The sequence below is a fragment of the Pseudarthrobacter sp. 10T415 genome, assembly GCF_056394175.1.
Genome location: NZ_JBFTHJ010000024.1, coordinates 1 through 41,138 on the forward strand (window position 1 = coordinate 1; position 41,138 = coordinate 41,138).

Here is a 41,138-nt window from a genome sequence, read left to right on the forward strand (position 1 = left end):
GCAGCCGCGACCGCCGGCATCGCACAGATTTTCCGGGACTGGCTGATGAATGCTGCCGCCGCGCCCGGGCTAAGCGTCAGGACTCCGGCGAGCTCCGCCGTCGTGGACATCTCAACGAACGCCCGCTCCGACCCTGTGGCATCCGGCGGAGTCATCGCCTCCTGAAGTTCCGCGAACTCTGCAGCGTCCAGGGCTTTGCCGCCCGCGATCTGGGCTTCCAAACGCTTCCAAATCGCCAGCCGCTGCAGCAGAAGCTCGGACTTCCGCTGCAGGACATCCATGCCGGCATCGCCGGAGCCAGCCACATCCGAGCCAGCCCGGTCCAGCTCCGCGTCCTTCAGGAACAGCGCGTCAAGGCTGGCGGCGGAGGCCATAAGACCCTCCATCACCGTTGTTCCCTCGACCGAAGCAGTCGCCGCGATTCCCATAGACCCATGATCCACCGAGGGTCTGACATTGAGTGCGTCGGGCCAAACCGGCACTGGTGCACAAGCCCACTACGGCACTACGGCAGAACTCCTCAGTGGCGCTGCCTCGGGGCCGGCTTACCCTCCGGCGAACGGCGGCAGGACGTCCACGACGTCATCGGCTCCCACAACAGTGGCACGGTCCCGCACCGCCACCTCGTTCAACAGGAAGCTGCTGCGCGAAAGGATGCGGGCCAGCGGCGGCGTGCCTGCCGGGGGCTCCTCCCGCGGCACGGCGAGGACGGCGTCCAGCAGGTCCGCCACGGTTGCCCCGGCAGGGAGGTCGAACTTTTCCTCCTCGAACCCGGCGGCCGCGCGTGCGGCAGCGAAGTAACGTATATGCATTCCGGTCAGCCCCCGATGGCGCTCATGCTGCGGTCCGGCTGGACGAAGTCCGGAGCGTCGAGTCCCACGTGGTCCATGCCGTGGGCTTTTGGCTTAATCCACATTGCGTCCTGCCACCGGCGCGCCAGGGCGTCGTCGTCAGCGCCGGAGCGCAGCAGGCCCAAGAGATCGTACTCTTCACGCGAGAAGAGGCAGCTCATGATCTTGCCCTCGGCGGTGATCCTCGTCCTGCGGCAATCCGAGCAGAACGGCTCGGTGACTGAGGCGATGATTCCCACCGTTCCCAGGACGGGCCCGTGCGCGGTAGGGTCACCGGCGGCATCCAACCCGGCCACCCGGCGTCGTACTTCAAACCTCTCGGCGGGCGCCCCGTCGCGTTCCCGCGGATCGGCGCTCAGGACGTACTCGGCGGACAGGATGTCGCGGATCTCGGCGGCGGTGATCATGTTCCGGCGCGTCCAGCCGTGGTCGGCGTCGAGCGGCATCTGTTCGATGAAGCGCAGCTCATAGCCCCGGTCCAAAGCCCAACCCAGCAGGGCCGGCGACTCGGCGTCGTTGATCCCGCGCATCAGGACGGCGTTCAGCTTGACCGGACCGAGTCCGGCCGCCCACGCAGCGTCCACGCCCGCCAGCACCTGGTCAAGGAACGGGCGGCGGGTGAGCTTGGTAAACGTCTCTTCGTGCAGGGAATCGAGCGAGACATTGATCCGCGTCAGGCCCGCGGCCTTGAGCGGGGCGGCCTTCTTCGCCAGCCCCACGGCGTTGGTGGTCATCGAGATGGGGAGGTCCGGATGGTTGCTGCGCAGCGCGGAAATGATGTCCACCAGGTCGTGCCGCACCAGGGGTTCGCCGCCGGTGAGCCGCAGCTCGCGGACGCCGAGCTGCTCCACCCCGATCCGGACAATACGGACGATCTCCTCCGCCGTCATGACGGCCTGCTTCGCCAGCCATTCCAGGCCTTCGGCGGGCATGCAGTAGGTGCAGCGGAGGTTGCATTTATCGGTCAGGGACAGCCTCATGTCGCTGGCCCGGCGCCCGTACCTGTCAGCCAGGCCCGCAGGCGCGTCAGCCGGACGCGCAGCCGGGACGGACGGCAGCGCCGGGCCCGCTTCTTCGCGGGGCTGGGGCATGCCTAGCTGGACACTCATGAATTCAGGCTACGCCACGATGGGCTCCACATCACACCCGTGACGGGTGCTGCCCGGGAGCGTCATGAATCCGCGCCGGGCAACCGCCGGAATGGGCGCGCGAACCTATGCTTGAAGGGTGAACAGCGCCCGGCAGCAGGCCATGCACGACGACGGTACCCGCCACGGCGGTTCGGCCGAACCCAGCGAGCGGGAACAGCGGGAACGTCGCCGCCTGGGCGGGCACGCTGCGGCCGCCGGCGTGGTGTCCGTGGCCGGCGGGGTGGTCCTCGGAGAGTTGCTGGCCGGCGTGTGGAGCCCGTCGGTGTCGCCGCTGACGGCGGTGGGTGGGGCCGTCATTGATGCCGTCCCGCCGGGAGTAAAGGACTGGGCGGTTTCGCTCTTTGGCACAGCGGACAAGGCGGCCCTCCTTGTCAGCATGGCCCTGGTTATCGTGGTCCTCGCGGCCCTCGCCGGAGTAGTGGAACGGCGGCGGCGTTTTGCGGGGCTGGCCGTGATTGCCGTGTTTGGACTCGCGGGAGTGGCCGCAGTTGCCGGCCGGGCCCAGGCCACGCCGGTGGCCCTGGCCCTTCCCGTGGCTTCGGCGGCCGCCGCTGCCCTGATCCTCCGGCTGCTGATGGGCAAGCTGAAGGCCTGGGAGGCGGCCCCTGCCGGCGGGCAGGCCACGGCCCGCCGCACGTTCCTCCGGAACCTCGCCGCAGGTGCCGTCCTGACGGCCGTTGGCGGAGTCCTGGCGGGAGCCTGGCGCGGGACCGTGCTGAAGGTCAACGATGCCAGGGCCCGGGTGGCGATACCCCGGGCAGCGGTACCGGCACCGCCCATCCCTGCGGGAGCGGAGGCAGGCGTGGAGGGCATGCACCCGCTCGTCACCCCCGTCAACGACTTTTACCGGATCGACACGGCCCTGGTGGTGCCCGCCGTCGACCCCGATACCTGGGTCCTCAAGGTCACGGGCATGGTGCAGCGCGAGGTGGAACTGACCCTCGCCGAACTCCTTGCCAAGCCGCTGACCGAACGCCACATCACCATCGCCTGCGTGTCCAACGCGGTAGGCGGGGACCTCATCGGCAACGCGCGGTGGCTCGGCTGGCCGGTCCGCGAACTCCTGGCGATGGCCGGGCCGGCCAGTGGTGCGGACATGGTGCTGTCCCGGAGTGCTGACGGGTGGACTGCCGGCACCCCGCTGGAAGTGCTCACGGACAGCCGGGACGCCCTCCTGGCCGTGGGAATGAATGGCGGCCCGCTGCCGCTCGAACACGGATTCCCCGTCCGGATGGTGGTGCCGGGCCTGTACGGCTACGTTTCCGCCACCAAATGGGTTACCGAGCTGAAAGTCACCACCTACGCGGCGGACACCGCCTACTGGACCACCAGGGGCTGGTCCGACCATGGTCCCATCAAGCTGTCCTCCCGCATCGACGTCCCCCGCAGCGGCAGGCCCGTCAACGCCGGAACGGTCACCTTTGGCGGCATTGCGTGGGCCCAGCACGCCGGCATCAGCGCCGTTGAACTCAGGGTCAACCGCGGTTCCTGGCAGCCCGCAGAGCTGTCATCCGGGATCTCCACGGACACCTGGTACCAATGGAAACTCAGCATGGACCTCACACCCGGGCAGTACGAGGTTCAGGTCCGGGCCACAGACCTTGCCGGCACCGTCCAGGACGAGGCATCCCGGCCAGTGGTCCCGGACGGCGCTACCGGATTCCACACGGTTAGAGTGGACGTGAAATCCTGACCGCCCACACTGAAGGCGCATCCATGACCAGCCCGCACCGCCACGCCCACGCGGGCACGCCCCACCAGGCCCGCTCCGTTGCCGACCATGTCGCCGCTGTTGCCCACCTACTGGCCCCTTTGCGGTCAGAATCCCGCACCGAAACTGTTCCTCTGTCGCAGGCCCTCGGCAGGGCACTGGTGCACGGATTCCTGGCACCCGTCAGCCTGCCGCCCTTCGCCAACTCCCAGATGGACGGGTACGCCGTCAACTCCGCGGACATGCACGACGACGGAACGGAGTTCGCCGTCGCGGCACCGGTCCCGGCGGGGATGCGTCCGCCCGCGCTGGCCCGAGGGACAGCAGCACCCATCATGACGGGCGCCATGCTCCCGGACGGTGCTGACGCCGTCGTACCTATTGAACGTGCGGTGCCGGACAACTTTCCTGCCCCCGGCACGGACGCGCGGGTCACGCTGCCGGCGACGGCGGCGGGGACCTACGTCCGCCCGGTGGGCAGCGACGTTGCCGCCGGGGAGCGGGCCCTGGCCGGCGGAACCTGCCTTGGTCCCGCCCAGCTGGGGCTGCTTGCGGCGCTGGGCATCCCGGCTGTGGAGGTCTACCGCGCCGTCCGGGTCCTGCTCGTCACCACCGGCGACGAAGTGGTGGAACCGGGGCAGGACCTGCCCGCCGGCAAGATCTACGACGCCAATGGCACCCTCCTCGAAGCCGCCATGGCGCAGGCCGGCCTGGATGTGCGGCGGGCGGGTATCTCCACCGACGACCCCGCGGAACTGCAGAAGCTGCTCCGGAGCCAGGGCGCGGACGCCGATGTCATTGTCACCACCGGCGGCGTCAGCAAAGGCGCGTACGAGGTTGTCCGGCAGGCCATGGAAGGCCAGCCGGTGGAATTCCTGCACGTGGCCATGCAGCCAGGCGGGCCGCAGGGAATCGGAATGTTCGATGGCGTCCCCTTCCTGGGATTCCCCGGGAACCCCGTCAGCTGCCTGGTGTCCTTCGAAATGTTCCTGCGGCCGGCCCTCGCAGCGGTCCTCGGGGCTCCGGCCCTCCGCCTGCCTGTCCGCGCCAGGCTCAGCCACCCGCTGACGTCCCCGCAGCACAAACACCAGGTCCGGCGCGGCAACCTGCAGCCCGACGGCACTGTCCGGCTGGAGGGCGGCGAGAGCTCCCACCTGGTCCGTGCGCTGGCCGGTTCCAACGCCCTGGTCCACGTCCCTGCCGGCGTAACGGAACTCGCGGCCGGGGACGAGGTGGAAGTATGGATGCTGTGAATGCAGAACAGACCCCCGCTGCCCTGACGCACCTGCGCCGGGACGGCAGCGCACAGATGGTGGACGTGTCCGCCAAGGCCGAAACCACCCGCGAAGCCACAGCAACAGCCACGGTCCGCACCACGGCGGAGGTGATGGGCCTGCTCGGTTCCGGCGGCCTTCCCAAGGGAGACGCGCTGGCAGTCGCCCGGGTGGCGGGCATCATGGCCGCCAAGAAAACGCCCGAGCTGATTCCGCTGTGCCACCCCCTGCCGCTGTCCAAGGTCACTGTTGACTTCGGGCTCGAAGCGGAGTCCGTTGAGGTGCTGGCTACGGTCAAGACCCGAGGCGTGACCGGCGTGGAAATGGAAGCCCTGACGGCGGCATCCGTGGCCGCGTTGAGCGTTTACGACATGATCAAGGCGGTGGACAAGCACGCCGTCCTGACCGATATCAAGGTGCTGGCCAAGAGCGGCGGCAAGAGCGGGGACTGGACCCTATGACCCACGATGACAGCTTCGGCGGATCCGGCGCAGCACCGTCCCACGCCGCACCGTCCCATGCCGCCCCGTCCCACGCCGCCGAGCCGCACCGGCACGGCGACGTCCAGGGCCGGAAAGCCGGCGTGGTGATCGCGTCCACGCGGGCAGCGGCAGGTATTTACGACGACGAAACCGGCCCGGTGATCACGGACTGGCTCACCGAACACGGCTTCGAGGTCTTCCCGGCGATGGTGGTCCCCGACGGCGAGCCGGTCGGCGCCGCGATCAGGGCCCTCCTGACCCAGCGTCCCGCCGTCGTGATCACCAGCGGCGGCACCGGGCTGAACCCGGACGACCGGACCCCCGACGTCACCCGGCCCCTGCTGGACCGCGAAATCCCCGGCATCATGGAGGCGATCCGGCGTGCCGGCGCCGCCAAAACGCCGCTGGCGGCGCTCAGCCGCGGCTACGCGGGCGCGGCGGGGAAGTCCTTCATTGTTAATCTGCCCGGCTCACCAAAGGGCGTCATGGACGGACTCACCGTCCTGGACCCGCTGATCGGGCACCTCTGCGACCAGTTGGAAGGCAACCATGGGCACTGAAGCATTCGAGGTGGTATCCGCGGTCCTCAGCGCGGAGCCAATCTCCGTAGACCGGGCCATCGCTGCCGTGGAAGGCGATACCGCGGGTGCGGTGGTCAGCTTCAGCGGCGTGGTGCGCAACCACGACGGCGGCAAGGCAGTTGACCGCCTCAGCTACAGCGCGCACCCCACGGCGCACCAGGTGATGGCCGACGTCGTCGCCCAACTGGTTGCCGAACAAAACGCCGGCGGGGGTGCGGGGGAGGACGGCGGAAAGCCGGTCCGCATCTGGGCGGCCCACCGGATCGGCATGCTGCAGATCGGCGACCCCGCACTGGTCTGCGCCGTGTCCGCAGCCCACCGGGGGCAGGCCTTCGCCGTGTGCTCCGAACTGGTGGACCGGATCAAGGAGCAGGTGCCCATCTGGAAGGAACAGTTCTTCTCCGACGGCACTGTTGAATGGGTGGGCGCCGGCGGCTGACCGCCGGCCGTTTCCGGCTGTTTCCTGCCGTTTCGGGCGGTGCCGCGGCGTCCTGCGAGGTAACGCACACCGTCCGGTTCCGGGGCGCCCCGGGCCCGACGGTAGGGTTAACGGCATGACCGAACAACACTCCGAAGCCAAGCGCGTCGCCATCTTGGGCGCCAACGGACGCATGGGCGCCGAAGCCGTCAAAGCCGTTGAAGCCGCACCCGACATGGAACTCGTCGCTGCGCTGGGACGGGGCGACTCCCTGGACCAGGTCACCGCCGCCGGAGCGCAGTACCTTTTGGACCTGACAGTTCCCGAAAGCACCGAAGCCAACGTCCGCTTCGCCGTCGAAAACAACATCCACGCCGTTGTGGGGACCACCGGCTGGGATGCCGGCCGCCTGTCCGCGCTCGAAGCCCTGTTGGCAGCGCACCCGGAAACCGGCGTGCTGATCGCACCCAACTTTGCCGTGGGATCGGTATTGGCTTCGGCCTTCGCCGCCAAGGCTTCAAAGTACTTCGAGTCGGTGGAGATCATTGAGCTGCACCACCCGGACAAGGTGGACGCCCCTTCGGGAACCGCTGTCCGCACCGCCCAGCTCATCGCCGCGGAACGCGAGGCCGCCCAGGTGCCCGCAAGCCCGGACGCCACCACCAGTGAACTGGCCGGCGCCCGCGGCTGCGACGTTGACGGTGTACGCGTCCACAGCGTCAGGCTCCGCGGCCTGGTGGCCCACCAGGAAGTCCTCCTCGGCAGCGCCGGTGAGCAGCTGACGCTGCGCCACGACTCGTTCGACCGCGCGTCCTTCATGCCCGGCGTCCTGCTCGGCGTCCGCAACGTGGCCGCCCACCCCGGGCTCACCGTGGGGCTGGACGGCTACCTGGACCTGGGTTTCTAGGCGATGGACGGTTTCCTGGCAGGCTTCCGCAAGAACCGCACCAAGATCTGGGTGGGGCTTGTCACGCTGCTCCTGGTGTTCTACCTGGTGGTGTCCCTCCAGCGCTCCATCCTGCTCCTGACGGACAGCAACCTCACGGCGCAGGCCATCGGGGCCGCCTACCTGGTTCTGCCGATCGTTGGCGCATGGGCGCTGATCCGCGAGCTGATGTTCGGTGCCCGGACGGAGCAGATGGCCAAGGTCCTTGAAGCCGAGGGCGGCCTCCCCGTGGACGAACTGCCCCGGACACCGGCCGGGCGGATCATCCGGGAAGCGGCCGACGCAGAGTTCGAAAAGTACAAGGCCGAAGCGGAAGCCGCACCCGACGACTGGCGGTCCTGGTTCCGGCTCAGCTGCGCCTACGATGCCGCCGGCGACAGGAAGCGGGCCCGCGCGTCCATGCGCGACGCCGGCAGGCTCTTCCGCGGCAAGGTCTCTGCCTAGCTCCTACCGCGGGAGTTTCAGCTGCCCGCGGCCCAGCTGGCTGGCCGCATGGCCCACCCACTCGAGCGGACCCCGCCACTTCAGCAGTACGAAGACCATGCCCACCACCACAGCTGTGGCTGCCTGGGCGAAGTACATGCCGTCCTCGGTCCAGCCGGCGGGCAGCGGCTTGAGATAGAAGCCTGACACCACCCACACATGGACCGTGTACAGGGTGAGTGTCATGGCGCCGGCACCGCGCAGCGGAAGCAGCAGGTCCAGGTCCACCCACTCCGCCAACCGGCCCAGGAGCAGGCAGGCTCCGATGACCGCCGCTGCTACGCCGGAAGTGTGCAGCAGGTCCAGGGAGGTGCCGGAATGCGGGGCGGCGGACGCCAGCCACCACCATGACCCCTCCTGCCTGATACCGGTCAGGTTCACCTGCAGGACGCTGTCCAGCGGATATCCCGGCGCATTGAGGACCTTCTCCAGTGCGGCACGCCCGCCCCAGTCCTCCATTGCCGTCACGCCCAGCACCTTCGCGGCGACCGCAACAACTGTCCCGCCGGCCAGCAGCGCCACCGGGACCAGGGCCTTGCTGAGCACCAGCCGGCCGATGGCGAGCCCCACGAGGAGGTATGACATCCACTGGAACACCGGGTAGTAGCCGGTGAGGAACACGTCGGCGACCAGCCGGGCGGGTGTTGCCAGGTCCTCCCAGCCGGGATTGTGGCCAAGCTGCAGGGGCGGCTCCGCGGTGAGCAGCCAGGGGCGGAGCAGGTACGCCAGGACGGGGGAGCCGACGATCCATCCGGCTGCCCAGGCGCAGAGCTGCTTCAGGCCCATGCCCAGGAACGGCAGGATGCACAGGAACAGGACTGCGTAGTGGACCAGAATGACGGCCAGGTTGACTTCGAGGCCGCCCAGGCTGAGTCCGACGGCGGCGATCACCAGGGCCCGGAGCGCCACTCCGCGGCGTGCGGCTGAGAGTTCACCAGCTGCGAGTGGCCTGTTCTTACCGGTTGACAGGGCCAGCCCGACGCCGGCCAGCACGGCGAACAGGGCAGCCGCCCGCCCGGAGAAGGCCAGTCCGATCCAGGTGGGGGTAAGGCTGGCGTTCGATTCAAAGGTGGGGAGCAGATGGGTGGCCATCATGCCCAGCAGGGCAATCCCGCGCGCGGCATCGATGCCGTAGAGCCGTCCCGGTGCCTGGCCGGCTGCCGTTTTCCGGGGTGCCCTGGCCGGGTTGCGGGAAGTCATGAACCGAATCGTCTCACACGGGCGGCGCGGCCTGCTGTCACGCCGGGGAGTCCTCCCTGGCAGCCGCGCGGACGGAGCGGCAACCCTTGTGTTCGAATATATGTTCGAATACGATGGTGCGCATGCAGACGCCAACGCCGGAGATTCCCGCCTACGGGTCAGGCCGCCACGAGTCCACCGGCCGTACCGCCAGCCGCGTGCCGGCAAGCCCCGAGCCGGGAACGGGACTCCTGAAGGCCATGAGCCCTGGGGTAGTCGATTTCCTCTTCCGCCAACTCGTGGCCGGAAAGCCCGCGGAGGATGTCCAGTGGGAGCGGGAAGGCGTCAGCCTCGCCGCACAGCCCGAAGGTGCCGAGCTTGCCCGCCGCCTGGCCGAAACGGACCTGGACGCCCTGACGCCGCTGGAACTGTTCCACTACGTCCGGGCCGCGCAGCGCCTTTCGGACTGGGCCGAGGAACTCCGCCGGGCAGCCGTCGGCCGGTACTGCGGCAGCCCATGACCCCGGGAACCCCCAATTTGACGTTCATCACGCCCGCGGCATTGTCCTAACCAGCGGGGGACAGGGTAACGTTTTTCCCATGGCTGACTCTTCCGCGCACATCCCTGCCCTCGGTACGCTCCTGACCGCTATGGTCACGCCGTTCACCAAGGACGGCGCCGTGGATTACGACCAGGCAGCGGCCCTGGCCAGCAAGCTCGTGGACGACGGCTGCGACGGCCTGGTAGTCACCGGCACCACCGGCGAGACGTCCACCCTGACGGACGAAGAGAACCTCGGCATGTTCCGGGCGGTCAAGGACGCCGTGGGCGGCCGCGCCGCCATCATCGCCGGCACCGGAACCAACGACACCGCGCACTCGGTCCACCTTTCCCAGCAGGCTGCAGCCCTCGGCGTCGACGGCCTCCTGCTGGTGACGCCCTACTACAACAAGCCCAGCCAGGCAGGCGTCCAGGCCCACTTCGAAACCGTCGCCTCGGCAGTGGATGTCCCCGTCATGCTCTACGACATTCCCGGCCGGTCCTCCATCGCCATCGAACCGGACACCATGATCCGGCTGGCGGAGCACCCCAACATCGTTGCCGTCAAGGACGCCAAGGCGGACATGGTTGCCGCCGCCCGCGTCATGGCCGAGACGGACCTCCTCTTCTACTCGGGCGACGACGGACTGACCCTGCCCTGGATGGCACTGGGTGCCGTAGGCCTCGTGGGCGTCACCACCCATGTGGCCACCCGCCGGTTCCGTGAGCTCATTGACGCCGTCAACGCCAACGACCTCGGCACCGCCCGGAAGATCAACTTCGAACTCCTGCCCGTGGTGCGCGCCACCATGAGCAGGGTCCAGGGCGCCGTGGCCGCCAAGCAGATTCTTAAATGGCAGGGAGTCCTGCCCAACTCGATCGTCCGTTTGCCCCTCGTGGAGCCGGACGAAGCCGAGATCGAAACCATCCGCGGGGATTTGGCGGAAGCGGGGCTGGTCTACTCCTGAGGACGACGACCGGCACCCTTCCGCCTGGAAAGTAGTGCAATATGACCCAAACTGCCCTTACCGGCCTTGTCACACCTCCGCGCCTGCCGCAGGACACGCTCCGCATCGTCCCGCTCGGCGGGCTTGGGGAGATCGGCCGGAACATGACCGTGTTCGAAATCGGCGGCAAGCTGCTGATTGTCGACTGCGGCGTCCTCTTCCCGGAGGAAACACAGCCCGGCGTTGACCTGATCCTGCCTGATTTCTCGTACATCGAGGACCGGATGGCAGACATCGTGGCCGTTGTCCTCACCCACGGCCACGAGGACCACATCGGCGCTGTCCCGTACCTGCTGCGGCTCCGCAACGACATTCCGCTGGTGGGCTCACAGCTGACCCTCGCGCTGATCGAAGCCAAGCTGCAGGAACACCGCATCCGGCCGTACACGCTCACGGTCGAAGAGGGCCAGGTGGAGAAGTTCGGCCCGTTCGAGTGCGAATTCGTTGCCGTGAACCACTCCATCCCGGATGCCCTGGCCGTGTTCCTGCGTACCGCCGGCGGAACCGTGCTGCACACGGGCGACTTCAAGATGGACCAGCTGCCCCTGGACGGACGCATCACGGACCTGCGGCACTTCGCCAAGCTCGGCGAAGAAGGCGTGGACCTGTTCATGTCCGACTCCACCAACGCTGACGTGCCCGGCTTCACCACCGCCGAAAAAGAGATTGGCCCCACGCTGGAACGCCTGTTCGGCCAGGCCAGCAAGCGCATCATCGTGGCCTCCTTCTCCTCACACGTCCACCGCGTGCAGCAGGTCCTGGACGCCGCAGCCAAGCACAACCGCAAGGTGGCGTTCGTTGGCCGCTCCATGGTCCGCAACATGGCCATCGCCGAAAAGCTGGGCTACCTCGACGTGCCGGCCGGGCTCATCGTGGACATCAAGAACATCGACAACCTTCCGGATAACCGCGTGGTCCTGATGTCCACCGGTTCCCAGGGTGAACCCATGGCAGCGCTCTCGCGCATGGCCAACGGTGACCACCGTGTGGTGGTGGGTGACGGCGATACTGTCATCCTGGCCTCGAGCCTCATCCCCGGCAACGAGAACGCCGTGTTCCGGATCATCAACGGCCTGCTCAAGCTCGGCGCCGACGTGATCCACAAGGGCAACGCCAAGGTCCACGTCTCCGGCCACGCCGCCGCCGGTGAACTGCTGTACTGCTACAACATCCTCGAGCCGCTCAACGCCATGCCCGTGCACGGCGAGACCCGCCACCTGCTGGCCAACGGCAAGATCGCCATCGAGTCCGGCGTCCCGGAGGCAAGCGTGATCCTCTCGGACAACGGAACCGTCATTGACCTGCATGATCACCGCGCGGACGTGGTGGGCCAGGTGGAAGTTGGCTTCGTCTACGTGGACGGCTCCAGCGTTGGCGAGATCACCGACGCCGACCTCAAGGACCGGCGCATCCTGGGTGACGAAGGCTTCATCTCGATCATCACCGTCATCCACCGCGCCACCGGCAAGGTGGTATCCGGACCGGAGATCCATGCCCGCGGCGTAGCCGAGGACGATTCCGTCTTTGACGACATCATCCCCAAGATCAACGCTGCGCTGGAGGAAGCGGTCCTCAACAACAAGGACCACACCAGCCACCAGCTCCAGCAGGTGGTCCGCCGGGTAGTGGGCACCTGGGTCAACCGCAAGTTGCGCCGCAAGCCCATGATCATCCCCGTGGTGCTCGAGGCCTGACCGCCGCAGCAGTTCCAACCCCAGCGCGTGGGAGGCAAAGGGCCCGGTTCCACTGGAACCGGGCCCTTTGTCCATCCGGCGCCCAGCTGGATTGCGGGGGCCGGGCGGCCCGATATCCCCGGAATCACAGCATGCTTCCGGTACCGTGGCTACTATGGCCACACGTACTACTTCCGCGCCCAAAGGTACCGGCAGGGGCGGTTCCGGCAGCAAAGCCGGCAGCTCCACAGGCCGCGGAACCGGCTCGTCAGCAGGCAAGGCCCCCCGCGGCGGCTCGTCCAGCACCGCGCGCACCCGCCAACTCCCCGCCGTCGAACACCACCAGCCCTGGCTGGCGAGGGTGGTAGGCGGCGCCTGGCTGGGGCTGGGGCACATGGTGGGCGGCGGAGTCCGGCGCATCGGCCACGACGTCAGCGACATCCCCGCCGAGGAACGCCGCGACGGCGCCGCACTGTTCAACCTCGCCCTGGGCGTCTTCATCGCCACATTTGCCTGGTGGGGCCTGACCGGGTGGTTCCCTGACGCCGTCTACGCGGTAGTGAACGGCACCTTCGGCTGGATCTCCCTGCTGCTGCCCCTCATGCTCTTTGTGTGTGCCTTCCGGCTTTTCCGGGTGCCATCGGACGGCCGCGGCAACAACCGGGTAGGCATCGGGTTCCTGGTGATGACGTTCGCCGGCTCCGGCCTGGCGCATATCCTGGGTGGCCAGCCCACTGTCGCCGACGGTTTCGACGGCCTCCGGCAGGCAGGCGGCATGCTGGGCTTCCTCGTCGCAACCCCCCTGGCAGCCATCCATCCTGCCGTGCCGACGGTCCTCTACGGCGTCCTGGCGTTCATCTCCCTGCTCATCATCACCGCCACGCCGTTCACGGCCATCCCGCGACGCCTGCGCGGAGCCTACGAACACCTCATGGGCATCGACCTGATGGAGCAGGAACAGGCTGGCGATGCCCACGACCGCAGCTACCTGGACCGGCCCGAGCCGGCCGCGCCCAAGAAGAAAAAGCGGCGCCTCTTCGGCAAGGACGAAGAAGCCGACGCCGGCCTCGAGGGTTACGTGGGCGACGAAGCCTTTGAGCACGCGGTTATTGACGACGACGAGCCACAGCCGTCGCGGCCCGCTCCCGGCGTCCGCCGGCCCACCCAGGCGGAGATCGCCGTCGAGAAGATCAAGGCGGCCCAGGGCCTGGGTGCCGGTTCGCAGGCGGCTCCGCCGGAGAACGCCACCGAGGCCATTCCGCTGGTTATCCCCGGCGCCGCCGCTCCCGGGAAACCGGCCGCCGCACCCACGGTGCCCGCCAACCCGGTGGCGCCCGCGCCGCCGCCCGTGCCTATCCCGCAGCGGACCGAGCAGCTCTCCCTCGCCGGGGACGTGACCTACACGCTCCCTGCCTCGGACTTCCTTACCCCGGGGTCCATCCCTAAGGAGCGCACCGAGGCCAACGACGCCGTCGTCGCCGCCCTGACCGACACCTTGACGCAGTTCAACGTCGATGCCACCGTGACGGGCTTCAGCCGCGGCCCCACTGTGACCCGCTACGAGATCGAACTCTCGCCGGGCACCAAGGTGGAACGCGTTACGGCGCTGTCCAAGAACATCTCCTACGCCGTGGCCTCCAGCGACGTCCGCATCCTCAGCCCCATCCCGGGCAAATCGGCCATCGGCATCGAGATCCCCAACACTGACCGTGAAACCGTCTCCCTGGGCGACGTGCTGCGCAGCCAGAACGCCCGCAGGACGGACCACCCCATGGTCATGGGCGTGGGCAAGGACGTCGAGGGCGGCTACGTGGTGGCCAACCTCGCCAAGATGCCACACCTCCTGGTGGCCGGTGCCACCGGTGCCGGTAAGTCGTCGTTCGTGAACTCGATGATCACCTCCATCCTGATGCGCTCCACTCCTGACGAGGTGCGCATGGTGATGGTTGACCCCAAGCGCGTGGAACTGACCGCCTACGAAGGCGTTCCGCACCTGATCACGCCCATCATCACCAACCCGAAGAAGGCCGCCGAGGCCCTCCAGTGGGTGGTCCGCGAGATGGACGCCCGCTACGACGACCTCGCCAATTACGGCTTCAAGCACATCGACGACTTCAACAAGGCCGTCCGTGCCGGCAAGGTCCAGCCGCCGCCCGACTCCAAGCGGGTGATCCGTCCCTACCCGTACCTGCTGGTGATTGTGGACGAGCTCGCCGACCTCATGATGGTGGCCCCGCGTGACGTCGAAGACTCGATCGTCCGCATCACCCAGCTGGCCCGTGCGGCCGGCATCCACCTGGTGCTGGCCACCCAGCGGCCCTCCGTGGACGTGGTCACCGGCCTGATCAAGGCCAACGTGCCCTCGCGCATGGCCTTTGCCACGTCCTCCGTCACGGACTCCCGCGTTGTCCTGGACCAGCCCGGCGCCGAGAAGCTGATCGGCCAGGGCGACGCGCTTTTCCTGCCAATGGGCGCCTCGAAAGCCATGCGCGTCCAGGGCGCCTGGGTCACCGAATCCGAAATCCACAAGGTGGTGGAACACGTCAAGGGACAGCTGCAGGCCGTCTACCGCGACGACGTCGCCCCCGAAGCGGAAAAGAAGCAGATCGACGACGACATCGGGGACGACCTCGAGGTGCTGCTGCAGGCCACCGAGCTGGTGGTCACCACCCAGTTCGGCTCCACGTCAATGCTGCAGCGCAAGCTGCGGGTGGGCTTCGCCAAGGCCGGCCGCCTGATGGACCTCCTCGAGTCCAGGGGCGTGGTGGGACCGTCCGAAGGCTCAAAGGCCCGTGACGTCCTGGTCAAGCCGGACGACCTCGCGCCCGTCCTGGCAGCCATGAAGGGCCAGCAATCACCCGCGGCGCCGGATGCGCAGACTGCTGCCCTGAGCGATAACGCCAACGCCAACATCGCCCAAGGAGGATACGCCGAAGACCTGGTGGCGGCCGACCTGGACCAGCGGAAGCAAAACGTCGAATATTACGACGGCTCCGATTCCGCGCCAGGCGGCTACGGGGACGACGACGAGGGGTCCGAGGACGCCTGGTCACTGACCGGTCGCTAGCCCGGGGACTGTAGCCTAGAAACGTGACTAGCACTGATGCAACCGCCGCCGGCAAGGGCCGTGCCGGGGTCTGGAACCTACCCAACGTCCTGACCATGATCCGCATCGCGCTGGTGCCCTTCTTCGTCTGGTTCCTGATCGCCGACGCCCCCGGGCTGCACAGCGAATCCGGGATCTGGCGCTGGGCCGCCGTGGTGGCCTTCGCCGTCGCGATCTACACGGACAAGCTCGACGGCGACATCGCCAGGAGCCGGAACCTCGTCACGGACTTCGGCAAGATCGCCGATCCCATTGCCGACAAGCTGCTCATCGGCTCCGCACTGGTGATGCTGTCCGTGCTGGGCGAACTGCCTTGGTGGATGACGCTGGTGATCCTGGTCCGTGAATGGGGAATTACCGGCCTGCGGTTCTTCGTCATCCGCTACGGCGTGATCCCGGCCTCCCGGGGCGGCAAGCTCAAGACCGTGGTCCAGACCGCCGCGATTTTCCTCTATCTCCTGCCGCTGGGGGCAGTGGCGCCCTGGCTGACGTGGGTGGCGTTCGCGGTGATGCTCGCCGCGGTGCTGATCACGGTCTGGACCGGCGTCGAGTATGTCGTAGAGGCTCTGCGGCTCCGGGCCAAGGGCAAGCTGCAGGCACGCGCGGACCGGGGCCAGGAACAGCCATGACCAACCTCCACCATTTGGCCGGCGAGGCGGTCCGGCAGGCGCTGGAGGCCGGACGGACGGTGGCCACTGCGGAGTCGCTGACCGCGGGGATGGTTTCAGCCGTCCTGGCCGATACCCCGGGAGCCTCGGGCATGCTTCAGGGCGGGGTGGTGGCCTACCAGAACTCGGTTAAGGAAGCCGTGTTGAACGTCGCCGGCGATCTCCTCGACAAGGTGGGATCCGTGGACGGCGGTGTGGCCAGTGCCATGGCCGCCGGCGCCAGGGCTGCCCTGGGCGCTGACATCGGCGTCAGCACTACCGGCGTCGCCGGCCCCGAGCCGCATGACGGCAAACCCGTTGGCACTGTCTTTGTAGGCATTGCCACAGCTGGGGGAGCGGCAGCCTATGAGTACCACTTCGAGGGGACCCGTCCCGAAATCCGGGGACAGGCCTGCGGAGCGGCGCTGGAACGGCTCCTCGAAGCACTTTCTCCTGATCAGGCCCGGCAGGAGCCGAGCCAGCGGCGCCCCTTGTTACCGGGAGTAAAGTTGCCGGGAACAAAAGCCGGTACCGATTAGTTATTACATTGTGTCGCTTCCGAAGAGCGGAGGCGCCTAGGATGAAATGACCACGACGGTTCGCTTGACGGCGGACCTGACTTATGAGGGAGCAAGGCGATACAGATGGTAAAGCAGCCCGTATCCGTAAACGGCGTTGTCCGCTGGAAGGATGTGGGCCTCGCCGATCAGGCTAAGAGCGAACAAAAGGAGCGCAAGATGGTTGTACTTCGTCACGAAATTGGTGATGTCCTGCGCGATGTCCGCCAGCGTCAGGGGCGCACGCTCCGTGAAGTCTCGCACAGCGCCCGGGTCTCCCTTGGTTACCTCAGCGAAGTTGAGCGCGGACAGAAGGAAGCATCGTCCGAGCTACTGTCCTCGATTTGCTCGGCCCTGGATGTTCCGTTGTCAAGCATGCTCCGCGAGGTCAGCGACCGGGTGGCAGTCGCAGAAGGCGTCGCCGTACCGGACACCGTTCCGCAGGAATTCTCCCAGCGTTACGGCCGCGACCTTGAGCGCGACCTGAATACCGAACTCAACGACGAACTGTCTACCGGCCTCCTCTCCGGCGCCCGCTAAGGGTTGCCCGCCCGGTAACGGGCCCTGGAGCACACGAAACCCCCGGCCACAGGCCGGGGGTTTCGTCGTTTCGGTCCTGAACCGGTCCCTTAGGCCCGGGGGTCTTCGGAATCGCTGTCCTGGGGAAAACCGTCGCGTTCGTAGGTGGCATTGAGCTTCGCCATATACCGCGCCAGTTCCTGGAGGTCGCCAAGCGGCCATTCGCCGAGCCGTTCCCGGAATACCTGCCGGCGGGCGTCCTGTACTTCGTGCATCTTCTCCTCGCCCTTCGGCGTCAGCCTGATGGACTGCGCCCGGCCGTCCAGGGGATCGGCCTCCTTCGACACCAGGCCGAGGCCTTCCAGGAAGGCGATCTGGCGGCTGACCGACGGCTTGCCCACTCCGATGTTAATGGCGAGATCCGTGAGCCGGATAGTGCCCTCTTTCCGGATGACGGAAAGCAGCCCGTAGGCGGCCGGTTCCATGTCCGGGTGTACCTCACGGGACAACTGGTTGGAGATTGCCCGGGCCCGCCGCCAGAACAGGCTGATCTGGTGTTCCACGTTCTGCAGCGCGGAGTCCACGGTGTCCTCGGTCGGAGTGCTGCCCGGCAGGGCGTCGGGGGAGTTGCTCATGGCAACAATTCTAGGGTCCGGCGCATGAGAGAATCTTCCGATGCGATTGAGCGACTACTGGCGGCTGATGGATGACGAGTTCGGTGCGGGCTATTCCCGCGTCCTGAGCAGCACGCTGGTCCTGTCCGGCGTTGGCGGCAGGACCGCAGACCAGGCCCTGGCTGCCGGCGTGGAGCCCCGCAGGGTGTGGCTCGCCCTGTGCGACGTCCAGGATGTGCCCGCGGAGCGGCGGCTCGGCAGGGACGTCAAACCGCGCCGCGACTAGCAGCCATGCCCGGTTTTTCGGCTGACACGCCGGGAAGCTGTTCGAATACCTGTTCGGATATGACTATGATTTTTACAGCGGGTTATCCACATAGCCGTTGTCATCCGGCCGGAATGTCAGTGGGTCCCCTTAGCGTCAGAGATGACCAATAAACGGCCGCGAAGGCCACCATCGAGAAAGCATTAGAGGTGTCAACCATGGCGGCAGCCCCGGATCGTGCAAAAGCGCTGGAAGCAGCACTGGCCCAGATTGACAAGCAGTTCGGCAAGGGCTCTGTCATGCGCCTGGGCGACGAAGTCCGTGCCCCTATCGAAGTCATTCCCACCGGCTCCATCGCCCTGGACGTCGCCCTGGGAATTGGCGGCCTTCCCCGCGGCCGTGTCGTCGAAATCTACGGGCCGGAATCGTCCGGTAAGACCACCGTCGCCCTCCACGCCGTGGCCAGCGCCCAGCGTGCCGGAGGCATCGCTGCCTTCATCGACGCTGAGCACGCCCTGGACCCGGACTACGCAGCCAAGCTGGGCGTGGACACGGACGCCCTCCTCGTATCGCAGCCGGACACCGGTGAGCAGGCGTTGGAGATCATGGACATGCTGGTCGGCTCAGGCTCGCTGGACATCGTGGTCATCGACTCCGTGGCAGCCCTGGTACCCCGCGCCGAAATCGAAGGCGACATGGGAGACAGCCACGTCGGCCTGCAGGCCCGCCTGATGAGCCAGGCGCTGCGTAAGATCACCGGCCGCCTGAGCCAGACCAAAACCACCGCCATCTTCATTAACCAGCTGCGTGAAAAGATCGGTGTCTTCTTCGGTTCTCCCGAAACCACCACCGGTGGTAAGGCCTTGAAGTTCTACGCGTCGGTCCGCATCGACGTCCGCCGGATCCAGACCCTCAAAGAGGGTGCCGATTCCGTGGGTAACCGGACCAAAGCGAAGATCGTCAAGAACAAGATGGCTCCGCCCTTTAAGATTGCCGAGTTCGACATCATCTACGGCCAGGGCATCTCCCGCGAAGGCGGAATCATTGACATGGGCGTGGAGCACGGCATCATCAAGAAGTCCGGCTCCTGGTTCACCTATGACGGTGACCAGCTGGGCCAGGGCATGGAAAACTCCCGCCGGTTCCTGCGCGACAACCCCGAACTTGCGGCCGAGCTGGAACGGCTGATCAAGGAAAAGCTGGGCGTCGGGGTCAAGCCGGCTGACGCGGAATCCAAAGAGGATTCCCCGAAGCTGAAGGCCGTCGACGGGTTCTAGCAGTTGACTGGCTTTGAAAAACGCCGGGGCGGGTCCGCAGGGGCCCGCCGCCGGCGAACCGGCGCCTCCTCGGCAGGCCCGCAGGAAACGGAACTCTCGGCCTATCCCGGTTCACCGGGATTCGGCGACCGCGAGCCTGACCCGGTTACCGTAGCGCAGACCATCGTCTACCGGCAGCTCACAGTGTCGGCCAAGAGCCGGCTCCAGCTGGCCAAAAAGCTCGCCGAACGGAATATCCCGGAGGACGTTGCCGAATCGGTGCTGGACAAATTTGAGGATGCCCGGCTGATCGATGACGCCGAGTTCGCCAACATGTGGGTCCGCAGCCGCTCGCAATCACGCAAGCTGGCGAAGGGTGCACTGCGCCGGGAACTGGCAGAGAAGGGCATCGACGAGGAATCCGCGGCCGCGGCACTGGAACAGCTCTCTGACCAGGATGAGGAGGAGGCCGCCCGGGCTCTCGTCGAACGCAAGCTTCGCCCCGGCACGGACCTCGAAGACCGTGCAGAGCGGGACAAGGCCACCCGGCGGCTGGCGTCGATGCTGGCCCGCAAGGGCTACCAGCCGTCCCAGGCATTCCGCATTGTCGGCGAGGTCCTCGACTCCCGGTCCGGCCATCCCGGCGAAGACTGACGGGCCACACAACAAACCAGTTGCCCAGGCCCGGGTAGCGGGCCCCAGCATGGCCCGGGACTCCGGGAGCCAGCCCCAACCTTGCACAGCCGGTACCCTTAACAGGTGAGTTTGACCATTCCCTCCCCCTTTTCCGGCGCCCCCACCGAAGAACCGGTGTCAGGCCTGCCACGCGAAGCCACGCCCCGTACCTACCAGGTGCGGACCTTCGGCTGCCAGATGAACGTCCACGACTCCGAGCGGATCGCCGGGATGCTCGAGGACGCCGGTTACGTCCCCGCGGACGGTGACCGGGCCGACGTCGTTGTCTTCAACACGTGCGCCGTGCGTGAGAACGCGGACAACAAACTCTACGGAAACCTTGGAATCCTGGCGCCCGTCAAGGCCGCGAACCCGGGGATGCAGATCGCAGTGGGCGGCTGCCTGGCGCAGAAGGACCGCGAAACCATCCTGAAGAAGGCCCCGTGGGTGGACGCCGTTTTTGGTACCCACAACGTCGGCGCACTCCCTGCGCTGCTGGAACGGGCCCGGCACAACAACGAAGCCCAGCTGGAAATCCTGGAATCCCTGGATGTCTTCCCCTCCACACTCCCCACCAAGCGTGACTCCGTCTACGCCGGCTGGGTCTCCATCTCCGTTGGCTGCAACAACACCTGCACGTTCTGCATCGTGCCGGCGCTGCGTGGCAAGGAAAAGGACCGCAGGCCCGGGGACATCCTCGCTGAAATCCAGGCACTCGTGGACGACGGCGCCATTGAGGTCACCCTCCTGGGCCAGAACGTGAACTCATACGGCGTGGAATTCGGGGACCGCCAGGCGTTCTCCAAGCTCCTGCGGGCCTGTGGCGACATCGAGGGCCTGGAACGTGTCCGCTTCACCAGCCCGCATCCCGCAGCCTTCACGGACGACGTCATCGACGCCATGGCGGAAACTCCCAACGTCATGCCGCAGCTGCACATGCCGCTGCAGTCCGGATCCGACAGCATCCTGAAGGCCATGAAGCGGTCGTACCGGTCCACGAAGTTCCTGGGCATCCTGGACAAGGTCCGGGAGAAGATCCCGCACGCAGCCATCTCCACCGACATCATCGTCGGGTTCCCCGGCGAAACCGAAGAGGACTTCCAGGCCACGCTGGACGTCGTGGAAAAGTCCCGCTTCGCCACCGCCTTCACCTTCCAGTACTCCAAGCGTCCCGGCACTCCGGCCGCGGACCTGCCGGACCAGCTGCCCAAGGCAGTGGTCCAGGAACGCTTCGAGCGTCTGACGGCCCTGCAGGACAGGATCGCCGCTGAAGAGAACAAAAAGCAGCTGGGCCGCCGCGTGGAGGTTATGGTCACCGCGCAGTCCGGGCGGAAGGCAGAAGAAACCCACCGCCTGTCCGGACGTTCACGGGACCAGCGGCTGGTTCATTTCTCGGTCCCGGAGGGGGCGCCCGCCCCCAGGCCCGGCGACCTCGTCAGCGTCACCATTACGGAGGCCGGCGCCTTCCACCTCCTTGCGGATCCCGCGCCGGGGGATTACAGCCTTCGGCGTTCCCGCGCGGGTGACGCCTGGGACAGGTCCCAGGCTGATTCCTGCGGTGTCCCCGCACCGGGCACCGGCGACGCGCGCAAGGGCGTTTCGCTCGGCATGCCCTCGCTGCCCGTGCGCACTTCCTGATCCGTGGGCACCCCGCCCGTCATCGCCGTCGTCGGTCCCACCGGGTCCGGAAAATCCGATCTTGCCGTCAACCTGGCACTTGAGCTGGACGGTGAGGTCATTAATGCCGATGCCATGCAGTTCTACCGCGGCATGGACATCGGAACCGCCAAGATCACCCCGGCCGAGCGGCGGGGCATACCGCACCATCTCCTGGACATCCTCGATGTCACGCAGGAGGCCAGCGTCTCGGACTTCCAGCAGCAGGCACGGCAGTTGATCGGGAACATCCACGCCCGCGGGAAACGGGCCATCCTGGTGGGCGGCTCCGGCCTTTACGTCCGCGCCGCCCTCGACGTCCTCGAATTTCCCGGGACCGACCCGGAGCTGCGCCGCACCCTGGAAGCAGACCTGGCCGCGCACGGCACAGCAGCCCTGCGGGCCCGCCTCCAGGACGTGGACCCGGCCTCGGCCGAACGTTTGAACGATGACCGGCGCATCATCCGCGCACTGGAAGTCCATCAGCTCACCGGCCGGCCCTTCAGTTCCTTCATGCCCCGGCGGGAGTACTTCCAGCCTGCCGTCCAGATCGGCTTGTCTGTTGACCGCGCGGCACTGCATGAACGGCTGGCCGCCCGGGTGCACGCCATGGTGGACACCGGCTTGCTGGCTGAAGTCCGCCTACTTGATGGACTGGGACTGCGCACCGGGAAGACCGCGTGCCGTGCCTTGGGCTACTCGCAGTTCCTGCAGGTCCTCGACAGCGCCGCCACGGTGGCCGAGGCTGTTGAAAGCACCATCGTCGCCACCAGGCAGTTCGCACGCCGCCAGCTGACCTGGTTCCGCGCCGACCCGAGGATCACGTGGATCGACTGGCAGGACCCGGAATTGGTGGCCCGGGCGGCAGGCCTTTGCGGCCGGTAGCCAAACCCAACCAGTAGCCCGGACGCGTCCGGTTTCCAGGGCCGCTGGGCCTGCCGGTAGGCTTGACGGCATGGATGCAACCCTGACAGAGACTCCCGGAACCGCCTTTCAAACGCTGGCAGGGCTGCGCTTCTCCAAGGGGCACGGAACCGGTAACGACTTCGTCCTGGTGGCCGATCCGGAGGGTGCACACACCATCGACGCCGGCCACGTGGCCGCCCTGTGCAACCGGCACCTTGGCATCGGCGGAGATGGCCTGATCCGGGCCGTGCCGTCACGCTTCCTTCCCGAGGGCCGCGAGATCCTCGCCGCCAACCCCGACGCCGAGTGGTTCATGGATTACCGGAACGGCGACGGGTCGCTGTCCGAAATGTGCGGCAACGGCGTCCGGGTCTTTGTCCACTTCCTCCGTGCTGAAGGGCTGATCGATCTCCCGGTGGGCGGCGCCCTTGCCATTGGCACCCGCGGCGGCCTGAAGACAGTGGTGCGCACCGCTGACGGCTATGCAGTGGACATGGGACCGTGGGAGTTCATTTTCCCCGGTGAGGCCACGGCCAAAGCCATGGACTCGCTGGTGACCGCCGAAGGCCTTGAGGTCCCGCGCCCGGCCCTCTCAGTCAGCATGGGCAACCCGCATACCGTGGTTGCCCTCGCCGAACTGGCCGAGCTTGAATCAACCCGCCTCTACACCGCCCCTGCTGTGGAACCGGTCCCGGCAAACGGAACCAACGTTGAATTCGTGGTTCCGTCCGAGCCGCTGGTCCTCGATGGCATCGGCTCCGTCACCATGCGGGTCCACGAACGCGGCGTGGGGGAGACGCAGTCCTGCGGCACGGGAGCCTGCGCCGCAGCCGTCGCGATCCGCCACTGGGCCGGGGCCGGAGCCCCGGACGCCTGGCGCGTGAACGTTCCGGGCGGAGTGGTGGGCGTTAAGTTCTTCGCAGGCCCCGGCGGCCACGAGCATGTGGAGCTCAGCGGCCCGGCCGTCATTGTGGCGTCTGGGACGCTTTCCTGACTTTCAGTACGCGGAACGATTTCGACGTTGACTCCCGCGTCACCGTGAAGGACGCGTCGAGTTCTGCCGCCAGCCAGCGCTGCAGCGAATCCGAGCCCAGGTTCTTCTGGACCACCAGGTAGGCAGTTCCTCCCGGCGCCAGCCGCGGCAGCCAAAGTTTCAGCAGGGAGTGCAGCTCATCCTTGCCGATCCGGATTGGCGGGTTCGACCAGATGGTGTCGAACCGCACCCCGGGATCCACGTCCTCCGGCGTGCTCGCTGCAACATTCGACAGGCCCAGCGCCGCGGCGTTCCCATTGGTCAGGGCAATGCAGCGTTCGTTCACGTCCACGGCGTAGACCTGCGCGTGGGGTGCCTTCAGCGCCATCGTCAGGGCGATGGGGCCCCAGCCGCAGCCGATATCCAGGAGGTTGCCGGTGGCTGCAGGTGCGGGAACCTCCGCCAGCAGCACGGCGGTTCCCTTATCGATTCCGTCCGGGCTGAAGATGCCGTTCGAGGTCTGCAGCGTCCGCGTTTCTCCGGCGAGTTCCACCGTCAGCGGTTTCCGTGTGAAGGTGCCGGCGGGCGATGCGCTGAAATAGTGTGCGGACTCCATAACTGGCCAGAGTAGTTCCCCCCGCAGCGTAATGGGAAACCGCGCCACGGCGCCTCTGTTAGTCTTGACAGCATGTTCTTGATCTTCGAGTAGCCGGCATGGGCACTTGCCCGTCCCGCTCCCTTGTCCGCGGTGTCCACTCCCGCCAGCGATACTGCCCACAGCGACGCAGGCTTTCCGCCTTCCGCTTGTGCACCGGAGCAAACTCCAGCGTTTGCTCCGCACGCCGGACAACACTCGAAGCTTGATCCGCTCTTGCTTCCTGCCGTGATGCCGGTCCCAAACCGTTCCGCCGCCTTTCCTTCGCGGCGCCCACGCTGCCGCGGCATTGTTGCCCGGCTGCCAGTACAGGAGACTCTGCATGACCGCAGCCCCTCAGCCCAGCGCGAATACTTCACCAGATTCCACCGAACGGCACTATTCTGGAAATGCCGAAACTTCAAAGGAGACCATGACCAGCCAGCCCAACACCGGATCCGATCCAGCGTCCCAGGATATGAGTCCTGCGGAGATCCAAGCTGTTATCGACAGGATCCTCGCCAAGGACGTACCGGCCAGCTCCAGGACGTCCGGCGGTGCCGGCGACGCGAAGGCGGTCCTCGGCAAGGCCCAGGCCATCTCCCACCTGGACGACGAGCACTCTGAATACGATGGCGACCAGCAGGACCTCGAAGAGCGGCGCGCCCTGCGCCGCACGGCAGGCCTTTCCACCGAGCTCGAAGACGTTACCGAGGTCGAATACCGCCAGCTGCGGCTGGAGCGCGTGGTCCTTGCCGGACTGTGGTCCGAAGGCACCCTGGCCGACGCCGAGAACTCCTTGCGGGAACTCGCAGCCCTGGCAGAGACCGCCGGCTCGGAAGTGCTGGACGGCCTCGTGCAGCGCCGTGCCAAGCCGGACCCCGGCACGTTTCTGGGCTCGGGCAAGGCGCAGGAGCTTAAGGACATTGTCATGTCCACAGGAGCCGACACGGTGGTGGTCGACGCTGAGCTGGCACCTTCCCAGCGGCGTGGGCTGGAAGACATCGTCAAGGTCAAGGTCATCGACCGCACCGGGCTCATCCTGGACATCTTCGCGCAGCATGCGAAGAGCCGCGAAGGCAAGGCCCAGGTTGAGCTGGCGCAGCTCGAGTACCTGCTTCCGCGCCTGCGCGGCTGGGGCGACTCGATGTCCCGCCAGGCCGGCGGCCAGGTGGGCGGTGCCGCCGCCGGCATGGGTTCGCGCGGTCCCGGTGAGACGAAGATCGAACTGGACCGCCGACGGATCCGTACCCGGATGGCCAAGCTGCGGCGCGAAATCGCGGCGATGAAGCCTGCCCGGGAAACCAAGCGCGCCAACCGTCGTCGTAATGAAGTGCCGTCCGTAGCAATTGCGGGCTACACGAACGCTGGAAAGTCGTCCCTGCTCAACCGCTTGACCGATGCCGGGGTGCTGGTGGAGAACGCCCTGTTCGCCACGCTGGACCCCACCATCCGCAAAGCCGAGACATCTGACGGTCTGGGTTACACGCTGGCCGACACCGTGGGCTTCGTCCGGTCCCTCCCCACCCAGCTGGTGGAGGCCTTCCGGTCCACATTGGAGGAAGTGGCCGATTCCGACCTCATCCTGCATGTGGTGGATGCGTCCCACCCGGATCCGGAAGGCCAGATCGCCGCTGTGCGGAAGGTCTTCGGCGAGGTTGACGCCCGCAAGATCCCGGAGATCATCGTCCTGAACAAGGCCGACGCCGCAGATCCCTTCGTAGTGGAACGGCTGAAGCAGCGTGAACCGCGCCATGTGGTGGTTTCGGCGCGCACCGGCGAGGGAATCGCGGAACTGCTGAAGACCATCAGCGATTCGATTCCGCGTCCCGGCGTCCAGCTGGAGCTCCTTATCCCGTACAACCGCGGCGACCTGATCAGCAAGCTGCACGACTCCGACGCGGAGATCATCAGCATGGACCATGTCGAGGCCGGAACCCGGGCGGTGGTGAAGGTCCGCGAGGGCCTGGCCGCCGAACTGGAATCCTTTGCCGTCAATGCCTGAGGCTGTGGCAACTGAATCCAAGGAAACGGCCGGCGGGCAGCTCGTCATCGAGCTGCTCGACCGGGCCGTTTCCGCCATGGGCGGCCAAAGCCGCTCCGGGCAGCACGAGATGGCGCGGCAGGTGGCGCAGGCCATCGAAACGGGAAACCACCTGCTGGTGCAGGCCGGGACCGGTACCGGAAAGTCGCTGGCATACCTGATCCCGCTGATCGCCCATGCGCTTGAAAGCAACAAGCCGGCCCTGGTATCCACGGCCACCCTTGCCCTGCAGACGCAGATTGTGGGCAGGGACCTGCCGCGGCTCCTCAAGGCCATCACCCCGGCCCTCGACCGTCCGGTCAAGGTGGCGCTGGTCAAGGGCCGGTCCAATTACGTGTGCCGGCACAAGCTGGAAGGCGGGTTTCCCTCCGAGGAACCCTCCGAGGGGCAGCTCTTCTCCCTCGGTGAGGACACCAGCGTGCCGCACTTCGCCGCAGCCGCCGGCGGGCCGCAGTCCCAGCTCGGAAAGGAAGTGGTCCGGCTCCGGGAATGGGCGGAAAAGACGTCCACAGGAGACCGGGATGAACTCTTGCCCGGCGTGACGGACCGCGCCTGGAAGCAGGTTTCGGTGACGTCCATGGAGTGCCTGGGCTCCCAGAAATGCCCCTTGGCCGAGGAATGCTTCAGCGAGCTGGCCCGCCAGGACGCTGCCGATGCCGACGTCGTGGTGACCAACCATGCCATGCTCGCGGTCAGCGCGTTCGAGGGACTCGCGGTGCTGCCCGAGTACGACGTTGTGGTGGTGGATGAGGCCCACGAGCTTCAGGACCGGGTTACCGGTGCAGTGTCCGGCCAGCTCTCCGTCGCCATGGTCCACGCCGCTGCCTCAGGCGCCCGCAAGCACACGGCGATCACCGTGGACGCGCTCAATGCCGCGGCAGCGAACCTGGAGCTGGCCCTTGCCGGCGTGCCAAGCGGGCTGCTCCCCAACGGGCTGAACGACGAACAGCTCGACTGCGTGGACCAGCTGCGCGAGGCCTGCAGGGCGGCGCTGTCCGACTCCAAGGGGGACAGCAGCAACACGGCCGACGGCGGCAGGCAGCTTGCGCGTTCACGCCTGATGCTCATCCTCGAACTATCCGAACGGCTATTGGCGGCGAAGGAGAACCGCGAGGTCGTGTGGATCTCGCGCGCCGGAACCTTCGATCCCGGCCAGGGCTATACCCAACCTGAGGACAGTGCTCCTGCGCTGGTCAATATCGCGCCGTTATCCGTGGCCGGGAGGCTGCGTGAGGGGCTCTTCGCCGGGCATACAGTGGTCCTGACGTCCGCAACCCTGGCCATCGGTTCTGCCTTCGAGCCCGCCGCCGGGGGATTGGGCCTGGTGGGCGAAGGGGCGCCGGCCTGGACCGGGATCGACGTCGGCTCGCCGTTCGACTATCCCAAGCAGGGGATCCTGTACGTGGCCGGGCACCTGCCCAAGCCGGGCCGTGGTGCGTCACCCGAATCGCTTGCAGAGCTGGAGGCACTCATCCGCGCCTCGAACGGCGGGGCGCTGTGCCTGTTCTCCTCACGGCGGGCAGCCGAAGAGGCGGCCGAAGCACTCCGGCCCAAGCTGGGCATGACGGTCCTGTGCCAGGGCGACTCCACCATGACGGCCCTCGTCAAGCAGTTCGCAGACGAACCGGATACGTGCCTGTTTGGCACCATGTCGCTCTGGCAGGGAGTTGACGTCCCAGGGGTTTCCTGCCGGCTGGTGGTCATCGACCGGATCCCCTTCCCACGCCCGGACGACCCCCTCATGACCGCCCGCTCCCGGGCCGTGGCACAGGCAGGCGGCAACGGCTTCATGTCCGTCTCAGCCACGCATGCCGCCATCCGGCTGGCCCAGGGCGCCGGCAGGCTGATCCGCTCCACCGGCGACAAGGGCGTAGTGGCGGTCCTCGATTCCCGCCTGGCCACGGAACGCTACGCCGGGTTCCTGCGCGGCGCCCTGCCGCCCTTCTGGGCCACGACGGACCGCACGACGGCGATCGCGGCCTTGGAGAGGCTGGCCGGGGAAACGCCGTAGGCACCATTTGAAAACCCTAATAAGGAAGGCGCCGTTCCCCGGAACGGCGCCTTCCTTATTGGCTGGACTGCTGTGGCCTGTTGTTGACGGCGGCCACGCTACAGCGAGCGGAGGACCGAAACCACCTTGCCCATGATCGTGGCATGGTCGCCAAGGATCGGTTCGTACTGCGTGTTCTGGGGCAGCAGCCACGTGTGGCCGTCCCGCTGGCGGAACGTCTTGACCGTGGCTTCGTCGTCCAGGAGCGCCGCAACAATGTCGCCGTTCGCGGCATCGGCCTGGCGCCGGACCACCACCCAGTCGCCGTCGCAGATGGCGGCGTCCACCATGGAATCACCGGCCACCTTCAGCATGAACAGTTCGCCCTGGCCCACCAGCTGGCGGGGGAGCGGCATAACGTCTTCCACCACCTGGTCCGCGAGGATGGGGCCGCCGGCGGCGATGCGGCCGACGAGGGGCACCATGGCCGTGTCCAGCGCGGTGGGCAACTCCGTGACGGACGCTGTGATGCCCGTGGAGGCCGCAGCCGCGGGTTCCGCTGCCTGCCTGGCCGCCCTGCCGGTGGTCCCGCCGTCGAGGGTCAGCGGCATCAGGACTTCCATGGCCCGGGGCCGCTTCGGATCACGCCGCAGGTAGCCCAGCTTTTCCAGCTGCGAGAGCTGGTGGGTGACGCTTGAGAGGCTGGCCAGCCCTACGGTGTCCCCAATCTCGCGCATGGACGGCGGGTAGCCGTTGACGTTGACCGAGCGCTGGATGGTCTCGAGGATTTTCTTCTGCCGCGGCGTCAAGCCCTTGGCTGTCCTTTTCGGCTGAGAGGTCGCCCTGCCCCCGGTGGCTGCTGCTGCCATGTTCGCCGTTGCCTTTCGGTTGCCACCGGGCTTTCAACTGCACCGGACTAAGTGTTCCCGCCGTCAATGTCAGACCCTGCTGATCAACTTCAGGAGTGGATGTTCCTGCCTCCAAACGTAGGTCAGCCACATGGCTTTTTCAAACATTTGTTCTAGCGAGTCTCGACATTGTTCGTCCATAGGTGCTAAAACTGAATCAAGCAGTATTCGAATATGTGTTCTAACCAGGCGAGCAGCCGTTCGAACACGGAGCCGGTCAGGCAGCACCATGGGGCGGCACCAGCAGGCAACACCAACAGACGCAGTACGGTCCAGGAGGGCTAAGGTCATGTCAGCTACATCCGCTTTCAGGTCACACGGTTTCGACGTTCACGGCAACGGTGCACGGGCTCAGCAGGCGCCGCTGCCACCACTGCGCCTCACGCGGCGGGGCAAGATTGTCCTGATCGGGATTCCCGTGGTGCTGCTGGCAGCGCTCCTGCTGTCACTGGCCGGCTTCTTCAACTCCCCGGCCAAGGCCTCCGACTCCGCAACGGACCTGACCGTGACCCCCACCGTCACGGTCACCGTGCAGCCGGGTGAGTCGCTGTGGGGGATCGCCTCCGACCTCGCGCCCGAGCGGGACGCCAGGGACGTCGTGGCAGATATCGTGCAGCTCAACAACCTGTCCGCCGGGAAGATTCTCCCGGGACAGCAGCTGTACATCCCCACACGCTAGGAATGGTTCGCGGCACGTCTCCCTGGCTGAATCGAAGTCCCGGAACAGCAGGTGTGCCGCCCAGAGCCGACGTTGCATGGGAAGGCGCGGACCGTCACATTTTCGGGCGACCGCACCTCCCACTAAACTGTTCAGGTGAATGACCAGCTTGAACGCCTGAACCGGCTTCCCCTCCGCAGCAACCTCCGGGGCATCACGCCCTACGGTGCCCCGCAGCTGGATGTCCCCATCCTCCTCAACGTCAACGAGAACACCCATGGTGTCCCGGCCGACGTCACAGCCGCCATCACGGCGGCGGTCGCGGAGGCTGCCACCGGCCTGAACCGCTACCCGGACCGGGAGTTCACCGAGCTCCGCAAGGCCCTTGCCGAGTATCTGGGACACGGCCTCGACGAGGCCAACGTATGGGCAGCCAACGGCTCCAACGAAGTGCTCCAGCAGATCCTTCAGGCATTCGGCGGTCCGGGCCGCACGGCGCTCGGCTTCCCGCCCACGTACTCCATGTACCCCCTGCTTGCCAGCGGCACGGACACCGGCTACATCAAGGGCGAGCGTGAGGACGGGTACGGCCTCAGCGCCGAATCGGCCGCCCGCCAGGTCCGGGAACTGAAGCCCAACATCGTTTTCCTGTGCTCACCTAACAACCCCACCGGCACCGGCCTCGGGCTGGACGTGGTGGAAGCGGTTTACAAAGCCGGCGCCGAAAGCCAGGCCATCGTGATCGTGGATGAGGCCTACCACGAGTTTGCCCACGACGGCACGCCCAGCGCCCTGACGCTGCTGCCCGGGCGGGAGCGGCTGATCGTTTCCCGCACCATGAGCAAGGCATTCGCGCTGGCCGGCGCCCGGCTCGGATACATGGCAGCCGCCCCGGAAGTAACCGACGCGCTGCGCCTGGTCCGGCTCCCGTACCACCTGTCTGCCATCACCCAGGCAACCGCCCTGGCGGCCCTCCAGCACCGCGAAGCCCTCATGGCTGACGTCGAGGACATCAAGAAGCAGCGCGACCGCATCGTGTCCGACCTGACCCGCATGGGCCTCAAGCCGGCGGCGTCCGACTCCAACTACGTGTTCTTCGGCGGACTGGAGAATCCGCACCAGGTCTGGCAGGAACTGCTGGACGCGGGTGTGCTGATCCGCGACGTCGGTATCCCGGGGCACCTGCGGGTTACTGCCGGCACTGAGACGGAAACCACAGCCTTCCTCACCTCCCTGGAAAGCATCCTTGCCGGCCAGCCGGCCCTTCCCGCCTAGACTTGAAGAACCGGCGCTGGACGCCCTGACCACCCCTTACTGCCACAAAGGACACCTGACCATGACTTCCACCGGACCGAACGCGGCCGCAGCCCGGACCGCACGCATGGAGCGTGCCACCAGCGAGTCGTCCGTGCTCGTGGAAATCAACCTGGACGGTACCGGCGTCTCGGACATCGACACTTCCGTGCCGTTCTACGACCACATGCTCACGGCACTGTGCAAGCACTCGCTGATCGACATGACGGTCAAAGCCACGGGAGACACCCACATCGACGTCCACCACACCGTGGAGGACGTTGCCATCACCTTCGGCGAGGTGCTGCGGACCGCCCTGGGCAACAAGGCCGGAATCCGCCGGTTCGGCGAAGCCACCGTCCCGCTGGACGAGGCCCTCGCCAACGCCGTGGTGGACGTCTCCGGGCGCCCTTACCTGGTACACGGCGGCGAGCCCGCCGGCCAGGAATACCACCTGATCGGCGGCCACTTCACTGGCTCCCTCACCCGCCACGTCTTTGAGGCCATCACCCTGCACGCAGGCATCTGCCTGCACATGAACGTCATCGCCGGACGGGACCCCCACCACATTGTGGAAGCCCAGTTCAAGGCGTTCGCCCGTGCCCTGCGTGCAGCCGTCGAACCCGATCCCCGGGTTGAGGGCATTCCGTCCACCAAGGGTGCCCTGTGAGCGGCCAGATCCTGAAGGACGGTGCCATCATCGACCCGTCCGCATCACGCAAGCCCGCTTCCCCGGAGGGCAAGCCCACCGTGACGGTGCTGGATTACGGTTCCGGCAACGTCCGGTCGGCCGTGCGCGCCCTCGAGCGGGCCGGCGCAGAGGTCATCCTCAGCGCCAAGCCAGAGGATGTCCTGAACGCGGACGGCCTGGTGGTTCCCGGCGTCGGCGCCTTCGAGACGGTCATGCGCGAGCTCAAAGCCGTGGATGGCATCAGGCTCATCGGCCGCCGGGTGGCCGGCGGCCGCCCCGTCCTGGGGATCTGCGTGGGCCTCCAGGTACTTTTCGAGGCCGGCGTCGAGCATGGCACCGAGGCTGAGGGCATCGGCGAATGGCCCGGGAAAGTCGAGCTGCTGCCGGCCGACGTCGTTCCGCACATGGGCTGGAACACCGTCAAGGTGCCGGAGGGTTCAAAGCTCTTCGCCGGAGTGGAAGGCGAGCGGTTCTACTTCGTCCATTCCTACGGCGTGCAGGAATGGAACTTCGACGTCATTCAGCCGCTGATGGCCCCTCCGCTGGTGACGTGGTCCGAACACGGCGCACCCTTTATCGCTGCCGTCGAAAACGGGCCGCTGTGCGCCACGCAGTTCCACCCTGAGAAGTCAGGCGATGCCGGCGCGCGACTGCTGCGCAACTGGGTGGACGCGCTGCGCCGGCCCACGGAAGCCGGCAGCGGCGACGCTACTGGCGGCGCCTGAATGTGGTCCATCGTCCTGATGGGACTGGCCGGCCTGCTGGTGGGCGGTGCCCTGTCCTTCCGGCAGCAGCACAAGCCCCTGTGGACCCAGGTTTCGTTCTATGTCCTGGCAGCCATGTCCCTGCTCGCCGCGTACCTGCTGACCCTCAGTTGACCGGCCGCCTGGCCAACGAGTCCGGCCACTGACGCGCGCCGGCACTGTGCCGGCAGCCCGACACCCCACCCACAACACCAAGGATGAAGATGACCACCGCAAACGATCTGCCGGTACTTGAACTGCTGCCCGCCGTCGACGTCGTCAACGGCCAGGCCGTGCGGCTGGTCCAGGGTGAGGCCGGCAGTGAAACCAGCTACGGAACCCCGCTGGAGGCTGCGCTGAACTGGCAGCAGCAGGGCGCCGAATGGGTGCACCTCGTGGACCTGGACGCCGCCTTCGGCCGCGGCTCCAACGCCGAACTGCTCCGCGAGGTGGTGGGGCAGCTGGACATCAAGGTGGAGCTCTCCGGCGGACTCCGGGACGATGAAACCCTCGAAGCCGCACTTGGCCTCGGCGTCGCACGGGTTAACCTCGGCACCGCCGCGCTGGAGAACCCGGAGTGGACGCGCCGCGCCATCGAGCGCTTCGGTGACAGGATCGCCGTCGGACTCGACGTCCGCGGAACCACCCTGGCCGGCCGGGGCTGGACCAAGGAAGGCGGGGACCTCTGGGACGTCCTGGCCCGCCTCGAGGATGCAGGCTGCTCGCGCTACGTGGTCACGGACGTGACCAAGGACGGCACCCTGCAGGGGCCCAACGTTGAACTGCTGCGCCAGATGGTGGAAAAGACCGGCAAGCCCGTCATCGCCTCCGGCGGCATCTCCAGCCTTGATGACCTCAAGGTCCTGCGGTCCCTGGTCCCGCTGGGCGTTGAAGGTGCCATCGTGGGCAAGGCCCTCTATGCGGGAGCCTTCACCCTGCCCGAAGCCCTCGACGTGGCCGGCCGCCGCTAGGCTGCCGGAAGCCGACGCGATGGCCAGCAACGACTCAGGCACTCCCGCACCCCGCCACCTTCCCGGCCACATCGCCGCGGCGCTGGCAGGGGCCGGCGGCGCCACCGACTCCGCAGGCCAGCCTTGGGCGGGCCGCAGCCTCGCCGGCGACGACGCGAAGATCCACAATTTCGAGGACGACGACGGTACGGCCAATGCGGGCTACCGCGCCGCCCTCGAGGGGTTGCGCGGGGGAACCGGGGATGAAGCTGCAGTCGTGGCGTCCCTGGCCACGGCACGGGTTTTCATCCCCATCGTGGCCCAACTGGCGGAAGAGGCGGAGACTGACCACGGCCTGCATGCCGACAAGCAGGCAGACATGGCTCTGGTGACGCTCAAAGCCGCCGACGGCAGGACCGCGCTGCCGGCCTTCACATCAACGGAGGCCCTGAGTGCCTGGCATCCCGATGCCCGCCCCGTGGCCGTATACGCGGCACGCGCTGCGCTGTCCGCCGTCGCGGAGGGTGCCGAACTCGTGGTCCTGGACCCGGGCGCAGATGTCACTTTCGTGGTCCGCCGGCCGGCGGTGTGGGCACTGGCCCAGCAGAAACCCTGGCTGCCCTCCTACTCCGACGAAGAACTGGCGGCCGAGATGGGTGCCGCCGCTGCTTCGTTCCCCGCTGTCCGCCGGATCGAGCTCCTGCCCGGCAGGGGAGTGGCAGCCCGCGCCGCCGACGGGACCGTACTTCCGGGTGGCGGCGCCGGACCCGAACTGCAGGTGGTGCTCTACCTTGAGGACGGGTTGGACGCAGCAGGCGTGCAGCACCTGGTGGCTGCGCTGCAGGCCGAGTGGTCCCGGAATGTATTGTTTGGGGAGCGGGTCGATTCGCTCGAGGTCAAGCTGCGGCGCGCCACAGGCTAGTTGTCAGGAGCGGGGCTTTCCCGGGTTCCTGCGGCATACGTAAGGAACCTTTTTCGTGAACTTTGCGCTGTACCGGGAGTTGCTGGCCGTCCGGCCCATCCGGAGGCTTTTGCTGGTGGGCATGGTTGCCCGTATCCCGCATTCTGCAGCGGGCGTGCTGCTGACCCTGCATATCGTCCTCACCCTGGGGCAGGGATACGCCGCTGCCGGTGCTGCTGCCGCCGTGATGACGATCGGTATTGCTGTTGGTGCACCCTGGCGGGGGCGCCGGGTGGACACCGTCGGCCTCCGCCGTGCACTGGTCCCGTCCGTAATCTCCGAAGCGGTCATCTGGTCCATCGTTCCGCACGTGTCCTACCAGTGGCTCCTGCCGCTGGTATTCGTCGGCGGCCTGCTGACGCTGCCCATCTTCAGCGTGGTGCGCCAGTCCCTGGGTGTCCTGGCCGACGGCAAGCAGAGGCGCACCGCTTTTGCCCTGGATGCCATCAGCACCGAGATGGTGTTCATGATCGGGCCCGCGGCCGGCGCCGTGGTGGCCACGAGCGGGCATACGACGGCGGGTCTCACCGTGGTGGGCCTGTCCACTTCCCTGGCGGGGCTGTTCCTGATCTGGTTCAACCCGCCCACCCGCAGCCCGGACCAAACCGGGGAATGCATCGAGGACGAGCAGCACGCGGCTGAAGTCGCCGTGGTCTCGGCTGCACCCGCCCACCTGCAGGAAGCCGCGGCGGACCTGCTGCCTGCCGGGGCAGAACGTGCCCCGGGTGTCAGGGGCAGGGTGGCGCACAGCTTCGCCTGGTTTACACCTACGGTGGGTGCGGTCTTCGCAGTTGCGGCGGGTGCCGGCATGGTTCTGAGCGGCAGTGACGTTGGCATCGTGGCGGCACTGGAGATCGGCGGGCACCAAGGCGAGATCGGGATTGTCTTCCTCTTCTGGTGTGCGGCATCCGTGGTGGGCGGACTGGTCTACGGCGCCATGCACAGGCCTGTACCGCCCATCCTGCTGCTAATGGGCATGGCCGCGTTCACCATTCCCATGGGTTTCGCATCCGGAACGTGGACGCTCGCCCTGCTGTCCATCCTGCCCGGGCTCCTGTGCGCGCCGGTGCTGTCCGCTGCCTCGGAGAAGGTGGCCGATCTTGTGTCCGAAGAGCGCCGGGGCGAAGCGATGGGTTGGTACGGGTCTGCGCTGACCGCAGGGGTGGCCTTTGGTTCACCCTTGGCGGGCGTCTTCATTGACAGCACAGGCCCCTCCGGCGGCTTCGTGTCCGTAGGGGTGGCCGGTGTCATCCTGTGCCTTGCGGGACTGCTCCTGCAGCAGCGCCGGCGCCGCCAGGTCAAGGCCTGACCGGACAACCCGTCTGGAGCTTTGGGGCCGGCGGGCGCAGGCCCACTCGAAGGCCCGCCCACCTGCCCAACGTCCTGCGGCGCAGGTTCTTAAAGCACGACGGCGGGACGACCCCTTAAAGGTCGCCCGCCGTCGCGCGCTGTGTGGGGGAGTTCTGGGCTAGTTGACTGCGCCCGTGAACTTTTCGCCCGGACCCTTGCCCGGAGCGTCCGGGATCAGCGACTCTTCACGGAACGCCAGCTGCAGGGAGCGGAGGCCGTCGCGCAAGGGACCTGCGTGCTGCGATCCGATTTCCGGAGCGGCGGCCGTCACCAGCCCGGCAAGGGCGGTGATGAGTTTGCGGGCCTCGTCCAGGTCCTTCAGGTCGGCGGCGTTCTCTTCTGCGGCCAGGCCGAGCTTGACGGCGGCGGCGGACATCAGGTGGACGGCAGCGGTGGTGATGACCTCGATGGCCGGAACTTCGGAGATGTCCCGGACCTGCTGGGAGACGTCGGCGGAGTTGCCGGCGCTGCCCTGGGCAGGCTCGAAAACGTATGAATTACTGTCTGGGGTGCTCATACTGGTAAGCTTGACACAGACCGACTGGATGTCGTTATTTCAGAGATTGCCCTCACAGGCCAGGTTCCCAGCAGTGCTGTTCGGCGCTGACGGGAATTTTCTCTGTAGAATGGCATGCAGTTTGCAAGCGGAGTTCTCTCCCACCCGCGTCAGCCGTTGTTCCGAGGTTCCGCCAGGACCCTGTGGAACGCAAGGTTGCCGGGTACACGGTTGGGCACTGGTCCGGCAGTTCGCCGAATCAGTGCATGCAGGCCCGTCCCGGGCCCGGCAGCACCAACCTGACATGAGGCCTTCGATTGCTCCGGCAATTGGGGGCCTTCTCTATTTGCCGGGATACAACGACAAAAACAGGAGCTTTAACATTAGCGAGCCAAGAATCAATGAGCGTATCCGCGTCCCCGAGGTGCGGCTGGTCGGCCCTGCAGGTGAACAGGTAGGAATCGTCCGTATTGAGGATGCCCTCCGTCTGGCTGCCGAGTCTGACCTTGATCTCGTTGAAGTTGCACCTCAGGCGAAGCCTCCGGTGTGCAAGCTGATGGACTTCGGCAAGTATAAGTACGAAGCCGCGGTCAAGGCACGTGAAGCCCGGAAGAACCAGACGAACACCGTTCTGAAGGAAATCCGCTTCCGCCTGAAGATCGACACCCACGACTACGAGACCAAGCGCGGGCACGCACTGCGCTTCCTCGGCGCCGGGGACAAGGTCAAGGCCATGATCCAGTTCCGCGGCCGTGAGCAGCAGCGTCCGGAGATGGGCATCCGCCTGCTCCAGCGCTTCGCCGATGACGTCGCTGAAGTCGGCGTGGTTGAGTCCAGCCCCCGCATCGACGGCCGCAACATGGTCATGGTGGTTGGTCCGCTGAAGAACAAGGCAGAAGCGAAGGCGGAGGCCCGCCGTGCCACCCAGCGCGCCGATGCCAAGGCTGAGAATGAAGCCAAGGCCGCGGGACGGGTGGACACGTCCGGCAAGGACGATGCTCCCATGACCCAGTCGCTGGCGGATCTGCTGCCCGAGGGCTTCACCATTTCCACCGAGGCGGAGGCGCCGGCCGAAGCTGAGCAGGCAACTGCGGAAGCACCCGAAGAGGCCGTTGCCGAGGCTCCAGCCAAGGCTGCCGAAGAAGCTCCCAAGCAGGAGGTTCCGAAGCAGGAAGCTCCCAAGCAGGAGGCTCCGAAGGCTGCGGCCCCGGCGCCCAAGCAGGAGGCTCCCAAGCGGGAAGCCCCCAAGGCTGCGGCCCCGGCGCCCAAGCAGGAGGCTCCCGCGCAGGAAGCCCCCAAGGCTGCGGCCCCGGCGCCCAAGCCGGTGGCGGCTCCGAAGCCTGCAGCTGTTCCGGCTCCGCCGAAGCCCGTGGCCAGGCCTGCTGCACCGAAGCCGGCCGCACGTCCTGCCCCGAAGGCAGCACCTAAGCCGTCGGGTAAGAAGACCACTTAGTCCACAGCTGCCGACGGCCCCGGCCATCGGCAGACAGCAACCAGCAGGCCGCCCCCCGGGCGGCTGCGCGATAGAGCTGCAGGCATAGCCTGCGGATACGTAAGGAGATCGGTTTCCATGCCGAAGATGAAGACCCACAGCGGTGCTAAGAAGCGCTTCAAGCTGACCGGCAGTGGCAAGCTGCGCCGCCAGCAGGCCAACCGCCGCCACTACCTCGAGCACAAGTCCTCCAGGCTGACCCGCCGCCTCGCCGGCGACAAGATCGTCTTCAAGGGCGACGCAAAGGTCATCCGGAAGATGCTCGGCATCTAATTTCCAAGTTTCCTGGCTGACTGCCGTCCGGTAGCCGGTCAATTGCCAAAAAGCCTTCTCAGGCCACCGGAACATCCGGTGACAGATGCTTGGGATCAGATTTTCGAAGGAGTACGCACGTGGCACGTGTGAAGAGGGCGGTCAACGCCCACAAGAAGCGCCGGGTTATCCTTGAACGCGCAAAGGGCTACCGTGGACAGCGTTCACGCCTGTACCGCAAGGCCAAAGAGCAGCTGCTGCACTCGTTTGTGTACAGCTACGGCGACCGCAAGAAGAAGAAGGGCGACTTCCGCCGCCTGTGGATCCAGCGCATCAACGCGGCTTCCCGCGCCAACGGCCTGACCTACAACCGTCTGATCCAGGGCCTGAAGGCCGCTGAGGTCGAGGTTGACCGCCGCATGCTGGCTGAACTGGCCGTCTCCGACGCCAACGCCTTCGCTGCGCTGGTCAAGGTTGCCAAGGACTCCCTGCCTGCTGACACCTCCGCTCCCGCTGTCCAGGCTGCCGTTGCCCCCAAGGCTGCGAAGAAGCCGGCCACGCGCAAGAAGGCTGTCGCCGCCGAGGCTGCTGCCGAGTAAGCAACCCGCTGCCCCCAGGGGCTGTTCAGGAGCCGGTGGCACCAGCCACTAGAGTTCTTGTATGAACAAAACCGGGCGCCCGCAAGATTCCCTACTGTCCAATCCCCGAGCCGATCGGGTGCGTGACGTGGCGAAACTTGCAGGGCGCCCGGCCCGTTTAAAGCGCGGCCACTTCCTGGCCGAAGGCCCGCAGTCGGTGCGCGAGGCCCTGAGGCTCCACCAGGAGCGGCTTGCAGCGGGTTCCCCGGGCGTGGTCACCGATGTGTATGCCAGCGAGACATGCCTGGACCGCTTTCCGGAGTTCGAGGAACTTGCTGAGGGAACCAACGCCTGGCTGGCCACGGATGAGGTCCTGGCAGCCATGGCAGACACTGTCAATCCGCAGGGCATCATCGCCGTCTGCAGGTTCGTTGATGTGTCGCTGGAGTCGGTGCTCGACGCCGGTCCCCGCCTGATTGCCGTTTTGTGCCAGGTGCGTGACCCCGGAAACGCCGGGACGGTGCTCCGCGCCGCCGATTCCGCGGGTGCTGACGCAGTGGTGCTGACCGGCTCCAGCGTTGACATCTACAACCCCAAGGCGGTCCGCTCCACAGCAGGTTCGCTGTTCCACTTGCCCGTGGTCCTGGGCGCTGAAGTTGCCGACCTCGCGGAGGCGTGCAAGGCGCGCGGGATAGGCATCCTGGCTGCTGACGGGTATGGGTCGTTGAACCTGGATGCCCTCCAGGACGAAAACGCCAGGCGCCGGCTGACGGGCTCCGGCCCCGATTCGGTGTACGACCTCGGAGGGCCTACTGCCTGGCTGTTCGGCAACGAAGCGCAGGGGCTTTCCGCGGCGGAGCTTGAATTGGCTGACCACCGGGTGGCCGTGCCCGTCTACGGAGCCGCCGAAAGCCTGAACCTGGGAACGGCTGCCACCGTCTGCCTGTATGCGAGTGCCAGGTCCCAGCGCAACTGACGCCTGTTGCCTCGGAACAAAGTCATAGTGCCTCGGAACAAAAGTAAAGGCCCCGGAAGATCCGGGGCCCTGGATAGCGGCAGATTCCGCTAACGGTGCCTTCTAGGGCGCGCGGGTTGCCTTGCCGCGGCCCGTGATTGCTCCGTAGATGCCGGCGACCACCAAGCCGCCAACAATAGCGAGAATCCAGGTTCCGAGGTCGAAGAAGCCAAGATCGCCCCGGTTGAACAGGAGGCTGCCAATCCAGCCACCTACGATGGCGCCCACCACACCCAGAACCAGGCTGGTGACCCAACCGCCGCCGACCCTGCCGGGCATGACGGCTTTAACAATGGCCCCAACGATCAGGCCGAGAATAATCCAAGCAAGAAAACCCATGTTTCCTCCTCATATATTCACGGGAACGTGATGGTCCCGATGAGGCTCAAGCTAACATAACGGGCCCGCAAAGTCAGCAGGTCCGGCTCTTGTGCCTGCCGCATGCGGGGGCGCACCGTGGGTACGGTATGCATGGCCGGAAAACGAAGCCGGACCTGTGATGCGACTATCCCGAACCCTGGAGGGCGCCACCGTGGCTGCACATGGCGGAAACAAAGCGATCATTGCGGCGCTGGCCGCCAACCTGTCCATCGCGGCATTGAAGTTCGTTGCCTACTTCCTCACCAGGTCGTCGTCGATGCTCGCCGAGGCAATCCACTCGGTGGCCGATTCCGGAAACCAGCTCCTGCTGCTGGTGGGCGGCAAGAAGTCGCAGCGGGCGGCCAGTCCCCAGCACCCTTTCGGGTACGGACGTGAGCGGTACATCTACGCCTTCATCGTCTCCATCGTGCTGTTCAGTGTCGGTGGCCTCTTTGCGCTGTTCGAAGCCTGGGAAAAGTTCCGCGATCCGCACGCGATCGAAGGTGATTTCTGGTGGGTTCCGCTGGCTGTCCTGGTGGGCGCCATCCTTGCCGAGGGCTTCTCCTTCCGGACGGCGATCCGCGAATCGAACCGCTCCCGCGGCTCCCAGTCCTGGGTGAAGTTCGTCCGCAGCGCCAAGGAGCCGGAGCTCCCGGTGATCCTGCTCGAGGATTTCGGCGCCCTGCTGGGCCTGGCGTTCGCCCTGATCGGCGTAGGCATGACGCTCCTGACCGGCAACGGCCTGTGGGATGCTGCGGGAACGGCCATGATCGGCCTGCTGCTGGTTGCCATCGCTGTGGTGCTGGCGCTGGAAACGAAGTCGCTGCTCGTGGGGGAGTCCGCCACACGGCAGGACGTCGAAAAGATCACGGCCGCCATTGAGTCCGACGGCGGCCGGCTGATCCACCTCAAGACGCTGCACCTGGGGCCGGAAGAACTCCTGGTGGCGGCCAAGATCGCCGTCAGCAGGTCCTCCACGGGGGAGCAGATCGCCACGGAGATCGACGCCACGGAGGCACGGATCCGCACGGCTGTCCCCATAGCGCGCGTGATCTACCTGGAGCCTGACCTGCAGCGGACTTCCGCGCTGGAAGACCGCTAGGTGTAATTCCCACTGAGGTTGTGAACGCGGCTGATGGGGGTTTTGCCTCCGATGCCGGTATGGGTTCTGTGGTGATTGTATGCGTGTAGCCAGTCTGGGTAGGCGGCGGCGCGTTCGGCTTCTGTTATGTAGGGTCTGGCGTAGGCCCAT

43 protein-coding genes and 2 pseudogenes are annotated in these 41,138 nt (G+C 66.8%); 35 read left to right on the forward strand and 10 right to left on the reverse strand.

Features of this window, described 5'->3' with window-relative positions:
- The 3 genes and pseudogenes from AC1DBN_RS19835 to moaA form a co-directional block, all read right to left on the reverse strand.
- A pseudogene (locus tag AC1DBN_RS19835) lies at positions 1–374 on the reverse strand (HNH endonuclease signature motif containing protein); the annotation flags it as partial.
- 171 nt (positions 375–545) lie between these two features.
- On the reverse strand, positions 546–812 hold the full coding sequence (locus tag AC1DBN_RS19840; RefSeq protein ID WP_314215912.1) for a MoaD/ThiS family protein: 267 nt from the start codon (positions 810–812) through the stop codon (positions 546–548).
- A gap of 5 nt (positions 813–817) precedes the next feature.
- Positions 818–1,960, reverse strand: coding sequence for a GTP 3',8-cyclase MoaA (gene moaA / locus AC1DBN_RS19845; RefSeq protein ID WP_172829939.1), 1,143 nt, complete (start codon positions 1,958–1,960; stop codon positions 818–820).
- Positions 1,961–2,102: 142 nt separating this feature from the next.
- On the opposite strand from moaA, the gene AC1DBN_RS19850 reads away from it, so the two are divergent.
- The 7 genes from AC1DBN_RS19850 to AC1DBN_RS19880 all read left to right on the forward strand — a co-directional run bounded on the left by AC1DBN_RS19850 (position 2,103) and on the right by AC1DBN_RS19880 (position 7,858).
- The gene (locus tag AC1DBN_RS19850; protein ID WP_390896704.1) at positions 2,103–3,695 is read left to right on the forward strand and encodes a molybdopterin-dependent oxidoreductase; all 1,593 of its coding nucleotides are present in this window, start codon (positions 2,103–2,105) and stop codon (positions 3,693–3,695) included.
- A 23-nt stretch (positions 3,696–3,718) separates the two neighbouring features.
- Positions 3,719–4,966, forward strand: coding sequence for a molybdopterin molybdotransferase MoeA (locus tag AC1DBN_RS19855; RefSeq protein ID WP_477724029.1), 1,248 nt, complete (start codon positions 3,719–3,721; stop codon positions 4,964–4,966).
- Positions 4,954–5,448, forward strand: a complete 495-nt coding sequence (gene moaC / locus AC1DBN_RS19860) for a cyclic pyranopterin monophosphate synthase MoaC (RefSeq protein WP_477724030.1) — start codon at positions 4,954–4,956, stop codon at positions 5,446–5,448. The genes AC1DBN_RS19855 and moaC overlap by 13 nt, the downstream gene beginning before the upstream one ends.
- Positions 5,445–6,029, forward strand: a complete 585-nt coding sequence (locus tag AC1DBN_RS19865) for a MogA/MoaB family molybdenum cofactor biosynthesis protein (RefSeq protein ID WP_314215908.1) — start codon at positions 5,445–5,447, stop codon at positions 6,027–6,029. Before moaC ends, AC1DBN_RS19865 begins: the two co-directional genes overlap by 4 nt.
- Positions 6,019–6,489: a molybdenum cofactor biosynthesis protein MoaE gene (locus AC1DBN_RS19870; protein WP_314215907.1), complete on the forward strand. Its 471-nt coding sequence runs from the start codon at positions 6,019–6,021 to the stop codon at positions 6,487–6,489. Before AC1DBN_RS19865 ends, AC1DBN_RS19870 begins: the two co-directional genes overlap by 11 nt.
- Positions 6,490–6,604: 115 nt before the next feature.
- On the forward strand, positions 6,605–7,375 hold the full coding sequence (dapB, locus tag AC1DBN_RS19875; protein ID WP_477724031.1) for a 4-hydroxy-tetrahydrodipicolinate reductase: 771 nt from the start codon (positions 6,605–6,607) through the stop codon (positions 7,373–7,375).
- A gap of 3 nt (positions 7,376–7,378) precedes the next feature.
- Positions 7,379–7,858: a hypothetical protein gene (locus AC1DBN_RS19880; protein WP_091719319.1), complete on the forward strand. Its 480-nt coding sequence runs from the start codon at positions 7,379–7,381 to the stop codon at positions 7,856–7,858.
- Between the two features lie 3 nt (positions 7,859–7,861).
- On the opposite strand, the gene AC1DBN_RS19885 is transcribed toward AC1DBN_RS19880, so the two are convergent.
- Positions 7,862–9,097 (reverse strand): heparan-alpha-glucosaminide N-acetyltransferase domain-containing protein, encoded by a 1,236-nt coding sequence (locus AC1DBN_RS19885; RefSeq protein WP_091719321.1) that lies wholly within the window; start codon positions 9,095–9,097, stop codon positions 7,862–7,864.
- A 122-nt stretch (positions 9,098–9,219) separates the two neighbouring features.
- Here AC1DBN_RS19885 and AC1DBN_RS19890 point away from each other — a divergent pair, with 122 nt between their 5' ends.
- From AC1DBN_RS19890 to AC1DBN_RS19920, 7 genes are all read left to right on the forward strand, one after another.
- Positions 9,220–9,597, forward strand: a complete 378-nt coding sequence (locus AC1DBN_RS19890) for a hypothetical protein (RefSeq protein ID WP_231994486.1) — start codon at positions 9,220–9,222, stop codon at positions 9,595–9,597.
- 79 nt (positions 9,598–9,676) lie between these two features.
- Entirely contained in the window at positions 9,677–10,585 is a 909-nt protein-coding gene (gene dapA, locus AC1DBN_RS19895) for a 4-hydroxy-tetrahydrodipicolinate synthase (RefSeq protein WP_091719322.1), read from the forward strand.
- Between the two features lie 41 nt (positions 10,586–10,626).
- Positions 10,627–12,318 carry a ribonuclease J gene (locus AC1DBN_RS19900; protein WP_091719324.1) on the forward strand — a complete coding sequence of 564 codons (1,692 nt, stop codon included), beginning with the start codon at positions 10,627–10,629 and terminating at the stop codon, positions 12,316–12,318.
- Between the two features lie 154 nt (positions 12,319–12,472).
- The gene (locus AC1DBN_RS19905) at positions 12,473–15,364 is read left to right on the forward strand and encodes an FtsK/SpoIIIE family DNA translocase (RefSeq protein WP_477724032.1); all 2,892 of its coding nucleotides are present in this window, start codon (positions 12,473–12,475) and stop codon (positions 15,362–15,364) included.
- A 23-nt stretch (positions 15,365–15,387) separates the two neighbouring features.
- The gene (gene pgsA / locus AC1DBN_RS19910; protein ID WP_091719327.1) at positions 15,388–16,032 is read left to right on the forward strand and encodes a CDP-diacylglycerol--glycerol-3-phosphate 3-phosphatidyltransferase; all 645 of its coding nucleotides are present in this window, start codon (positions 15,388–15,390) and stop codon (positions 16,030–16,032) included.
- Positions 16,029–16,589: a CinA family protein gene (locus AC1DBN_RS19915; RefSeq protein WP_091719329.1), complete on the forward strand. Its 561-nt coding sequence runs from the start codon at positions 16,029–16,031 to the stop codon at positions 16,587–16,589. The genes pgsA and AC1DBN_RS19915 overlap by 4 nt, the downstream gene beginning before the upstream one ends.
- Positions 16,590–16,694: 105 nt before the next feature.
- The gene (locus tag AC1DBN_RS19920) at positions 16,695–17,147 is read left to right on the forward strand and encodes a helix-turn-helix domain-containing protein (RefSeq protein ID WP_043793869.1); all 453 of its coding nucleotides are present in this window, start codon (positions 16,695–16,697) and stop codon (positions 17,145–17,147) included.
- An 89-nt stretch (positions 17,148–17,236) separates the two neighbouring features.
- Here AC1DBN_RS19920 and AC1DBN_RS19925 read toward each other — a convergent pair whose 3' ends face one another.
- Complete coding sequence (locus tag AC1DBN_RS19925) at positions 17,237–17,761, reverse strand: MarR family winged helix-turn-helix transcriptional regulator (protein ID WP_477724033.1); 525 nt, start codon at positions 17,759–17,761, stop codon at positions 17,237–17,239.
- A gap of 40 nt (positions 17,762–17,801) precedes the next feature.
- Between AC1DBN_RS19925 and AC1DBN_RS19930 the strand changes: the two genes are divergently transcribed.
- The 6 genes from AC1DBN_RS19930 to dapF all read left to right on the forward strand — a co-directional run bounded on the left by AC1DBN_RS19930 (position 17,802) and on the right by dapF (position 23,492).
- On the forward strand, positions 17,802–18,026 hold the full coding sequence (locus AC1DBN_RS19930) for a DUF3046 domain-containing protein (protein ID WP_091719332.1): 225 nt from the start codon (positions 17,802–17,804) through the stop codon (positions 18,024–18,026).
- A 197-nt stretch (positions 18,027–18,223) separates the two neighbouring features.
- A complete protein-coding gene (gene recA / locus AC1DBN_RS19935; RefSeq protein WP_477724034.1) occupies positions 18,224–19,282 on the forward strand; it encodes a recombinase RecA in 1,059 nt (352 codons plus the stop codon).
- A gap of 162 nt (positions 19,283–19,444) precedes the next feature.
- Positions 19,445–19,915: a regulatory protein RecX gene (locus AC1DBN_RS19940; protein WP_477724045.1), complete on the forward strand. Its 471-nt coding sequence runs from the start codon at positions 19,445–19,447 to the stop codon at positions 19,913–19,915.
- 105 nt (positions 19,916–20,020) lie between these two features.
- Positions 20,021–21,574, forward strand: coding sequence for a tRNA (N6-isopentenyl adenosine(37)-C2)-methylthiotransferase MiaB (miaB, locus tag AC1DBN_RS19945; protein ID WP_477724035.1), 1,554 nt, complete (start codon positions 20,021–20,023; stop codon positions 21,572–21,574).
- Positions 21,575–21,577: 3 nt separating this feature from the next.
- Positions 21,578–22,477, forward strand: a complete 900-nt coding sequence (gene miaA / locus AC1DBN_RS19950; RefSeq protein WP_477724036.1) for a tRNA (adenosine(37)-N6)-dimethylallyltransferase MiaA — start codon at positions 21,578–21,580, stop codon at positions 22,475–22,477.
- Between the two features lie 70 nt (positions 22,478–22,547).
- Positions 22,548–23,492, forward strand: a complete 945-nt coding sequence (gene dapF / locus AC1DBN_RS19955; RefSeq protein ID WP_091719336.1) for a diaminopimelate epimerase — start codon at positions 22,548–22,550, stop codon at positions 23,490–23,492.
- Here the strand turns inward: dapF and AC1DBN_RS19960 are convergent.
- Positions 23,464–24,087: a class I SAM-dependent methyltransferase gene (locus tag AC1DBN_RS19960; RefSeq protein WP_477724037.1), complete on the reverse strand. Its 624-nt coding sequence runs from the start codon at positions 24,085–24,087 to the stop codon at positions 23,464–23,466. The genes dapF and AC1DBN_RS19960 overlap by 29 nt on opposite strands.
- A gap of 451 nt (positions 24,088–24,538) precedes the next feature.
- Between AC1DBN_RS19960 and hflX the strand changes: the two genes are divergently transcribed.
- Together hflX and AC1DBN_RS19970 are read left to right on the forward strand one after the other, a co-directional pair.
- The gene (gene hflX, locus AC1DBN_RS19965; protein ID WP_377203732.1) at positions 24,539–26,110 is read left to right on the forward strand and encodes a GTPase HflX; all 1,572 of its coding nucleotides are present in this window, start codon (positions 24,539–24,541) and stop codon (positions 26,108–26,110) included.
- Positions 26,103–28,160, forward strand: a complete 2,058-nt coding sequence (locus tag AC1DBN_RS19970; RefSeq protein ID WP_477724038.1) for an ATP-dependent DNA helicase — start codon at positions 26,103–26,105, stop codon at positions 28,158–28,160. Before hflX ends, AC1DBN_RS19970 begins: the two co-directional genes overlap by 8 nt.
- Positions 28,161–28,258: 98 nt before the next feature.
- Here AC1DBN_RS19970 and lexA read toward each other — a convergent pair whose 3' ends face one another.
- Positions 28,259–29,008: a transcriptional repressor LexA gene (gene lexA, locus AC1DBN_RS19975; RefSeq protein ID WP_091719344.1), complete on the reverse strand. Its 750-nt coding sequence runs from the start codon at positions 29,006–29,008 to the stop codon at positions 28,259–28,261.
- Between the two features lie 328 nt (positions 29,009–29,336).
- Between lexA and AC1DBN_RS19980 the strand changes: the two genes are divergently transcribed.
- The 8 genes from AC1DBN_RS19980 to AC1DBN_RS20015 all read left to right on the forward strand — a co-directional run bounded on the left by AC1DBN_RS19980 (position 29,337) and on the right by AC1DBN_RS20015 (position 35,652).
- A complete protein-coding gene (locus AC1DBN_RS19980) occupies positions 29,337–29,726 on the forward strand; it encodes a LysM peptidoglycan-binding domain-containing protein (RefSeq protein ID WP_477724039.1) in 390 nt (129 codons plus the stop codon).
- 135 nt (positions 29,727–29,861) lie between these two features.
- Complete coding sequence (locus tag AC1DBN_RS19985; protein WP_477724040.1) at positions 29,862–30,980, forward strand: histidinol-phosphate transaminase; 1,119 nt, start codon at positions 29,862–29,864, stop codon at positions 30,978–30,980.
- A 61-nt stretch (positions 30,981–31,041) separates the two neighbouring features.
- Complete coding sequence (hisB, locus tag AC1DBN_RS19990; protein WP_314215895.1) at positions 31,042–31,668, forward strand: imidazoleglycerol-phosphate dehydratase HisB; 627 nt, start codon at positions 31,042–31,044, stop codon at positions 31,666–31,668.
- A complete protein-coding gene (hisH, locus tag AC1DBN_RS19995) occupies positions 31,665–32,414 on the forward strand; it encodes an imidazole glycerol phosphate synthase subunit HisH (RefSeq protein WP_477724041.1) in 750 nt (249 codons plus the stop codon). The genes hisB and hisH overlap by 4 nt, the downstream gene beginning before the upstream one ends.
- Entirely contained in the window at positions 32,415–32,567 is a 153-nt protein-coding gene (locus AC1DBN_RS20000) for a hypothetical protein (RefSeq protein WP_015936686.1), read from the forward strand.
- Between the two features lie 89 nt (positions 32,568–32,656).
- Complete coding sequence (gene priA / locus AC1DBN_RS20005; protein WP_091719349.1) at positions 32,657–33,403, forward strand: bifunctional 1-(5-phosphoribosyl)-5-((5-phosphoribosylamino)methylideneamino)imidazole-4-carboxamide isomerase/phosphoribosylanthranilate isomerase PriA; 747 nt, start codon at positions 32,657–32,659, stop codon at positions 33,401–33,403.
- A 19-nt stretch (positions 33,404–33,422) separates the two neighbouring features.
- Positions 33,423–34,304: an SseB family protein gene (locus tag AC1DBN_RS20010; RefSeq protein ID WP_477724042.1), complete on the forward strand. Its 882-nt coding sequence runs from the start codon at positions 33,423–33,425 to the stop codon at positions 34,302–34,304.
- A gap of 55 nt (positions 34,305–34,359) precedes the next feature.
- On the forward strand, positions 34,360–35,652 hold the full coding sequence (locus tag AC1DBN_RS20015; RefSeq protein ID WP_477724043.1) for an MFS transporter: 1,293 nt from the start codon (positions 34,360–34,362) through the stop codon (positions 35,650–35,652).
- Between the two features lie 159 nt (positions 35,653–35,811).
- On the opposite strand, the gene AC1DBN_RS20020 is transcribed toward AC1DBN_RS20015, so the two are convergent.
- A complete protein-coding gene (locus AC1DBN_RS20020; protein ID WP_091719355.1) occupies positions 35,812–36,210 on the reverse strand; it encodes a DUF1844 domain-containing protein in 399 nt (132 codons plus the stop codon).
- A 283-nt stretch (positions 36,211–36,493) separates the two neighbouring features.
- Here AC1DBN_RS20020 and infC point away from each other — a divergent pair, with 283 nt between their 5' ends.
- The 4 genes from infC to AC1DBN_RS20040 all read left to right on the forward strand — a co-directional run bounded on the left by infC (position 36,494) and on the right by AC1DBN_RS20040 (position 39,487).
- Complete coding sequence (gene infC / locus AC1DBN_RS20025) at positions 36,494–37,642, forward strand: translation initiation factor IF-3 (protein ID WP_477724044.1); 1,149 nt, start codon at positions 36,494–36,496, stop codon at positions 37,640–37,642.
- 117 nt (positions 37,643–37,759) lie between these two features.
- Positions 37,760–37,954, forward strand: a complete 195-nt coding sequence (gene rpmI, locus AC1DBN_RS20030) for a 50S ribosomal protein L35 (protein ID WP_009358635.1) — start codon at positions 37,760–37,762, stop codon at positions 37,952–37,954.
- A 119-nt stretch (positions 37,955–38,073) separates the two neighbouring features.
- Entirely contained in the window at positions 38,074–38,532 is a 459-nt protein-coding gene (rplT, locus tag AC1DBN_RS20035) for a 50S ribosomal protein L20 (RefSeq protein WP_314215890.1), read from the forward strand.
- Positions 38,533–38,593: 61 nt separating this feature from the next.
- Positions 38,594–39,487: a TrmH family RNA methyltransferase gene (locus AC1DBN_RS20040; RefSeq protein ID WP_314215888.1), complete on the forward strand. Its 894-nt coding sequence runs from the start codon at positions 38,594–38,596 to the stop codon at positions 39,485–39,487.
- Positions 39,488–39,589: 102 nt separating this feature from the next.
- Here the strand turns inward: AC1DBN_RS20040 and AC1DBN_RS20045 are convergent, their stop codons facing one another.
- Positions 39,590–39,865, reverse strand: a complete 276-nt coding sequence (locus AC1DBN_RS20045; RefSeq protein WP_015936694.1) for a GlsB/YeaQ/YmgE family stress response membrane protein — start codon at positions 39,863–39,865, stop codon at positions 39,590–39,592.
- A 193-nt stretch (positions 39,866–40,058) separates the two neighbouring features.
- On the opposite strand from AC1DBN_RS20045, the gene AC1DBN_RS20050 reads away from it, so the two are divergent.
- Positions 40,059–40,988 carry a cation diffusion facilitator family transporter gene (locus AC1DBN_RS20050; RefSeq protein WP_477724046.1) on the forward strand — a complete coding sequence of 310 codons (930 nt, stop codon included), beginning with the start codon at positions 40,059–40,061 and terminating at the stop codon, positions 40,986–40,988.
- On the opposite strand, the pseudogene AC1DBN_RS20055 reads toward AC1DBN_RS20050, so the two are convergent.
- Positions 40,985–41,138, reverse strand: a pseudogene (locus AC1DBN_RS20055) (IS481 family transposase); the annotation flags it as partial. The gene AC1DBN_RS20050 and the pseudogene AC1DBN_RS20055 sit on opposite strands and share 4 nt — an antisense overlap.

What these genes read in the sequence shown, in the direction of transcription:
- AC1DBN_RS19840 (WP_314215912.1), bottom strand. Translation starts at nt 812, where the DNA reads ATGCATATACGTTACTTCGCTGCCGCACGCGCGGCCGCCGGGTTCGAG.
- moaA (WP_172829939.1), bottom strand. Translation starts at nt 1,960, where the DNA reads ATGAGTGTCCAGCTAGGCATGCCCCAGCCCCGCGAAGAAGCGGGCCCG.
- AC1DBN_RS19850 (WP_390896704.1), top strand. Translation starts at nt 2,103, where the DNA reads ATGCACGACGACGGTACCCGCCACGGCGGTTCGGCCGAACCCAGCGAG.
- AC1DBN_RS19855 (WP_477724029.1), top strand. Translation starts at nt 3,719, where the DNA reads ATGACCAGCCCGCACCGCCACGCCCACGCGGGCACGCCCCACCAGGCC.
- moaC (WP_477724030.1), top strand. Translation starts at nt 4,954, where the DNA reads ATGGATGCTGTGAATGCAGAACAGACCCCCGCTGCCCTGACGCACCTG.
- AC1DBN_RS19865 (WP_314215908.1), top strand. Translation starts at nt 5,445, where the DNA reads ATGACCCACGATGACAGCTTCGGCGGATCCGGCGCAGCACCGTCCCAC.
- AC1DBN_RS19870 (WP_314215907.1), top strand. Translation starts at nt 6,019, where the DNA reads ATGGGCACTGAAGCATTCGAGGTGGTATCCGCGGTCCTCAGCGCGGAG.
- dapB (WP_477724031.1), top strand. Translation starts at nt 6,605, where the DNA reads ATGACCGAACAACACTCCGAAGCCAAGCGCGTCGCCATCTTGGGCGCC.
- AC1DBN_RS19880 (WP_091719319.1), top strand. Translation starts at nt 7,379, where the DNA reads ATGGACGGTTTCCTGGCAGGCTTCCGCAAGAACCGCACCAAGATCTGG.
- AC1DBN_RS19885 (WP_091719321.1), bottom strand. Translation starts at nt 9,097, where the DNA reads ATGACTTCCCGCAACCCGGCCAGGGCACCCCGGAAAACGGCAGCCGGC.
- AC1DBN_RS19890 (WP_231994486.1), top strand. Translation starts at nt 9,220, where the DNA reads ATGCAGACGCCAACGCCGGAGATTCCCGCCTACGGGTCAGGCCGCCAC.
- dapA (WP_091719322.1), top strand. Translation starts at nt 9,677, where the DNA reads ATGGCTGACTCTTCCGCGCACATCCCTGCCCTCGGTACGCTCCTGACC.
- AC1DBN_RS19900 (WP_091719324.1), top strand. Translation starts at nt 10,627, where the DNA reads ATGACCCAAACTGCCCTTACCGGCCTTGTCACACCTCCGCGCCTGCCG.
- AC1DBN_RS19905 (WP_477724032.1), top strand. Translation starts at nt 12,473, where the DNA reads ATGGCCACACGTACTACTTCCGCGCCCAAAGGTACCGGCAGGGGCGGT.
- AC1DBN_RS19915 (WP_091719329.1), top strand. Translation starts at nt 16,029, where the DNA reads ATGACCAACCTCCACCATTTGGCCGGCGAGGCGGTCCGGCAGGCGCTG.
- AC1DBN_RS19920 (WP_043793869.1), top strand. Translation starts at nt 16,695, where the DNA reads ATGGTAAAGCAGCCCGTATCCGTAAACGGCGTTGTCCGCTGGAAGGAT.
- AC1DBN_RS19925 (WP_477724033.1), bottom strand. Translation starts at nt 17,761, where the DNA reads ATGAGCAACTCCCCCGACGCCCTGCCGGGCAGCACTCCGACCGAGGAC.
- AC1DBN_RS19930 (WP_091719332.1), top strand. Translation starts at nt 17,802, where the DNA reads ATGCGATTGAGCGACTACTGGCGGCTGATGGATGACGAGTTCGGTGCG.
- recA (WP_477724034.1), top strand. Translation starts at nt 18,224, where the DNA reads ATGGCGGCAGCCCCGGATCGTGCAAAAGCGCTGGAAGCAGCACTGGCC.
- dapF (WP_091719336.1), top strand. Translation starts at nt 22,548, where the DNA reads ATGGATGCAACCCTGACAGAGACTCCCGGAACCGCCTTTCAAACGCTG.
- AC1DBN_RS19960 (WP_477724037.1), bottom strand. Translation starts at nt 24,087, where the DNA reads ATGGAGTCCGCACACTATTTCAGCGCATCGCCCGCCGGCACCTTCACA.
- hflX (WP_377203732.1), top strand. Translation starts at nt 24,539, where the DNA reads ATGACCAGCCAGCCCAACACCGGATCCGATCCAGCGTCCCAGGATATG.
- AC1DBN_RS19970 (WP_477724038.1), top strand. Translation starts at nt 26,103, where the DNA reads ATGCCTGAGGCTGTGGCAACTGAATCCAAGGAAACGGCCGGCGGGCAG.
- lexA (WP_091719344.1), bottom strand. Translation starts at nt 29,008, where the DNA reads ATGGCAGCAGCAGCCACCGGGGGCAGGGCGACCTCTCAGCCGAAAAGG.
- AC1DBN_RS19980 (WP_477724039.1), top strand. Translation starts at nt 29,337, where the DNA reads ATGTCAGCTACATCCGCTTTCAGGTCACACGGTTTCGACGTTCACGGC.
- hisB (WP_314215895.1), top strand. Translation starts at nt 31,042, where the DNA reads ATGACTTCCACCGGACCGAACGCGGCCGCAGCCCGGACCGCACGCATG.
- AC1DBN_RS20000 (WP_015936686.1), top strand. Translation starts at nt 32,415, where the DNA reads ATGTGGTCCATCGTCCTGATGGGACTGGCCGGCCTGCTGGTGGGCGGT.
- priA (WP_091719349.1), top strand. Translation starts at nt 32,657, where the DNA reads ATGACCACCGCAAACGATCTGCCGGTACTTGAACTGCTGCCCGCCGTC.
- AC1DBN_RS20010 (WP_477724042.1), top strand. Translation starts at nt 33,423, where the DNA reads ATGGCCAGCAACGACTCAGGCACTCCCGCACCCCGCCACCTTCCCGGC.
- AC1DBN_RS20020 (WP_091719355.1), bottom strand. Translation starts at nt 36,210, where the DNA reads ATGAGCACCCCAGACAGTAATTCATACGTTTTCGAGCCTGCCCAGGGC.
- infC (WP_477724044.1), top strand. Translation starts at nt 36,494, where the DNA reads ATGAGGCCTTCGATTGCTCCGGCAATTGGGGGCCTTCTCTATTTGCCG.
- rpmI (WP_009358635.1), top strand. Translation starts at nt 37,760, where the DNA reads ATGCCGAAGATGAAGACCCACAGCGGTGCTAAGAAGCGCTTCAAGCTG.
- AC1DBN_RS20040 (WP_314215888.1), top strand. Translation starts at nt 38,594, where the DNA reads ATGAACAAAACCGGGCGCCCGCAAGATTCCCTACTGTCCAATCCCCGA.
- AC1DBN_RS20045 (WP_015936694.1), bottom strand. Translation starts at nt 39,865, where the DNA reads ATGGGTTTTCTTGCTTGGATTATTCTCGGCCTGATCGTTGGGGCCATT.